Source organism: Aquimixticola soesokkakensis (assembly GCF_900172375.1).
GTDB classification, from domain to species: domain Bacteria; phylum Pseudomonadota; class Alphaproteobacteria; order Rhodobacterales; family Rhodobacteraceae; genus Aquimixticola; species Aquimixticola soesokkakensis.
The window spans coordinates 57672-114918 of record NZ_FWFS01000009.1 but is presented as its reverse complement, the minus strand read 5'-3'; the positions used below and the strand labels follow the sequence as shown (position 1 = coordinate 114918).

51 protein-coding genes (2 of these 51 only partly in view) are annotated in these 57247 nt (G+C 63.2%); 29 read left to right on the top strand and 22 right to left on the bottom strand.

Annotation, left to right across the window (positions count from 1 at the left end):
• Positions 1 to 725, top strand: the 3' portion of a protein-coding gene (locus AQS8620_RS12365) for an ABC transporter ATP-binding protein (protein WP_085837214.1). It extends 46 nt beyond the left edge of the window; the window shows 725 of its 771 coding nt (coding positions 47–771); its start codon lies beyond the left edge, outside the window; it ends in the stop codon at positions 723 to 725.
• A 69-nt stretch (positions 726 to 794) separates the two neighbouring features.
• Here the strand turns inward: AQS8620_RS12365 and AQS8620_RS12360 are convergent, their stop codons facing one another.
• The 4 genes from AQS8620_RS12360 to AQS8620_RS12345 form a co-directional block, all read right to left on the bottom strand.
• A complete protein-coding gene (locus tag AQS8620_RS12360) occupies positions 795 to 2180 on the bottom strand; it encodes a YncE family protein (RefSeq protein WP_085837213.1) in 1386 nt (461 codons plus the stop codon).
• A gap of 137 nt (positions 2181 to 2317) precedes the next feature.
• The gene (locus AQS8620_RS12355) at positions 2318 to 3085 is read right to left on the bottom strand and encodes an SDR family oxidoreductase (protein ID WP_085837212.1); all 768 of its coding nucleotides are present in this window, start codon (positions 3083 to 3085) and stop codon (positions 2318 to 2320) included.
• A complete protein-coding gene (locus AQS8620_RS12350; protein ID WP_085837211.1) occupies positions 3076 to 3735 on the bottom strand; it encodes an isochorismatase family protein in 660 nt (219 codons plus the stop codon). The genes AQS8620_RS12355 and AQS8620_RS12350 overlap by 10 nt, the downstream gene beginning before the upstream one ends.
• Positions 3736 to 3765: 30 nt before the next feature.
• Positions 3766 to 4971 (bottom strand): isochorismate synthase, encoded by a 1206-nt coding sequence (locus AQS8620_RS12345; RefSeq protein ID WP_159453241.1) that lies wholly within the window; start codon positions 4969 to 4971, stop codon positions 3766 to 3768.
• A gap of 260 nt (positions 4972 to 5231) precedes the next feature.
• On the opposite strand from AQS8620_RS12345, the gene AQS8620_RS12340 reads away from it, so the two are divergent.
• Genes AQS8620_RS12340 through AQS8620_RS12325 form a run of 4 tightly spaced genes read left to right on the top strand, consistent with a single transcriptional unit; the run spans position 5232 to position 7728 of the window.
• Positions 5232 to 5939 (top strand): MotA/TolQ/ExbB proton channel family protein, encoded by a 708-nt coding sequence (locus tag AQS8620_RS12340; RefSeq protein ID WP_085837209.1) that lies wholly within the window; start codon positions 5232 to 5234, stop codon positions 5937 to 5939.
• Positions 5940 to 5944: 5 nt separating this feature from the next.
• Entirely contained in the window at positions 5945 to 6322 is a 378-nt protein-coding gene (locus AQS8620_RS12335) for an ExbD/TolR family protein (protein WP_085837208.1), read from the top strand.
• Positions 6323 to 6325: 3 nt separating this feature from the next.
• Complete coding sequence (locus AQS8620_RS12330; protein ID WP_085837207.1) at positions 6326 to 6763, top strand: ExbD/TolR family protein; 438 nt, start codon at positions 6326 to 6328, stop codon at positions 6761 to 6763.
• Positions 6760 to 7728: an energy transducer TonB family protein gene (locus AQS8620_RS12325; RefSeq protein ID WP_085837206.1), complete on the top strand. Its 969-nt coding sequence runs from the start codon at positions 6760 to 6762 to the stop codon at positions 7726 to 7728. Before AQS8620_RS12330 ends, AQS8620_RS12325 begins: the two co-directional genes overlap by 4 nt.
• A 168-nt stretch (positions 7729 to 7896) precedes the next feature.
• Here the strand turns inward: AQS8620_RS12325 and aroE are convergent, their stop codons facing one another.
• Entirely contained in the window at positions 7897 to 8745 is an 849-nt protein-coding gene (aroE, locus tag AQS8620_RS12320; RefSeq protein ID WP_085837205.1) for a shikimate dehydrogenase, read from the bottom strand.
• Between the two features lie 144 nt (positions 8746 to 8889).
• Between aroE and AQS8620_RS12315 the strand changes: the two genes are divergently transcribed.
• Together AQS8620_RS12315 and AQS8620_RS12310 are read left to right on the top strand one after the other, a co-directional pair.
• On the top strand, positions 8890 to 9894 hold the full coding sequence (locus AQS8620_RS12315; protein WP_085837306.1) for a helix-turn-helix domain-containing protein: 1005 nt from the start codon (positions 8890 to 8892) through the stop codon (positions 9892 to 9894).
• A gap of 189 nt (positions 9895 to 10083) precedes the next feature.
• The gene (locus AQS8620_RS12310; RefSeq protein WP_085837305.1) at positions 10084 to 10653 is read left to right on the top strand and encodes an NADPH-dependent FMN reductase; all 570 of its coding nucleotides are present in this window, start codon (positions 10084 to 10086) and stop codon (positions 10651 to 10653) included.
• A 76-nt stretch (positions 10654 to 10729) separates the two neighbouring features.
• Here the strand turns inward: AQS8620_RS12310 and AQS8620_RS12305 are convergent, their stop codons facing one another.
• The 7 genes from AQS8620_RS12305 to AQS8620_RS12275 all read right to left on the bottom strand — a co-directional run bounded on the left by AQS8620_RS12305 (position 10730) and on the right by AQS8620_RS12275 (position 18174).
• Positions 10730 to 11125: a (R)-mandelonitrile lyase gene (locus AQS8620_RS12305; protein WP_085837204.1), complete on the bottom strand. Its 396-nt coding sequence runs from the start codon at positions 11123 to 11125 to the stop codon at positions 10730 to 10732.
• A 114-nt stretch (positions 11126 to 11239) separates the two neighbouring features.
• Positions 11240 to 12934 (bottom strand): GMC oxidoreductase, encoded by a 1695-nt coding sequence (locus AQS8620_RS12300; RefSeq protein WP_234990478.1) that lies wholly within the window; start codon positions 12932 to 12934, stop codon positions 11240 to 11242.
• A gap of 78 nt (positions 12935 to 13012) precedes the next feature.
• Complete coding sequence (locus tag AQS8620_RS12295; RefSeq protein ID WP_085837203.1) at positions 13013 to 13783, bottom strand: sugar phosphate isomerase/epimerase family protein; 771 nt, start codon at positions 13781 to 13783, stop codon at positions 13013 to 13015.
• Positions 13784 to 13819: 36 nt separating this feature from the next.
• Positions 13820 to 14899, bottom strand: coding sequence for an ABC transporter ATP-binding protein (locus AQS8620_RS12290; protein ID WP_085837202.1), 1080 nt, complete (start codon positions 14897 to 14899; stop codon positions 13820 to 13822).
• Positions 14900 to 14923: 24 nt separating this feature from the next.
• Positions 14924 to 15820 carry a carbohydrate ABC transporter permease gene (locus tag AQS8620_RS12285; RefSeq protein WP_085837201.1) on the bottom strand — a complete coding sequence of 299 codons (897 nt, stop codon included), beginning with the start codon at positions 15818 to 15820 and terminating at the stop codon, positions 14924 to 14926.
• Entirely contained in the window at positions 15817 to 16794 is a 978-nt protein-coding gene (locus AQS8620_RS12280) for a carbohydrate ABC transporter permease (protein ID WP_085837200.1), read from the bottom strand. Before AQS8620_RS12280 ends, AQS8620_RS12285 begins: the two co-directional genes overlap by 4 nt.
• Before the next feature lie 27 nt (positions 16795 to 16821).
• Positions 16822 to 18174 (bottom strand): ABC transporter substrate-binding protein, encoded by a 1353-nt coding sequence (locus AQS8620_RS12275; RefSeq protein ID WP_143267515.1) that lies wholly within the window; start codon positions 18172 to 18174, stop codon positions 16822 to 16824.
• A gap of 296 nt (positions 18175 to 18470) precedes the next feature.
• Between AQS8620_RS12275 and AQS8620_RS12270 the strand changes: the two genes are divergently transcribed.
• Entirely contained in the window at positions 18471 to 19685 is a 1215-nt protein-coding gene (locus AQS8620_RS12270) for an ROK family transcriptional regulator (protein WP_085837198.1), read from the top strand.
• 17 nt (positions 19686 to 19702) lie between these two features.
• On the opposite strand, the gene AQS8620_RS12265 is transcribed toward AQS8620_RS12270, so the two are convergent.
• From AQS8620_RS12265 to AQS8620_RS12235, 7 genes are all read right to left on the bottom strand, one after another.
• Complete coding sequence (locus AQS8620_RS12265) at positions 19703 to 21085, bottom strand: ABC transporter permease (RefSeq protein ID WP_085837197.1); 1383 nt, start codon at positions 21083 to 21085, stop codon at positions 19703 to 19705.
• The gene (locus tag AQS8620_RS12260; protein WP_200809628.1) at positions 21078 to 21782 is read right to left on the bottom strand and encodes an ABC transporter ATP-binding protein; all 705 of its coding nucleotides are present in this window, start codon (positions 21780 to 21782) and stop codon (positions 21078 to 21080) included. Before AQS8620_RS12260 ends, AQS8620_RS12265 begins: the two co-directional genes overlap by 8 nt.
• Complete coding sequence (locus AQS8620_RS12255) at positions 21769 to 22233, bottom strand: hypothetical protein (RefSeq protein WP_085837302.1); 465 nt, start codon at positions 22231 to 22233, stop codon at positions 21769 to 21771. The genes AQS8620_RS12260 and AQS8620_RS12255 overlap by 14 nt, the downstream gene beginning before the upstream one ends.
• An 85-nt stretch (positions 22234 to 22318) precedes the next feature.
• Positions 22319 to 23815, bottom strand: a complete 1497-nt coding sequence (locus AQS8620_RS12250; protein WP_085837196.1) for an alkaline phosphatase — start codon at positions 23813 to 23815, stop codon at positions 22319 to 22321.
• A 111-nt stretch (positions 23816 to 23926) separates the two neighbouring features.
• Positions 23927 to 26665 (bottom strand): AAA family ATPase, encoded by a 2739-nt coding sequence (locus AQS8620_RS12245; protein WP_085837195.1) that lies wholly within the window; start codon positions 26663 to 26665, stop codon positions 23927 to 23929.
• Position 26666: 1 nt separating this feature from the next.
• Positions 26667 to 27794 (bottom strand): metallophosphoesterase family protein, encoded by a 1128-nt coding sequence (locus AQS8620_RS12240; RefSeq protein ID WP_085837194.1) that lies wholly within the window; start codon positions 27792 to 27794, stop codon positions 26667 to 26669.
• A gap of 77 nt (positions 27795 to 27871) precedes the next feature.
• The gene (locus AQS8620_RS12235; RefSeq protein WP_234990477.1) at positions 27872 to 28789 is read right to left on the bottom strand and encodes a DMT family transporter; all 918 of its coding nucleotides are present in this window, start codon (positions 28787 to 28789) and stop codon (positions 27872 to 27874) included.
• Positions 28790 to 28941: 152 nt separating this feature from the next.
• Between AQS8620_RS12235 and AQS8620_RS12230 the strand changes: the two genes are divergently transcribed.
• Positions 28942 to 30381 (top strand): aminotransferase-like domain-containing protein, encoded by a 1440-nt coding sequence (locus AQS8620_RS12230; RefSeq protein ID WP_200809627.1) that lies wholly within the window; start codon positions 28942 to 28944, stop codon positions 30379 to 30381.
• A 20-nt stretch (positions 30382 to 30401) separates the two neighbouring features.
• Here AQS8620_RS12230 and AQS8620_RS12225 read toward each other — a convergent pair whose 3' ends face one another.
• Complete coding sequence (locus AQS8620_RS12225; RefSeq protein WP_085837193.1) at positions 30402 to 31124, bottom strand: GntR family transcriptional regulator; 723 nt, start codon at positions 31122 to 31124, stop codon at positions 30402 to 30404.
• Between the two features lie 275 nt (positions 31125 to 31399).
• On the opposite strand from AQS8620_RS12225, the gene AQS8620_RS12220 reads away from it, so the two are divergent.
• From AQS8620_RS12220 to AQS8620_RS12180, 9 genes are all read left to right on the top strand, one after another.
• Positions 31400 to 32374 carry an ABC transporter ATP-binding protein gene (locus AQS8620_RS12220; RefSeq protein WP_085837192.1) on the top strand — a complete coding sequence of 325 codons (975 nt, stop codon included), beginning with the start codon at positions 31400 to 31402 and terminating at the stop codon, positions 32372 to 32374.
• A gap of 50 nt (positions 32375 to 32424) precedes the next feature.
• Complete coding sequence (locus AQS8620_RS12215) at positions 32425 to 33690, top strand: ABC transporter substrate-binding protein (RefSeq protein ID WP_085837191.1); 1266 nt, start codon at positions 32425 to 32427, stop codon at positions 33688 to 33690.
• Positions 33691 to 33856: 166 nt separating this feature from the next.
• Positions 33857 to 34711, top strand: a complete 855-nt coding sequence (locus AQS8620_RS12210; protein WP_085837190.1) for an ABC transporter permease — start codon at positions 33857 to 33859, stop codon at positions 34709 to 34711.
• 1 nt (position 34712) lies between these two features.
• Positions 34713 to 35549, top strand: a complete 837-nt coding sequence (locus AQS8620_RS12205) for an ABC transporter permease (protein ID WP_085837189.1) — start codon at positions 34713 to 34715, stop codon at positions 35547 to 35549.
• Entirely contained in the window at positions 35549 to 36193 is a 645-nt protein-coding gene (locus AQS8620_RS12200) for an aspartate/glutamate racemase family protein (RefSeq protein WP_085837188.1), read from the top strand. Before AQS8620_RS12205 ends, AQS8620_RS12200 begins: the two co-directional genes overlap by 1 nt.
• Before the next feature lie 422 nt (positions 36194 to 36615).
• Positions 36616 to 37443, top strand: a complete 828-nt coding sequence (locus tag AQS8620_RS12195; RefSeq protein WP_085837299.1) for a transporter substrate-binding domain-containing protein — start codon at positions 36616 to 36618, stop codon at positions 37441 to 37443.
• 70 nt (positions 37444 to 37513) lie between these two features.
• Entirely contained in the window at positions 37514 to 38188 is a 675-nt protein-coding gene (locus AQS8620_RS12190) for an amino acid ABC transporter permease (RefSeq protein WP_085837187.1), read from the top strand.
• Positions 38185 to 38838, top strand: coding sequence for an amino acid ABC transporter permease (locus AQS8620_RS12185; protein WP_085837186.1), 654 nt, complete (start codon positions 38185 to 38187; stop codon positions 38836 to 38838). Before AQS8620_RS12190 ends, AQS8620_RS12185 begins: the two co-directional genes overlap by 4 nt.
• Entirely contained in the window at positions 38835 to 39557 is a 723-nt protein-coding gene (locus AQS8620_RS12180; protein ID WP_085837185.1) for an amino acid ABC transporter ATP-binding protein, read from the top strand. Before AQS8620_RS12185 ends, AQS8620_RS12180 begins: the two co-directional genes overlap by 4 nt.
• Before the next feature lie 96 nt (positions 39558 to 39653).
• Here the strand turns inward: AQS8620_RS12180 and putA are convergent, their stop codons facing one another.
• Complete coding sequence (gene putA / locus AQS8620_RS12175) at positions 39654 to 43073, bottom strand: bifunctional proline dehydrogenase/L-glutamate gamma-semialdehyde dehydrogenase PutA (protein WP_085837184.1); 3420 nt, start codon at positions 43071 to 43073, stop codon at positions 39654 to 39656.
• A gap of 119 nt (positions 43074 to 43192) precedes the next feature.
• On the opposite strand from putA, the gene AQS8620_RS12170 reads away from it, so the two are divergent.
• The 10 genes from AQS8620_RS12170 (at position 43193) to AQS8620_RS12125 (ending at position 55587) form a co-directional block, all read left to right on the top strand.
• Complete coding sequence (locus tag AQS8620_RS12170; RefSeq protein WP_085837183.1) at positions 43193 to 43648, top strand: Lrp/AsnC family transcriptional regulator; 456 nt, start codon at positions 43193 to 43195, stop codon at positions 43646 to 43648.
• Between the two features lie 190 nt (positions 43649 to 43838).
• Entirely contained in the window at positions 43839 to 44954 is a 1116-nt protein-coding gene (locus tag AQS8620_RS12165; RefSeq protein WP_085837182.1) for a Hint domain-containing protein, read from the top strand.
• A gap of 140 nt (positions 44955 to 45094) precedes the next feature.
• Positions 45095 to 46111, top strand: coding sequence for a serine hydrolase domain-containing protein (locus AQS8620_RS12160; protein WP_085837181.1), 1017 nt, complete (start codon positions 45095 to 45097; stop codon positions 46109 to 46111).
• 453 nt (positions 46112 to 46564) lie between these two features.
• The gene (locus tag AQS8620_RS12155) at positions 46565 to 47839 is read left to right on the top strand and encodes an aromatic ring-hydroxylating oxygenase subunit alpha (protein ID WP_085837180.1); all 1275 of its coding nucleotides are present in this window, start codon (positions 46565 to 46567) and stop codon (positions 47837 to 47839) included.
• Positions 47836 to 48924 carry an FAD-binding oxidoreductase gene (locus tag AQS8620_RS12150; protein ID WP_085837179.1) on the top strand — a complete coding sequence of 363 codons (1089 nt, stop codon included), beginning with the start codon at positions 47836 to 47838 and terminating at the stop codon, positions 48922 to 48924. The genes AQS8620_RS12155 and AQS8620_RS12150 overlap by 4 nt, the downstream gene beginning before the upstream one ends.
• Before the next feature lie 125 nt (positions 48925 to 49049).
• Entirely contained in the window at positions 49050 to 50303 is a 1254-nt protein-coding gene (locus AQS8620_RS12145; RefSeq protein WP_085837178.1) for a sarcosine oxidase subunit beta family protein, read from the top strand.
• Between the two features lie 11 nt (positions 50304 to 50314).
• Complete coding sequence (locus AQS8620_RS12140; protein ID WP_085837177.1) at positions 50315 to 50617, top strand: sarcosine oxidase subunit delta; 303 nt, start codon at positions 50315 to 50317, stop codon at positions 50615 to 50617.
• Entirely contained in the window at positions 50614 to 53604 is a 2991-nt protein-coding gene (locus AQS8620_RS12135) for a sarcosine oxidase subunit alpha (RefSeq protein ID WP_085837176.1), read from the top strand. Before AQS8620_RS12140 ends, AQS8620_RS12135 begins: the two co-directional genes overlap by 4 nt.
• Positions 53605 to 53615: 11 nt before the next feature.
• The gene (locus tag AQS8620_RS12130) at positions 53616 to 54167 is read left to right on the top strand and encodes a sarcosine oxidase subunit gamma (RefSeq protein WP_085837175.1); all 552 of its coding nucleotides are present in this window, start codon (positions 53616 to 53618) and stop codon (positions 54165 to 54167) included.
• A 1-nt stretch (position 54168) separates the two neighbouring features.
• On the top strand, positions 54169 to 55587 hold the full coding sequence (locus AQS8620_RS12125) for an L-serine ammonia-lyase (RefSeq protein ID WP_085837174.1): 1419 nt from the start codon (positions 54169 to 54171) through the stop codon (positions 55585 to 55587).
• Positions 55588 to 55602: 15 nt separating this feature from the next.
• Here the strand turns inward: AQS8620_RS12125 and AQS8620_RS12120 are convergent, their stop codons facing one another.
• A complete protein-coding gene (locus AQS8620_RS12120; RefSeq protein WP_085837173.1) occupies positions 55603 to 56634 on the bottom strand; it encodes a GlxA family transcriptional regulator in 1032 nt (343 codons plus the stop codon).
• A 166-nt stretch (positions 56635 to 56800) separates the two neighbouring features.
• Between AQS8620_RS12120 and purU the strand changes: the two genes are divergently transcribed.
• Positions 56801 to 57247, top strand: partial view of a formyltetrahydrofolate deformylase gene (purU, locus tag AQS8620_RS12115; RefSeq protein ID WP_085837172.1) — the 5' portion only. Its footprint extends 411 nt past the window's final position; 447 of the gene's 858 nt are visible here — the first part of the coding sequence; the start codon lies at positions 56801 to 56803; the stop codon falls past the right edge of the window.

Below are 57247 nucleotides of genomic sequence, written 5' to 3'. Positions count from 1 at the left end.
CTGTCCTTGACGGGGTGAGCGCCGCACCGCTGACGCGCGGGGAATTCGTGGTGCTGGCCGGGCCCAATGGTGCCGGAAAATCCAGCCTGCTGCGCGCCATCGCCCAAAGCCTGCCCTATCGCGGGCGGATCGCGCTGGACGGCGTGGCGCTGGACAAGATGCCCCGCAGGCAGCGTGCGGATGCCTTGGGCTACATGCCGCAAAACCTGCACAGCCGGTCGGAATTGTCAGTGCTCGACAGCCTGCTGGTGGCGATGAATGCCGCCGGTCACGCCAAAACCGCGCCGCGCGACCAGATCGCGCAGGCCGAGGCCCTGCTGGCGCGGTTTGCGGTGTCGCCTCTGGCCCATCGCCCCCTTGCAAGCCTGTCGGGGGGGCAGCGCCAGACCGTAGGGCTTGCGCAGGCTTTGGCCCGCGAACCTGCGCTTTTGCTGCTGGACGAGCCGACAGCGGCGCTGGATCTGGCGATGCAGTTTCGCATATCGCGCGAGATGCAGAGCCTCGCCCATGAGGGGCGCATCGTGGTGGCGGTGCTGCATGATCTGACCCAAGCCGCACGCTGGGCCGATCGCATCATTTTGCTGCACGCGGGGCGCATTGTCGCCGATGGCGCGCCGGTCGAGGTGCTGACGCCCGCAGTTTTGGCACATGTTTATGGCGTGCGCGCGCGCGTTGAACATGACAGTGCAGGTCAGGCACTGATCGCCGTCGACGGCACGGTTTGACGTTCGCCCCAAATGCAAAACGGCCACGGGTATGTGCCCGTGGCCGCTTCAATGTCCTGCCGCTCGCCCTTATTTGGGCGCGATGCGCCAGAGGGTGTTGGCGTCTTCGGCCTCGTCGCGGGCCTTGTTCACGAGGTAGACAACACCGTCTTTGCTTTCCTCGACAAAGTTCGGGTTCGGGCCGCCGGGAAGATTGGCAACCAATTCGCCCTCGGGGGTGACGACCGCAAGGCTGTCGGAGCCACGGTTGGCCACAAACGCCAGCTTCGCGCCATCGACATAGACCACGTTGAGCGGCTGCACACCGACCGGCACATCCACCAGTTCGCTGCCCTCTGCGTCAAAGATTTTCAGATCATCGCCATTGGGCGTGGTCACGAACATCAAAGCGCCGTCTTCGGAAATATCGACCCCGATGGCCCCTGTCCCACCGGGCACCGCAATATTGGTCACCTCGCCGCTGGCCAGATCGATGCGCGCGGCCTCGGGCGTGGTCAGCGACACGGTGTAGAGCAGGCCATCGGCCTCATCCAGCGCCAGGCTCATGGTGTTGAACGTCTCGCGGCGCAGCGCCGAGGGCACGTCGATGGTCTCAACCAGCTCCAGCGTTTGCGTGTCGAACACTTTGATCCCGTCCGTGCCTGCGCTGACATAAACGCGGCCACGGGTGGCATCGACCACAGCGTCGCGCGGGTGGTTCGTCGTACCGTCTTCAAATTGTTTGACCAGCGACAGATCGTCCTGGGAATAGACGGCCACGGTGTTCTGACGTGTGTTGGTCACCCAGACAGTGCCATGCGCGTCATCGGCGGCCACGCCGTAAACCGCATAGACACCGCCCGGACGATCGCCCTGTGCCGGTGCCGCTGCGGGGGTGACTTCGGCCAGAACCTCGAGCGTTGCGGCGTCAAGTTTGAACAGTTTGGACTCTTCGACCGGCGGGCGGCCGACAGCAGAGGCGACAAAGAGCGTGCCATTGGCTTCGGAGACGGCAACCTGGTACAAGCCGCCGTCAAGTTGCACTTTGGTGATGTCGAACTGGTCCGCGCCAAAATAGTCGATCTGCGGCGACACTTTGACATCCATGACCTGGGCACTGTCCGGATTGGCGGTTTTCACGATGACCGGATGCAGGCCCAAAACGGCCTCTGCATCGAGATCGAAAGTGGCGCTAAAGGCGCCCTCGGCATCGGCAGTCACGCCCTCGACCAGCAAGGTATCGCCGCGCTCGACCTCGATGGTTTGCCCCGCGACGAAACCGCTGCCGGTGACGGTCGCCTGCGTGCCCGGATACAGCGGCGCGCCATCGGGACCGCTGATCGAGACGCGGCCCTCGAACGGCGCCGCAGTGTCAAACGGGGTCTGGGCAAAGGCCAGTTGTGTAGAGGCAAGCAAGGTCGCAACAACGCACAAAGGGCGCGCGACGGCTTGGGAAATACGCAAGGAATGGGTCATTCAAGCACCTGATCGGGTTCAATTTAAGGGGGTTCGCTGATGGCGCGATGAAAGGCGACCACGGGCTATGGCAGGGGTGTCTGTTGTTTTCGGGGCAAGGTCAAGACTTACCCGACAAATAAACTCGGAAAAGCGGGTTATGCCTTGAGCGTCGCACCGCCATCGACGTAAAGATCGGCCATGGTGATGTGACCCGCCTGATCCGACAGCAGGAACATCACGCTTTGCGCGATGTCTTGCGGCGTGGCGAGTTTGCCCAGCGGAATGCCGGTTTTATGGATCGCCAAATTGCCCGCGATCACGGCCCGCGCGCCGCTCGCATCGGCCCACATGCCGGTCTGCATCGGGGTCAATGTCGATCCCGGCGCTACAATATTGCAGCGAATGCCCTTGGGGGCGACCTCCAGCCCAAGGCAGCGCATATGCATGTGCAGCGCGGCCTTGCTGGCGGGATAGGCCCCCATCGCGAGACGCGGGATATCGGCGGAATTGGACCCCACGGCCACAATCGCGCCCCTGCCCTGCACCACCATGGCGCGCGCAAGTTCGGTGGTGACAAAGAAGCCGCCGTTGAGGTTGACGTTGACCACCCGCTGCCAGTCCTGCGCCGAGGTGCCAAGCATATCGGCCCCGCCCAGAATTCCGGCAGCAAAAATGCCGTGCCGCAGGGGACCGTAGAGAGCCTGTGCCTGCGCCACGGCAGCGGCCACGGCAACAGGATCGGTGACATCCAGCGCCGCCCAGGTCACCCCCGCCATCTTGGGCGCATCCTCCAGCGCCGCCTCAAGATCGCTGGCAAAGACCTGCGCGCCGCTGTCGGCAAGTGCGGCGACAATCGCGCGGCCAATCCCGCCGCCCGCGCCTGCGACAAAGGCCGCTTGCCCCTCGAACCCGGTCAGTTGCATGCTGCGTCTCCCAATGTTGTCCGCACCGCATCGCTTGCCATCGGCACCCCCGCGCAGGCCGCCACCCATGCCAGCGCCATGTCGTGTTTTTCGCGCGAAAAATCGGCCAGCGCATCGGCCACGAAAAACGGTTCAATGTCGCGCTGAAAGGCTTCGCAGACGGTGGCGAGGCAGCCGATATGGGCGTAAATGCCCGTGACGATCAGCTGGTCGCGCCCGCGTGCGCGCATCAGCTCGGCCAGATTGGACCGCTGGAACGCGCTGTAGCGGTGTTTGACCAGCTGAATATCGCCCGGCTGCGGCGCAAGCGCGGCGATGATGTCCTCATGTTCGGGGATCGCATTCATGCCTTTGCCCCACAAATCGGCCTGCAAGCCGCGATCCGCCAGCAGCTGATTGCCCTTCTGGGCGGTGTAGAACACCGGCACACCCGCCGCGCGCGCGGCCTGAGCGAGCGCGGCAATATTTTGCGTGACGCGCGCCAAGGTCGATCCCGCACGGCTCAACGCATCCGGCCCGAAGGCCGCGCAGAAATAGCGCTGCATGTCGTGGATCAACAGGGCCGCACGATCGGTTTCAAGCGTGAAACTGGCCCGCGGCGCAGGCAGATCGGTCGGGAGTGCGTAATCGGGAATGCTCGGGAGAGCCATGGAACCTCCGGTTTTGATGGAACGCGGGCGCTAGAGCCGCTCACAAATGCCAAGCGCAAGGCGCATCGCGCCGAATTTGGCGCGGGTTTCGGCGATTTCATCGGCGGCCTTTGACGCCCCGACGATCCCCGCCCCCGCAAACAGCTGCGCGCTATGTTGGGCGATGACCGCGCAGCGCAGCGTCACATGCCACGCGCCGTTGTTGTCGCCATCCAGCCACCCCAGCGTTCCGGCATAAAAATCCCGTGCGAAAGGCTCTTGCGCGTCGATTTGGGCCAGCGCCGCTGCCAGTGGAAAGCCCGCCACGGCCGGGGTCGGATGCAGGTCGCGCAACAGCGCCAGAACGGGGGTGTCGGCCTCCTTGAGCACGCCCGAAATTGCCGTGCCCAAATGCCACATCGTCGCCGTGCGATCCAGTTGCGGCTGGTCGGGAACCTTGAGGCTGCGGCAATAGGGCGTCAGCACATCGTGGATGTACTCGACCACCACGCGGTGCTCGATGTTGTCCTTTTCCGAGGTCAAAAGCGCCTGCCCGACGGCGGCATCGGCGCTTGCGTCAGACTGACGGCGCGCAGAGCCTGCCAGCGGGTGCGAGCGGATCGCCGCCCCCTGTTTGGAGAGCAGCAATTCGGGTGTTGCGCCCACAAGCCAGCGCGGCGCGGCGCTCTCGCCGGGCAGCGGTACGCAGTAGCTGGTGACATGTCGGTCCGCGCTCAGGCGCAGGGCCACCTGCACCGGATCGATCGGCGCATCGGTGTCATAGACAAGCGAGCGGGCCAGAACGACCTTTTTCAGCCCCCCGTCACCGGCGTTGATTTTTTGGGCCACCGCATCCACCGAGGCCCCGAAGCCCTGGGTTTCGGGCAGACGCGTCAGGCTGTGGCTGACCGCCTCATCGGCCGCGACCTGCGCCGGAGTCGCCTTGGGGGACAGGCGGTACAGATGGCCCTGGTCCGTGCGATCAAAGGGAAAGACGCCAAACAGCCGCCCTGCCTGAGGCGCCGTTTCGTGGCCGTCGTCCGGGATGGCCTGCGTCAGATCGCAGGTCGCAAACTGCGCCAATGTCGCCGTGTAGGTCTTTGTGATTTCGCCAAAATCCTGACCAAGCAAAAAAGCACAGCCAGAGAGACCCGCCTCGGGCGCGGGGTGTGTTTCGGGGTGTGTTTTCGGGTGTGTTTTAGGGGCGCTGCGCCCCGCAGACGAGGCCGTTTGCGCCCCCTCGATATCAATATTCAAGACCTGCAACCTTCTGCCTCGCGTCGATGGTTGCCTGCCAGATGGGTGGGTGACCTGAATGGATGGGTGAGCGCTTTGAGCTGTCTTGCGCCCGCGCTTGTCGGGGTGAGTAGCCCTGCCCAAACACTCTGTCAATGCAGCCACGGGGTTGAAACCCATTAACTTGACTTTTTTTGTCAGCATTGATAACCCCAGCCCAAACCGGTCAGCCAGACGCCAGCCAGAGCCCTCCCAGCTTCTTTCGTATTGGACTGCCCGCGATGAACAGTATTCTCACCCTGATTGCCCCCGCGCTTGACTTTTTGACCGCCGGAGGGCCCTCGATCTGGGCCATTGCCGCCCTCTCGGTGCTGACGGTGGCGCTGATTTTGTGGAAAACATGGGATCTGATCTGGCTGGGGTCGTGGTCGGGCGGGCATAAGGTTGCGCGCGCTCTGGACCTGTGGCGCAGCGGCGCGGATACCCAGGCCCAAAGCCTGCTGGAGGGGCGGCGCACGGTGCGCGCCAAACTGGCGCTTGCCGCGATGCGCGCCCAGAACGACACAAGCTTTGACAAGGACGCAGGCCGTGAAGAAACCACACGCATCGCCAAGAAACTTCTGGCGCGCGCGCGCGCCGGTCAGCGACCGCTGGAACTGATCGCCACCATCGCCCCGCTTTTGGGCCTTTTGGGGACAGTTCTGGGCATGATTTCCGCCTTCCAAGCCCTGCAGGAAGCGGGTGCGCGCGCCGATCCCTCGATGCTTGCGGGCGGCATTTGGGAGGCGCTTTTGACCACCGCCGCCGGTATGGCCGTGGCAATCCCCGCCTCGGTGGCGCTGACGTGGTTTGAAAGCATCACCGACCGTCTGCGCCTTGAAATGGAAGACACTGCAACGCGGGTGTTTCAACGCGCCGGTGCGCCCATCGCCAGCGTTGCGCCCCCGCGCGCAAGCGCAACTGCGCCTCAAAGCGTGCCTGCGGAATAAGCGCGATGGACCTGTCTTCTGCGCGCCCGCGGCGCCGTATTTCGCTCACGCCCATGATCGACGTGGTGTTCCTCTTGCTTGTGTTTTTCATGCTGGCCTCGCGCTTTGGCATGGATATGCAGGTGCCGCTGGTCACCGCCAGTGGCGGGGGCAGCGCCTATAGCGGTCCGCCGCGCCTTGTGCAGATCGAGGCCGATTCGGTGCTGTTGAACGGTGTTGCCAGTGCGGACTCCCTGCTGGCCGACCAGCTTGCGCCGCTCATGGAGACCCCGACCGATACCGTGATTTTGCGCGCAGGCGAGGCTGTCCCCCTGCAACGCCTTGTCGATGTCATGGGCACGCTGAACGCGGCGGGCCTGAGCAACCTTGTTGTCGTGGACTGAGCGATGGACCTGTCCGAGCCCCCCCGCCGCGCCCGCGAAGAAAACGTGATCCCGATGATCAACGTTGTGTTTTTGTTGCTTATTTTCTTTTTGATGACCGCGCAGATCGCGCCCCCCGAACCTTTTGAGGTCGATCCGCCCGCAACGGGTTCGCTGGAGCCGAGCGAAGGGGAGTTTACCCTCTATGTCGGGCCCGAGGGTGACATCGGGTTTCGCGACGCTTTGGGCGAAGAGGCCGCTTTGGAGGCGCTGCAACTGGCCTATACCGAGGCCTGCGCGGATCTGGGCTGCTTTGATGTCGCGACCCGCCCGATGCTGGTGATCCGCGCCGATGCGGCGCTGGAAGCCAGACAAATCCCTGCCCTTCTGGGCAAACTGGCCGCCCGCGACATCACCCGCGTGCAGCTTGCAACCAGCGAAGTGTTTGGAGACAGCGAATGAGTGTCCTGACCAAAAACAGCGTGAGAGCAAGCCTGATGACGGGCGCGAAAATCGTGGTGTTCGGCGGGCTGGCGCTGGGGGTGCATGTCGCCGCCTTTGGCCTCTCGCCCCAGGAAGGCGCGGCAGCAAGCGCGGGCAATGGTGGCGAGGATTTGCTGACGATGGCGGCGGCGCCTGCGTCTTTTTCCCAGATGGTCGAACAATGGGAGACCCCGCCTGAGGTCTCGGTGGAGACGCCCGATGTGCCGCCTGCCCCGCAGATGGCCGCGCCCGAGCTGGAAACACCGCCCCCCCTGCGCGAGACCGTGCGCCAGACCGTGCGCGAGGCCCAGCCGGACATGCCCCAGATGGCCGCGCTTGCGCCCGACCTGCCCGCGATTCCGACGGTCGATGACACGCCCCCGCCCCCCGAGATGACACAAGCGCCGCCCGAAGTGGCGCGCGAACGTCCCAAAGCGCGCCCCGATCGCAAGCCCGAGCCGCCCAAACCCGCCGCAAAGGCCGCTTCCAAGCCCCAACCCAAAGCCCAGCCCAAAGCTGCCCCCAAAACTGCACCCAAAAACGCACCCAAAAACGCACCGGCTTCGGCCCCCTCGAAGGCACAAAAGGCGGCCGGATCGGGCGGCGGACAACAGGCAGGCCAGTCGCAATCGGCACAGGCTGCAACCCTGTCCAAATCCGAGCGCAATTCGCTGATCGCACAATGGGGCGCGCGCATCCGCTCGTCCATCGACCGCGCCAAACGGGTGCCGCGCGGCGCGGGGTCGGGCAGCGTGACCTTGACGGTGGTCGTGTCCTCGGCGGGCGCGCTTCAGGGCGTGTCGGTCACCAGCAGTTCGGGCAATGCCACGCTGGACGCGGCCGCCGTCGAGGCCGTGCAGCGCGCGCGCAAGTTCCCCAAAGCCCCCAAGGGTCTGACCGGCAACAGCTTTAACTTCCGCCTCAACATCCAGATCGAGGGGTAGAGCTGTCAGTAGAGCCGCGATAGGCACTTGCGCGAGATTACGCGCAGGTCAGCCCCCTAGCGGTGGTGCCCCCTTCGACCTCAAGGGCGCACCGCCGACGGGCGCTGGTTTTGGGCCAAATCCGACGGCACCGCTGGGCTGAAAACCGGCCTTTACCGATTTGTAGCGCTACAGGTCGAGGTCCAGCAAAGCCTGCCGCATGACCTGCGGGTCCGCGTCGAGCCCCGTCCAGTATTTCAACCCGATCACGCCTTGGTTCACAAGCATCCCAAGCCCGTCGGCGGTTTGACAGCCCCGCGCCTGCGCCGCTTTGAGCAGCTTGGTGAGGGGCGGATTGTGGATGCCATCCGCGACCACCATGTCGCCGCTCAGGCTGTCGTGATCGATGTCGGGGGTCGCCTCCACATCGGGAAAGAGGCCGATCGAGGTGGCGTTCACCACGATCTTTGTGCCCTGCGGGATCGCATAGGTGCCCTCCCAGGCGGTGAAACTGGCACGCGCGGGGGTTTTGTCGTTGATCAAGGTCGCAAGCGCCTGCCCCCGCTCGGGCGAGCGGTTGACGACCGTGATCTGCGTGGCTCCGGCCAGGGCCAATTCAACCGCCACCGCACGCGCAGCGCCCCCGGCCCCCAAAAGCACGACCGAAGCGCCCTTGGGGTCGGTGACCGCGCTCAGCGCTTTGACAAAGCCCTTGCCGTCGGTGTTTTCGCCGATCAGCTGGTCCCCGCGGCGCACAATCGTGTTCACAGCCCCGATAAGCTTGGCGCTTTCGCCAAGGCCGTCGAGATGTTCGATCACCGCAACCTTATGCGGGATCGAGCAGTTGAAGCCCTTCCAGCCCATCGCGCGCGCGCCGCGCACCGCATCGCCCAAATCCTGCGCAGCGACCTCGACGTTGAGGTAGCGCCAGTCCAGTCCGTGATGGGCAAAGGCCGCCTCGATCATCGCAACAGTGGGGTTTTCCCCTGCAGGCTGGGCAAAAGATCCGGTGAGGGGCAGCAGGAAATCGTGGGACATGTGTCGACCTTTCAAAAAGAGCCACGCCAGGGGCGGCGCTGTCGGTATGGGTCTGTGATATAGCCGCGATGCAGGGCAGGACCATTCCCATCCGCCGCAACATTTTGTATGATTGCCGCATCGGCATCGTTTGACAGGACCGCAATGGCCCAGAAACTACCCCCAAATTCCCCCCCCGAGGCACCCACCACAGCGCATAAGGGCGCAGGCCATAGCGCCGCGCGAAAGCCCTGGTACGAGGCGGTGCAAATCCCGCCGGGGCAATCCTGCCTGAACTACGAACGGCGCTTGGCGGAATTTCGCTACAACTGGCACTATCACCCCGAATTCGAACTGACCCTCACGCTCAACAGCATTGGCACGCGCTATGTCGGGGATACGGTGGCGCCCTATGGTGACGGCGATCTGGTGCTGCTTGGGCCGAACCTGCCCCATGCGTGGAAATCCCGGCACGCCATCGATCCGCAGATGCCGCACCGCGCGATTGTCTGCTGGTTCACCCAAGACTGGATCACACAGCTTGCCGCGACCTCGCCCGAGCTTGCGGATATCGCCACGCTTTGCGGGACCGCAACCGGCGGGCTTGCCTTTTCGGCGACCACATCCGCGGCGTTTCGTGCGCGGCTGGAGCGGATCTGGACCCTGCCTCAGGCCCAGCAAATCCTTGAATTGCAATCTGTTTTACTGGGTTTGGCGCAGGGGGACGCGCCGACCCCGTTGGATCGCCCGCTGCGCGCCCCTCCCGCGCGGGCAGCGGATGTCGCGCAAGCGCGCCTGCAGCGGGTGCTTGACCACCTCGACGCGCATTACACCGACCACATCCGTCTTGCCGATCTGTGCGCGCTGGCCAATGTCACCCCAAGCCAGCTGCAACGGATTTTCAAGCGCGCCACCCGCGTGACGATTTCAGACTATGTCACGCGGTTGCGGGTTGCGCGCGCGTTCCAGCTTTTGGGACGCAGCGACTGGCCGATGACGCGGATCGCGCAGGACTGCGGCTTTTCCGACGGGGCGCATTTTTCACGAAAATTCAAGGCGGCCACAGGGCGCAGCCCCTCGCGCTATCGCAAGGATTTTCGCGACAGTGGCCCACCGCGCCCCGACGGGTATTTCCCGATGCTGCCGCAAGAAAAGCACCCGCCCCGATAAAGCTGCGCGGCTGCGCACAGAGGGGCTTCGCACCCGCGCAACATGGCCCCTTGATCGCGGCGCGCACCCCGCTAAATCTCAAAGAGTATTGAACAATTTACCGCGCACCGACGCGCCTGCGGGCGCGCACACCGGGGCGGACGCGCCCGCTCAGGCGGCGCGGTTTCCCGCATGAAAGGATTTTTTGCCATGAGTACACAGCCCCAAAAAGCGACTGAAATCGCCGTCATCGTCGGGAGCCTGCGCGCAGGCTCTGACAACCGCAAACTGGCGCAGGCCCTTGTGGCACTTGCGCCGTCCTCGCTTGCCTTCGAGTTTGTCGAGATCGGCGATCTGCCGCTCTATAACCCCGATCTGGATGAGGGCGCGCCGCCCGCACAATGGGCGGCCTTTCGCGCCTCCATGGCAAAGGCGCAGGCGGTGCTCTTCGTGACGCCGGAATACAACCGCACCGTTCCCGCGGCGCTGAAAAACGCCATCGATGTGGGGTCGCGCCCCTATGGGCAGAGCATCTGGTCAGGCAAACCGGCGGCGGTCGTCACCGGATCGCCGGGCGGCATCGGCGGCTTTGGTGCAAACCATGTGCTGCGCCAGTCCCTGGTATTTCTGGACATGCCCGCGATGCAACAACCCGAAGCCTATGTCAGCCATATCGCGGATATGTTTGACGAAAACGGCAAGGTGACATCGCCCGACTCCGAGGCGTTCTTGAACAAAATCATCACGGCTTTTGCCAAATGGGTCGATGCCCACGTGTAGGCGTCAAAGCAAAAGCCCCCAGCCAAAGCAATGACGTCAAAGGCCCTGCCAGTGCGGGGCCTTTGTGCATGGGGACCTAGCCCAGATAGTCGCCATCAGCGACATGTTCGAGCCAATCCACGACCTTGCCATCCTTCACTTCCTGAATGGCAATGTGGGTCATGGCGACATCGGGCGCAGCGCCGTGCCAGTGTTTTTCGTTGGGCTCGAAGAACACGCAATCCCCGGCGCGCACCTCCTGAATGGTATCGCCCCAGCGGCACACGCGCCCCACCCCGGCAGTGATCACAATCGTCTGGCCCAAGGGGTGGGTGTGCCAAGCGGTGCGCGCCAATGGCTCGAATGTGACCGTCGCGCCCTGCACCCGATCGGGAAACTCGGGGTTGAACAGCGGATCGACCCGCACAGTGCCGGTGAAATAGTCGCTCGGACCCTTGGTCGATGGTTTGGCGCCTGCGCGATAGATTTGCATGATGTTTTCCTTTGCTGGACCACGGGGCGGCTGTCATCCGCCCCTGTCCAATCTATCGCATCGCGCGCGCGCGCCCAGAGGCGTTTTGCAACAAGCCCCTATCGGTTTGACGCATCAATCGCGTTTGAGCGATTGCGCCAGATGCCGACAGGCCCGCACGGTTTGGGCCATCACCGTCAGGGTCGTGCCAGAGACGCCCGAGCCTGCAAAAGCGCTGGCATCCGTGACATAGACATTGGGCGCGTCCCAGAGCTGCCCAAAACTGTTCAGCACCGAACTGGCCGGATCATGGCCCATCCGCGCGCCGCCCGTTTCGTGGATCGCCGCGCCCATGACCATGACCCGCGAGAAGAACTTGCGAAACAGAAAGCGCGACAGCGGACCGGCTTCGGGATAGACCCCCCGCCCCCATTCGCGGATCCCCTTGGGCGTGCCCAGAAATTCGACCTGCCCGCCCGCGCCATTCACCGTATCCAGAAACGCGGCCTGTTGTTGTTCCAGCAGCGCCTCCTCTTCGGCGTGCATCGTGCAACGGATATGGGCGACAGGAATGCCCCATTTGTCGGTCTTTTTGGGATCAAGCGTGATGCGGTTGTCGGCATGCGGCTGCATCTGGCCAAAGCCGAAAAACAGCAGTTTGGCAGGATCGCTGTCGCCCACAGGCGCGCGCCCCACGCCGCCCTGAAAATCGAAATCGCCGCGCGCGGCAGGGTTGCCCTGATCGTCGAAACGCGGGATGAAAATGCCGCCCTGGGGGTCGTAAAAATCATCCTTGGGCTGGCTGTCATCGCCTGCAAACCCTTTGACGGGCGGGTAGATCCCCATGGCCAGCATCGGGATCTGATCCATGAAATAGCGCCCCAATGTGCCCGAGGAATTGCCCAAGCCCTGCGGATGCTCGGCCGATTTCGAGTTCAGCAACAGCCGCACGCTTTCAATCGGAGAGGCACAGAGCACGATACGGGGGGCCGTGACGACACGCACCGCGCCGCTTTGGGTATCGACCACCTCGACGCCCGAGGCTGTCGCGCCCACGGTCAGCACCCGTTTGGCCACGCTATTGTAGCACACGGTCAGCTTGCCACTGTCTTTGGCGGCTTTCATCGGCGGGAAAACGCGATCCGGCGAGGGCGCAAGCGAGCGCCAGGCAATCACGTGGCGTTCGGGGTTGCGGGCCTCCACGCGCGCTTTGAAATCCACTTCGGCGGGGGTCAGTTTTGCCGCAGATTTGTAGGTGCCATCCGGGATTTGCGCCAAACCGTCCGTGTTGCCATAAAGGCCGAGATGGGTTTCGACCTCGTCGTAAAACGGGGCCAGCTCGTCATAGGAGACCGGCCAATCCACCCCGCGCCCCGTGCGGCTTTTGGATTTGAAATCATCATCGGACCAGCGATAGAGCACACGGCCAAACGTATGGGTGCGCCCGCCGGCCTGCCGCCCCCTGATCCACACGAAGGGCGCATCTTTGGGCGTGGTATAGGGGTTGTGGCGATCCGAGACGTAGAAATGGGCCAGCATGCCGCGAAAAAACGCCGCGCGCGATTGGATGCCCTGGCCCATCACGGTGGCAATGGCGCGCTCGAAAATATTGATCGGCGCGGGTTTCTTGGGCTTTTTGCGCGGGTCGAAATCGCCCTTGCCCACCTCGCGCCCCGCCTCAAGCAACAGCACCGTCAGCCCCTGATCGGTCAGTTCCTTGGCCGCAAAGCTACCGGCGGCGCCGGAGCCTACGATGATCGCGTCGAATGCGGGAGTGCCGGGTACCAAAGTTTCTGCCATTGAAGTGTCGGGCATGGAAGTGTCGGGCATGGAAGTGTCCTTGCAAAAAAGGGGCCTGCCCTGGCGCGGCTGCGCCAAGGAGGGATGTTTTTGGATGCGTGATAGGGGTCAGGCGCCGCCAAGCGCCTTGAGTGTTTTGATCGAGCGCGTTGCAAAGCGTTTCCAATCAAGTGGTTGGTCGTGTTCAACCACCATGATTTGCGACCCTGCCGCCACGCCTGCATCCCAAAGCACCTGCCAGTCCAGCGTCCCGTGCCCAAGGTCGGCAAAGCCCTTTTCATCCAGACACTCGCCTTGGGGCGCGATGTCCTTGACATGGATCGCGGGGATGCGGCCTGTGTATTTTTCCAGCCAGACCAGCGGGTCTGCCCCGCCCACCACGATCCACGCAAGGTCCGGCTCGAAAGGCACGGTGTCGCCCAGCAGGTGATCGATCGGGTAGCTGCCATCGGCCAGCGGCACCATTTCGAATTCGTGGTTGTGATAGGCAAAGGTGAGGCCGCGCGATTTCATATCGGCGGTATACTCGGCCAGTTTCGCACCGATCGCCTGCCATCCGGCAGCGGTGTCAGGGCGGTCTTCGGGGTTGATATAGGGCACGACGACCAGCCACATGCCGAACTTGCGCGCAATCTCCTCGACCAGATCGGGGCTTTGTTCGAACACGTCCAGCGTGAAATGGCCGGTCTTGGCCGTCAGATTGTATTTGGCCAGCAGCGCCACATAGGTATCAAGCGCGCCCATGTCGTCGGGTGCGCCGAAAAAGAACGGCTGCACATCGGTATAGCCCAGCTCGGACAGGAGTTTGAGTTGCTCCTCAAGGCTGTCGGCCGCGCGCGAGGAAAACATTTGGAATGACAGATCACCGTTGGGGATCATGGGGGTCTCCTAAATTTCAGTGTGGGAAAAAGTCGCCTAAGTCAGGCGCTTGCCTGTGTCGGGATCAAACAGATGCGCGCGGGTAGGATCGGGCAGAACATGGATCACATCGCCCTCGCCTGCGGTGATACGTTCGCGAAACACCCCCGCCACAGCGGCCGTACCGAGTTTGAGAAACACCATTGTTTCCGATCCGGTCGGCTCGACCAGCGTGATGCTTGCGGGCAGTGCGCCCGCCACACCCGCCGCCGTCAGCGCCATATGTTCGGGGCGAAACCCGTAGGTCACGGCGGTGCCAACGGGCGGGTTTGCCCCCGCGGGCAAGGCCATTTCAACGCCGTCCTTGCTGATGAAAGCCGGACCGTTTGCCCCGCTTTGCACATGGCCTTCGATAAAATTCATCGAGGGCGAGCCGATGAAAGCCGCCACGAACATATTGGCCGGACGATCATACAGATTGAGCGGCGTGTCGCATTGTTCAACCACGCCATCGCGCATCACGACGATCTTGTCGGCCATGGTCATCGCTTCGATCTGGTCATGGGTGACATAGATCGTGGTGGTTTTCAGCCGGTGTTGCAGCGCCTTGATTTCCGAGCGCATTTCGACCCTGAGCTTGGCGTCGAGGTTCGACAACGGCTCGTCAAAGAGAAAGACCTGCGGATCGCGCACGATGGCGCGGCCCATGGCAACGCGCTGGCGCTGCCCGCCCGACAACTGGCGCGGATAGCGGGCAAGCAGCGGCCCAAGTCCGAGGATATCGGCGGCTTTTGCGACCCGTTCTTCGCGCTCGCCCTTGCCCATCCCCTTGAGTTTAAGCGAGAAATCCATGTTCTCGGCCACGGTCATATGCGGGTAAAGCGCGTAGTTCTGAAACACCATGGCAATATCGCGGTCCTTGGCGACCACATCGTTGACGATGCGCGACCCGATGCGCACCTCGCCGCCGGTGATGTCTTCAAGCCCTGCGATCATGCGCAACAGGGTCGATTTTCCGCAGCCCGACGGGCCGACAAGCACGACGAATTCCCCGTCATCGATGTCGATATCGACACCGTGAATAACCTTGGTCGGGCCGTAGTTTTTGCGAACATCGCTGATCACAACATTGGACATGTTTTGTCTCCTTTGAGCGCGGGGTCAGCCTTTGACAGCGCCGCCAAGGATGCCGCGCACAAAATAGCGCTGCATCGAGATGATGAGGAAAAGCGGAATGAGCACCGACAGAAAGGTCGCCGCCATCAGCGGGCCCTGGCCTTGGGTGGTCTGGGCGACAAGCCCTGCGAGATTGACGGTGATGGGGGCGGCCATGGCCGATCCGCCCATGAACAACAGCGGGATCAACAGGTCGTTCCACGACCACAAGAAGGCCATGATGCCAAGCGAGGCCATGATGGGCCGCGCCAGCGGCAGGACAATCGCGGTGAAGGTTTTCAACTCCGAGGCGCCGTCCAGATTGGCGCTTTCATAGAGTTCGACAGGAATGGAGGCGATGAAACCGCGCAACAAAAACACCCCGAACGGGAGGGTAAAGCCGACCTGATACAGCCAGATGCCGGGGATAGAGCCCGACAGGCCCACCATGTTGTACAGTTTGAGCAGGGGCACCAGCGTGATTTGCGGCGGGGTGACAAGCAGCGCCACCAGCAACAAGGACAGCGCCGTGCGCCCGGCAAATTTCATCCGCACCAGCGCATAGGCGCCGATCACCGACAGGATCACCGTCAGCACGGTCGTGGGGATCGCAATGGCCAGCGAGGTGCCCAGCGAGCCTGCGATGCGCAGCTGATCCAGCGCCAGACCGTAGTTGGCAAGGCTCAGATCGGGCCGCAGGATCGCCATCCACCAGCCGGAGGTTGCCGTGTCGGCCTGCGGGCGGACCGATGAGAGGAACAGCGCGACAATGGGCACCAGCCAGCCCAGCAGAAATGCGATGACAATGATGTTGAGCAGAAGACGCAGCAGCTTTTGCTTGCTGCGGCCCGTGCTTTTGCTGCGCAACTGCGCGGCAGGCGGATTGAGGGCGGCGTCGCTCATGCTTTATTCTCCGCGCGAAAATGGAAGATGTTGATCAAGGCCACGGGCAGCGCGCAGACCAGCAAGATCACCGCGATGGCCGAGGCGTGGCCAAGGTTGTTGGCTGAAAACAATTCGTAATACAGGCGGTTGGCGATGACATTGGTGCCGAAATTGCCGTTGGTCATGACGTAGACGATGTCAAAGACCTTGAGGGAGGCGATGATCATCGTGGTCAGCACCACCATCACCGAGGGCACGATATTGGGCAGCACCATCGAGCGGAAAATGCGCCATTCCCCTGCCCCGTCCAGGCGCGCGGCTTCCAGCATCTCCGAGCCGATATTCTTGATGGCCGAGGACAGGATCAGCGTCGCAATCCCCAGTTGCAGCCAGACGGCGATGAAAATCAGCGACAGCGTGTTGACCACGGGGGCAATCAGCCAGGGCACCGGGGCAAGGCCAAAGAGGCTGCGGATCGCGTTGAGCGTTCCGATCTGGGTCATGCCCTGGGGCTGGAAAGAATACATCTGCGTCCAGATCACCGAACCTGCGGTAAAGGAAATCGCGGTGGGCAGGATCACCACCGTCATGGCGACGGGTTCGTATTTTACCTTGTCAAACAGCACAGCGGTGGCAAGCGAGAGCACCAGCGTCACCGCGGGAAAGCCGATCAGCCAGATGATGTTGTTCTTGAGGATCGACATCATCGTGCCGGAAAACGCCCAAAGGTAGTTCGAGCCGCCCACGAACCCCTCGCCGCGCGCATCGCGCAGCGAGGTGAAGAGCGTGACGATGATCGGATAGATCAGGATCAACAGCACCAGAAGAATGGGCAGCGAAAGCCACACCCAAGGGCGCAGACTGCCCGACAGACCCTGTGGCAGGAGGCTCAGGATACCCTCCCCCAATCCCAGACCGACATAGGTCAGAACCGGAATGCCAATCGCGCCGATGGCGATCAACACAGGAACAAAAGCAAGCGTGTCAGTCATGGCAGATCCTCAGATGTGGCAGCGGCATTATTCGATGGTCGCCTGAACAGTTTCCAAGGCCTCATCCAGACTGTCGGGGTTCTGGATGTAGCTCATCACCGCGGCGTAAAACGCCGAAGACGTCGCGGATTTGTTGTTCAAATTGGGACCTGCCGCAAATTCCACATCGCCCGAGTTGAAATAATCGCGCGAGATTTCTTGCAGCAATTCAGAAGGATAGGTCTCTGCGGGCACGTTTTTATTGGCCACGGGCCAGCGGTTGAGGGAGGCCAGATAGGTCTGCGCAGGCGTTGAGGCCATAAACTGCAAAAACGCTTTGGTCGTCGGCTCGTCCGTCAGCCCGACCGAAATCGACGACTGATACAGCTCATAGGGGTAATAGGCCGGATCGGTAGCGGGCACGCGAAAGAAATCGATCGTCTCGCCCGCAACGGCGGTTTCCCCGATCAAACCGGGCACCCAAGCCGCCCAAAGCGCCACCTGGCACTGCGCAGGATCGCTGGTCAGCCCGTTGTAGCCCGTGGCAATGGAGGTCGAAATCGCGCCGAACGGCCCCCCTGCCACCTTGCCCTGCGCGACAATCGTCGCGCCGAAGTCTTCAAACGCGCCTTTGACCTCATCGGATGTCCACGCAAGGTCGCCCGCACCCCAAGCAGTATATTTTTCGGGGCCGTATTTTTTGAGGAACAGGTTTTCAACCATCTGCGCGCCGGGAAAACCCGAAGAGCCGCCCGCCCCCTGCGCCGCGCACCAAACCGCATTGCCCGCCTCGGCCTCGGCATTGGTCCAATCGACCATCTCCTGCCAGTCGGTGGGGGCGCTCGGGCCGGTGTAGGTCTGGGGGTTGAACCAGACCATGAAGGGGCTCATGCCCTGATAGACGCCGAAGACCTTGCCCTCCATGCTGGAGGTTTCAAGCAGCATTTCGTTGAAATTCGCGGCCAGTTCATCGCCAAAAGCGGCGCTCAGATCGACGGTTTTGCCCTCAGCGGCATAGGTTTTCGCCACGCCAAGTTGCAGGTCGGCAACGTCGGGCGGGTTGCCCGCTTGCACGCGGCTTTGCACCACCGCACCGGTGTCGGGCGTGCCGGTGTAGCGCACATCAACGCCGCTGCCCTCGGTAAAGGCGGCGTAGACGGCTTCCAGCGTCTGGCCTTCGCCACCGCTGGCCTGGCCGATCATTTCGATGAAGTCATCCAGCTCGACACCCTCGGCAATGCGCGCAGCCTCTGCAACGGCGGCGGCATAATAGGGGTCGGCGGCTTGGGCAAAAACCGGATGCGCAAAGCCGACGCTGGCACCCAGCGCGCAGGCAACGAGCGCGCTGGATTGGCGAAAGCGGCGCAGGGCCAATTGGGGCAATGTGGTCGATGTGGTCACTTGGTCGTCCCTCCGAAGGATGCGCGTGGCGCGCGGGCTGTTGGTGTGATCGCGCAGGATCACGCGATTGGGTAGCTGGCGTCAGCTTGCTGGTGTTTTGGCGCGCCGCTGGCGGGCCACACTCTGGTGCTTGTCCGAACATTTGGTCAGGCTTGACTTATTTTCGTCAATACTGATCTTATTCAGAGCAATACTGAAAAAATCTCAGGCATCGGTGCTGAGAAACCTGTGCTGCACTTGAAAAGACTCGCGGTGCCTGCGCGCCAAACACCCCAAAGCTCACAAAGGGCAGACCCATGACACAAACCCTCGCCCCCGCAGGCAGCCGCCGCGCGAAAGCCCAGGAAACGGACATCGCAAGCACCGCCCAAGTCCCGCTGGATGCAACAGAAATTTCCCTTTTGCGCGCCCTGCGCCACGGGGCAAAGGGGCGCGCCGAACTGGCGCAGGAAACGGGGTGGTCGCGCAATACGGTCGCCGCCAAACTCAACCGTTTGATCGACAGCGACTGGGTCAGCGCGGGCGATGCAACACAGGCCGAACGCGGGCGTCCCTCGGCGCGCTACGGGCTCAACCCGCAAGCGGCTCTCACGCTGGTTGCCCGTTTTGAAGGCGGTTTTCTGGAAGGCACGCTGTGCACGCTCACGGGCGATCAGATCGCCACCGGCCATCAGCCCCTTACCGCAGGCTACGATCCGACCCAGTCGCTTGCCGATCTGCGCGGGTTGCGCGACACCTTGCAAGCCCTGCCCGAGGCGACAGGGCCGATCCGCGCCTGTGTGCTGGTGGTGCCCGGGCCTGTGTCGGGCAACGGCCACACGGTGCCATGGTCGCAGGTCGGCGAATTGCCCGCCGATCTGGACGCGGCGCTGGACATGCGCATCGCGGTGGAAAACGACGCAAACCTCATGGCGCTGGGGGCGATTGGCGAACATCCGCAGGCCGAAAGCCTGCTCTATGTGCTGGTGCAAACGGGCATCGGCGCGGGGCTGGCCTTTGGCGGGCAGCGCGGCGCGGGCGCGCATGTGCATCGTGGTCTGGGCGGCTGGTCGGGCGAGGTCGGCCATATTCCGGTGCGCGCGGCAGGCGATCGGCCCTGCATCTGCGGCGCGCGCGGCTGTCTGGCGAGCGTGGCCTCCCACGTGGCGCTGCTCAAGGCGCTCTCCACCCCCGACCGGATTTTGACCACCACACAGGAGCTGCAAGACCTTGTGGCGCAGGGCAATATCGACGCCATCGTGGCCCTGCGAGACGCAGGGCGCACGATTGGCGAGGCGCTGGTGGGGCTGGTCACGGGGCTTGCGCCCGAGGTGATTTGCCTTGGCGGCCCGCTGGTGGAAAGCAGCGACCACATCAGCGCGGGCGTGCGCGAAAGCCTGAACCAGCGCACGCCGCCTGCCCTGTCCCAACAGCTGACCGTGCTGGCGGGGCGCGATCACGGCGACCTTGCGCGGCGCGGCGCGGTGGATCGCGCCTTTGACCTGCTCCTGCCGCCCGCCGCCCAGCCCTAGGCCAGCCTTAGCCAGCCCTAGGCGCGCAAACCCTCAGCCACCGGGCGGCGCAACACCCCCCAGGCGGGCAAAAGCGCCAGCAGGCTGACACCACATAAAAATCCCAGCGCCAGATGCACTTCGGACCAGCCAAGCGTTGCCGTGACCACTACATCCGTGCGCGCCGTGACAACCAGCGACAGAACCTGCGCCGCCCCGGCCCCCAAAATCACGCCCGCCACCGTGCCTGCCAGCAAAAGGCTGGTCGCATAGGTCCAGATCACCGCCACGACAAAGCGGTTGGGCGCCCCGAGCGCGCGCAGCATCGCGACCTGACGGCGAAACAATCGCATCAGGATGAACAGGCCCGACAGGACGGCGGCCGCAACCAGCCCCTGGCTGACGAGCGACATCACCGACATCGCTTGGCGCAAATCCCCCATCACGCCGTAAAGCTGCGCCAGCACCGTGCCGGGAAAAAAACCCATCGCCTCACCATCGCGCGAAAACTGGGATTTCAGCGCGTAATTGGCCCAGAGTTCACTGGTATGGACAACGATGGCCGGGGTTCCGGGGAAATAAGCCGGATCAAAGGGCGGGCCGATGGGATGCGCCGCCGGCGCGCGCGCGGCGTGGTCTTCATCCTGCGCATGCGCGTGGGTCTCGTGGTCGTCGTGCGCCGCCGCAGGGGCGTGGCCATTGGCCAGACCGTGCACCTCCCAGACGGCTTCGATCGGCACCAAAATCGCATGGTCCCACGGCGTGCCGGTGCGCGCCATTTGGCCCACAACCTCGAAATGCACGCCCGCATGGGCATGGCTGTCTTCCTCCAGCGCGACGCTGCCATGGGCGGGGGAAAATTCTGCGCCAATCTCAAGGGGCACCAGCGCCCCGATCACCGCCTCGGTCTCTGCGCCAAACACACGCCCCTCGATCCTGTCATCGCTGAGATAGGTCAAAAAATCCGCGATCGTGCCCACGACGGGCGCGCCCTCAAAGCTATCGCCAAAGGCCAAAGGGGCCGCGATATCAACATTTTGCGCCTTTGCCACCTCGTCATAAAGCGCGCCCGAGACCAGCGCCACATCCGAGGGCTGCAAGAATACCGAGGCCAGCAACAGCGACAGTTGCGATCCCGGCGCGCCGATCACAAGGTCGAATTTATCCGCCGCCTGCGCCATGCCCGCGCGCAGCGCCCGCTCTTGGGCGATCAGCGCGATGCCCATCGCGACCGACACCGCGATCAGCACCACGAACACCAGATTTGTACCCCAAAAGCGGCGCAGCATGGCGCGCACCAGGGGCAGCGGCGCAAAGCCGCGCCACAGCGCGGTCGCAATCAGCCCCAAAGGCAGGAAAAGCGCGCAGGCGACCAGCGCGTCCTGCGCAAGGTTCGGCACTCTGGCCCAAAGATCAAACATGCGCGTCCCCTGCGACAATCTTTCCGTTTTCCAGCCGGATCACGCGATCCATCCGCGCCAGAAGCGCCTCGTCGTGGCTGACCGTGATCAAGGTTGCGCCCCCGCTGCGGCTGAGCGCCACCAAATCGTCGCCCAGTTTTTCCGCCGCCGCGCGGTGCAGGCTGGCGGTGGGTTCATCGGCCAAAAGGATCAGGGCATCGCTGGCCAGCGCGCGGGCCACGCCGACACGCTGACGCTCGCCGCCCGAAAAACTGGCGACGCTGCGCGCGGTTTGGGGCACCGAAAGGTCGCGCAAAATGGCCCCGGCTTTGCTGCGCGGCTTTGCGCGCTCACCGCGGGGGCGAAACCATGCGCCAAGACCCGCGTTATCCAACGCAGAAAGTTCGTCAAACAACAAAAAGTCCTGAAATATCATACCCGTGTAGCGCGCGCGAAAGGCGGCACTTTGGGAAGGCGTCATCGCCTGCACATCGTGCTCACCCCAAAGAATTTGCCCCGAGGTGGCGCGGCGCAGGCCGCTCAGCGCGTGCAAAAGCGTGGATTTCCCCGCCCCCGAAGGCCCGCAGATGCCAAGGCTTTTGCCTGCGCGCACCGACAGGTCAGCAACATCCAGCAACACCCGCCCCGCGGGATCGTGCATCACAAGGCCGTTGATCGACAGATCCAGCGGCAAGGCCGCTGCCTCAGCTGCGCGCATAGCGGGCGTCCTCAAGGCGGATGATGCTCCAGAAACCGGTTTCGGGGTCGATGAATTCGGACAGGCGCAACACGCCGCGCGCCTCGATCGGGACGTTGAAAGGGATCACATCGACCCTGCGTTTGGAATAGACGGGCAGGATCGTGTCGGGCCATTCAACGCCGGGTTCGCAAAACGGACAGGTTGCCATGGGCATTTTGGTCAGCACGAAAAACGCGGCATCGGCCTTGAGCGGCGGCGCCATAAAACCCGAAATGGCGATGCGCGTGCCGTCCAGCGCGCGGGCCCGGGGCGACAGCACGGCCCCCTTGTCATAGAGGTCGCGGATTTTCAGCGGCGCATCGCCGGCCTGGGGCGCCGCTTGTGCTGCGGTGATCAAAAACGGCGTGCTCAGGCCTGCCCCCAAAAGCGCAAGCGGGCTCTGGCCAAGGAAAGAACGGCGGGTCAACATCATCGGCCCCTTTCAAATATCGATGGAACGGGAAAGGGAGGCCACGCGCGGCGGCCTCCCCCAAACTCTATCGCAAGGCGCAGGCTTATTCGCCCGCGTTTACAGCGTAATCCATGACGTGGAAGATGTAGTTCTGCTCGACGGTGCCATCAAAGAGATGCGCCCAGGGGCCTTTGGCATAGAGCGCCACATCCACACCCGAATGGCTTTCGCTGTCTTTGGGGATCAGCACCTGTTGGGTGTAGTCGATGTCCTGGGCCTGTTCCTGAGTCAGGTCGGGACGCCCATCGGGCGCGGCAAACGTGCCGTCTTCCTGTTCGACCAGAACCGAGGAGGCCCCGTTCAAATAGCCCACAACCGTGTAGGGTTTGCCATCGGCGGCAAGCACCGGCTCGTCGGTATGCAGGATGCCGGTCTGGGCCACATCAAAGCACAGACCGTCAATCGGCGTGCCGCGACCGCAATAGCCGTTCATCGCGATGGCGTGCTCGTGGTCGGCCGTGACGATGATCAGCGTGTCGGCATCATCGGTCATCTCATCGGCCATGGCCACAGCATCGGCAAAGGCTTTGCCGTCGATCATGGCGCGTTTGGCGTTGGTGGCGTGGTTGGCGTGGTCAACGCGACCCGATTCAACTTCAAGGTAGAAGCCGTTTTCGTTGGTCGAGAGCAGTTCGATCGCCCGTTTGGTCATATCGGCAAGCGAGGGCTCGGTCTCGGCGCGATCCGCTTCATAGGCGGCGTGGCTGTCGGCGATGAGACCAAGCACGGGCTTGGACCCGTCGAGCGCGTCCAGCTCGGCCTTGTCGGCGATGATGTCGATGCCTGCCTCGCGGGCCATTTCCACAAGGTTCACACCGTCGGCGCGACCGCCCTGACCACCGTTCGGGGTCTCGGTGCCTTCGGGAACGAAGTAGCGCGCGCCGCCGCCCAACGCCACGTCGAGCGTGCCGGCTTTCATCGCGTCAACCAATTGGGACGCAATGTCTTTTTGGGCGGTGCAGCCTTCGGGCACGGCGTCTTCCCAGTTGCGGTTGGCGGTTTTCGCGTAGACAGCCGCCGGGGTCGCATGGGTCAGACGGGCGGAGGTGACGGCGCCCACGGATTTGCCCGCTTGGGTCATCAGTTCCGAGAACAGCGTCAATTCGTTGCCAGCCACGGTCGAGCAATCGTCGTGAACGGCGTTCTCTCCGAGGTTGATCAGGTTGAAACGCTGTTTCACACCGGTGTTCATCGCGCCGGCGGTGGGGGCGGAATCGGGGGTCTGGGCGTTGATGTTGTAGGTTTTCACCAGCGCCAGTTCGGGGAAGGCTTCGAAAGGCTGAACGTAGTCGTCGCCCATGCCGCCCTCTTGTTGACCGGCCCACATGCGGTTCATGTAGTTCGATGCCACGCCGTTGCCGTCGGCCACGAACAAGATCACGTTCAGCGCGCGGCCGGTGTTGGCCTGTTTGGCCAGCATGGTTTCGATGGTGGCTTGGCCATCGGTGAACCAAGTGCTGCCGGCTTGCGGCAGATCTTGGGCAAAAGCGGTGGATGCGGTGGCCAGCGCCAGCACGGAAGCTGTGAAAAGCTTGTTCATTCTATCCCTCACGGTGTTCGCTTATTTTTAAGCAGGTGTTTACCTGAGGCACCGATTAGGCGGGATGGCCGACAGTTCTGCGACAGTCGGATGAAGGTTTTGTAACGCCGCTTACGCTTGCTCGACCGTGACCTGCGGCCGCGTGCCGCCCAGATTTTCAAAGGCCATCTGTCGGCAGGAAAACACCAGAATTTGCTGGTTTTGGGCCACCCGCGTGAGGGCTGTGAACATTTTGACGATGCGCGCATCGTCGGAAAACACCAAAGCATCATCCAGCACGATCGGCATGTGCAGCCCCTGGCGCGCAAACAGCCGCGCAAAGGCCAGCCGCGTCAGAATGGCGATCTGTTCGCGCGTGCCGCCCGACAGATCCTCCAGCCCCTCCTCGGTTGCGCCACGCCTCAGCCCCGCCGGCAAAAGACTGTCGCTGTCGAACTGCAACGAGGCCTCGCGGTGCAGGATCGCCAGCAGCGGCTTGAGTTCTTCCTGCACGGGGCCAAAATAGGTCTCGCGCGCGGCTTGGCGTTCGGCCTCAAGCGCATCGCGCAACCGCGTGAGCGCCCCGGCTTGGGCCGCAAAGCGCGCCACATCGGCGCGCGCCGCCTCAAGCTGCCCCGCCACCTCGTCGCGCCGCTCCTCGATCCCGCCGCCCGCCAGCGTCTGGATCATCGCCGTCAATGCCGCGTGCTGCTCGCCCAGATCGCGGCTTTGGCGCGCGGCCTCGGCCACAACCTGTTCGCAGCGCGCAAATTCCGCCTCGGCGGTCGCAAGGTCGGGGGCCGAGGCGCGCAGGTCGGCGTCAGCGGCCTGCGCCACGCGCAATTCCTCAGCCGCCTCGGCCTGTGCCTGCAACAGCGCCGCGCGCCGATCCGCCACGTCCTCGGGCGGCCCTGCCTGGCCTTGGGCGCGCGCCAGAGAGTCCTGTGCGACCTGCAGGGTGGCCTCTGCGCTGATCGCCGTTTCGCGCGCCTGACTGTGGTCGGCCTGTGCGCCGCTTGCGTCACGGCGCGCGCTGGCCTCTTCGCCCTCCAATCGGGTGACGGTGGCGCGCAGCGCGTCGATGCTCTCGTCCGGTATGTCCGTCTCTTGAGGACTGTCTGTGTCTTGGGGACTGTCTGTCTGCGAAGCTCGCGGCGCGCGCGCCGCGGTGGCGCGCAGATCGACGGCGGCCTTGGCGGCCTGCAACGCCTCTAGTCCCTCAGGCGCCAGCGTCACCAGCACCGCGCGTGCAAGCTCCACAGCCGCGGCATCCTCCTGACGGGCAGTCGCGCGCGCGCGTGCTTCGACGATCGTCTGCACCCCCACCTGCGCCAAAAGCGCCTCCAGATCCGCCTGTACCTGGCGCAAGCGCTCCGGCGCATCGCCGCTGGGCGCAGGCGCATGGACTTCAAGCGCCCCGATGCCCTCGAGCGTCAGAACCTGCGTGCCGCTCACCGTCACGTCACGGTCCGCCGCCAAAACCTGCCCGTCCAGCAAAACCCGCCCCGAGTCGCCCGCCCCGTCGCCCCGCCCGTCGCCTCCCCCGTCCTGTCCCGCGTAGGACAGGCGCAGGGTGGTGGTCTGCGCGGCCACCTGCCCGGCAAGCTGCGTGACCTCGCGCGCCTGCGCCTCGACCTGCGACAGCCACGCAGCGGTTGCCCCGCAGGCATTCACCCGTGCAAGCGCAGTGTCGCGCAGGGATATCTGGGCCTGTGCCTTGGTGATCTGATCGCCCAACTGGCGCGCCTCGCCTTGGGCCGCGCGCGCATCCGCCTGCCCATGGGCCACATCCAACCGCTGGCGCGCCTGTGCAAGGCGCGTCCGGGCCGCTTCCAAAACCGCTGCCGCCTCTGCGTGACGGGCCTTGTGATCGCGGACCTGCCTGTCCGCAGCGCGGGCTTGTCCGCTGGCGGCCTCTTGGGCCTTTTGCGCCTCATCCAGAGTCGTTTGCGCCAGCAAAAAGCCCTGAAGGCTTTGATCGGCCCCCGTTGCGGCGAGCTGCGCGAGCTTGAGCGCCTGCGCCGCCTGCGCCACTTTTCCCGCATGGGCCTGCGCCACCTCGAGATCGCGGCGCGCCGCCTCGAGCGCCTGCGCGCGCAGCGCTGTTGCCTGAGGATCCGCGAGGCGCTGCAACGTGGCCCTTGCCGCCTTGCGCGCGCCCAGCGCCTCTTCCAGATCGGTGACTTGCGACTCCAGCGCGGCGTGATCCGTTTCCAAGGTCGTCGCCAGATCCAGCGCCGCTTTGAACGCACCGGTGGGCCGTCCGGTTTTCGTGTGCAGCACGCCAAGCTCTTCGGCCACGCGCCGCATCACGCGGTCCATGCGCCGCCCACCGGTCATCGTGTCGATTTCCCCCGCCACCGAGGACAGCAGATCGCGCCGCGTCTCGGTCATCGCCGCCCTGTCCTTGGGGGTTTCGGCCTCAAGGCCCAAGACCCCTTGGCGCACCCACAACAGTCCCGCGGGCCCCTCGCCCCCGCCCCCGCTCTGGGCCTTGCCCGCGCCAAGCATCTGGGAAATCCAGCGCTCCGCCTCGTCGTCCTGCGCCACCACGGCCATGTCGGACAGGCGGATGATGCGCGCGGATTTGCGCGACAGGAACCGTTTCTCAACCCGAAACCTCCCCGTTTGCGTCGCAATATCCGCCGCGACTTCCACCGCGCCGCCCCCATAGGGCTGAAGCGATTTTACCGGCTTGGCCGAGGAGCCGTATTTTTCGAAAAACAGCGCGTAGATCCCATCGAAAAAGGTGGATTTTCCAAATTCATTGGCTTGCGACACCACGGTGATCCCGTCGCCGATGCCGCTGATCGTGGCGGTTTTTCCGGCAAATTTGCGCACGTTGGTGAGCTGCAGGGACAATAGTTTCATCTTACGTCTCCATCGCAAAGCTGAACAGCAGCGACAGGGCCGCTTCGGCCTCGGCGCACGCCTCTTGGCTATGTGCGGGGTCTTGCGCCGCATCCGCCAGCGTCTGCGCGGCCGCGCGCAGCGCGCCGTGGCTGTCGAGAACATCCAGATCAGCAGTGTCGGGCAACAACCCCAGCGCCGAAAAATCGGCGCGGTGCCACAGGAAATCGGGGGCAATCTGCGCCACCGCCTGTTCCAGAGCGACCCGTTGGGGCGCGCGGATACGGCCCGACAGACGCAGGTCCATCAAGACCTGTGCCCGCTGCGCCAAAGGTGGCATCAGCGCCGCCAGTGCCGCCAGAGCATCCGCATGGCCGGTGACATCAAAATCGCAGCGCAGCCAGTTGATTTTACTTGTGCAAACGGGGGTAATCCTGGGCAGGGCGGCGTTGCTTTCGACCGTCACGACCAAGGCCACAGGCGCGTGGCTATGTTTGAAACCGTCGCTTTCCGGCGCGCCCGAATAGGCACTGCGCGCCCCGACCTCAAGTTGCCCGTGCCAGTCGCCCAGCGCCAGATAGGCCAGCCCCGCGCGCGCCGCGCGGTCGGGCGCGATGACCGAAGAACCGCCTTCCTCGGAGCTGTCAAAATCCGTCACCGACCCATGCGCCAAGCCGATGCGGATCGCCGTCCCCGTGTCCGCGCCGTCAAACCAGTCGGTCAGATCCCGTCCCGGATGGCGTTCGAAAGGCGGGGCAGGCAGAACCACGACATCCTGCGCCAGCGCAATCGGCGACGGGGCATCGGCAACGATCACATTGTCGGGTTTGTCGCGCGCGATTTGCGCCCAGAGTTCGGTCGCATTGGCGTGGTCGTGGTTGCCCGGCATCACCACCCAGATCACATCCTTTTGCGCACGCATCTGGTTGAGCGCCTGACGGATCACCTTTGGCGCGGGGGTCGTTTGGTCAAAGGTATCCCCCGCCAGCAGGATATGCCCTGCGCCATGCGCGCGCGCGACCTCTGCCAATGTGGCCAGCGTATCGGCGCGGGCCTGACGCAGGCGCACCCGCACATCTTCGGGAAAGCGGCCAAAGGGTTTGCCCAGATGCAGGTCGGAAGAATGGACGAAGGTAAACGCTTGCGGCACTGGTAGGCTCCCCTGCACGGTCGGTGTCGCGCCAACTTGCCGCCTTGCGCCGCGATTGGCCAGAGCCGATGCGCCCGTCAGGCGAACCGTTTGGCGCCCGCCACGCAGGCCACCGTAAACCCGGTGACCGCCACCATCCCGAGCGCGACGGTTTCCCCCAGCACCAGCGCCGACAGCAACAGACCAAAGAAGGGCTGCAAGAGTTGCAACTGCCCCACGCCCGCAATCCCCCCCAGGGCCAGGCCGCGATACCAGAACACAAATCCGATCAGCATCGAAAAGACCGACACATAGCCAAGACCGGCCCAAACGGGGGCGGGCAGCCCTGCCAGCGTGTCAGGGCGCGTTACAAGGGCGAGCACCAGCATCGGCGCGGCCGCCACGATCAAGGCCCAGCAGATCACCTGCCAGCCTCCCAAGCGGCGCGACAGGGTCGCCCCTTCGGCATATCCCAGACCACAGACCGCAATCGCCGCCAGCATATAGGCATCGCCCAGCAGGCTTGCCCCGCCGCCACGCGCCTGCCACAGGGCAAAGCCTGCGACCGACAGGCTTCCCATCAGGGAAAACAGCCAAAAGGCAGCGCGGGGGCGCTCGCCGCCCCGCAGCACCCCGAACAGTGCCGTCGACAGGGGCAAAAGCCCGATAAAGACCACCGAATGCGCCGCGTCGATCTGTTGCAACGCCAGCGCCGTGAGCAGCGGAAACCCCGCCACAACGCCCAGCGCCACGATGACGAGCGAGGCAGCATCCCGCCGCGCAGGCATGGGCTGGCGCAGCAAAAGCAAAAGGGCCGCCGCGATCAGGGCGGCGATCACCGCCCGCGCACCCGTCAAGAACAGCGGTGTCAGCTGCGAGACGGCAAGGCGGGTCGCAGGCAGGGACCCGCTAAAGATCAACATGCCGATCAGCCCCGCACCCCAGCCGCTTGTCCGCGCGCTTTGGCGCGACATCTGGCGCAGGCCTGTGCTGCGCAATCCGGTAAAACTCTGCATGGGGCCTCTTTTTTCTTTGGGTAGGGAATGTTTTCTTGTGGGTAGCGGCTTGGGGCTGGTGGCAACAGATACAAACCCATACAATTTCACCAAACTGTACCGAGACAATCACCCATACAGTTTACCCCGCTGACGCCCAAGGACCCTGCCCCATGCCCGAAACCGCGCCCGAAACTGTACCCGACGCTGCGCTTCAACCATCGCAAAGCCGCACCCGGCGCGTGATGGATCATGTCACACAGCTGATCGCGCGCCGCGAACTTGAGGCAGGCGAAAAGCTGCCCTCGATCCGGCGCTGTGCGGCGGCGCTGTCGGTGTCGCCCTCTACGGTGGTCGAGGCCTATGACCGTCTCGTGGCGCAGGGAGTGATCTATGCGCGGCGCGGCGCGGGGTTCTTTGTCAGCGATACCGCCGCCCTGCGCCCGCGCAGCCTGCCCCAGATCGATACGGCGCGCGCACGCGACATCGATCCCCTCTGGGTCTCGCGCCAGTCGCTGGACGCGGATGTTGCGGCGCATAAACCCGGCTGCGGGTGGCTGCCCGCCGACTGGATGCCCACAGAGGCCATGCGCCGTGCCTTGCGCGGACTGGCGCGCGCCGACGATCCGCTGTTGGCCTATTACGGCAGTGCCAAAGGCGAGGTCGCGCTGCGCAACCTGTTGTCGCGCCGCTTTGCCACACAGGGGCTGGCGGCCGAGCCTGCGCAAATTCTGCTTACCGCCTCGGGCAGTCAGGCGATCGACCTGATCTGTCGCCTGTTGCTATCGCAAGGCGACACCGTGCTGGTGGACGATCCGTGCTATTTCAACTTTCAGGCGCTGTTGCGGGCGCATCGCATTAAACTGGTTTCGGTGCCCTACACCCCCGAGGGACCGGATATCGCGGCCTTCGAGGCGGCGCTCAAGACCCATCGCCCGCGCCTCTACATCACCAATAGCGCGCTGCACAATCCCACGGGGGCGACGATGAGCGCACAGGTTGCCCACCGCGTGCTCAGCCTTGCCAGCGCCCATGATCTGACGGTGATCGAGGACGATATCTTCGCAGAGTTCGAACCCGACCTCTCCCCGCGCCTTGCCGCGCTGGACGGGCTACAGCGGGTGATCCGCATCGGCTCGTTTTCCAAAACCCTTTCGGCCTCGGCGCGCTGCGGGTTTATCGCGGCCCATCCCGACTGGATCGAGGCTTTGGTCGACCTGCAGGTGGCCACCAATTTTGGCGGCCCCTCTCCGCTTGTGGTCGCGCTGATCGACAGTGTGTTGAGCGATGGCAGCTACCACAAACACATGGAGGCGCTGCGCCTGCGCCTTGCCAAGCGCCGCCGCGAGGTGGCGCGCAAGCTGTCGGGGCGCGGTATCGTGCCTTGGGTCCAGCCGCGCGGCGGGTTTTATTTGTGGTGCGAGCTGCCCGACGGGGTGGACGCCGCCGAGGTTGCCCGCCACGCATTGGCGCGCGATCTGGTGCTGGCCCCGGGCAATGTGTTCAGCGCCGCGCAAAACAAGGCAGGGTTCATGCGGTTCAACGTCAGCCAGATGGGCACGCCCGAGGGGTTCGCGCGCCTTGGCGAGGCCTTGCAGGCCGCGCGCCCCTGAGGGGCCCCTCACCGCGGTTTTTACGACAGGGCCGCCTTCAATGAGGGCGGAGCGGAGGTTTTGTTGCGCAGGTCCAGCGAGGTCACCAGATCCAAGAGGTGGCTTTTCATCAGATCTTCCGCGCGTGCGCCGTCCTGATCGGCAAAGGCCGAAATCAGCGCATCATGGGCGTGGCTTTCACAGATCGCCGCGCGCCGCTGCCAATACAGCGCGATGATCAGCGACGAGCGCGAAATCAACTGGGTGATAAAGGCGGCAATCGTGTCCTGATCGGCGATCCGGGCGATGTCGATGTGGAACTGCCCCGACAGATACAGCGCCCGCCCGTAATCGCCGTCATGCAGGGCCGCATGTTCAGCGTCGATATGGGCCTGAAGCGCGGCGATATGCGCCGGGGTCATGCGCTGCGCCGCAGACCGCGCGGTTCGCGGCTCCAGCAGCGCGCGCGCCTCGAAGACCTCGCGGGCTTCGCGCACGGTCGGCTGTGCCACAAAGGCTCCGCGGTTGCGCCGGTGTTCGACCAGCCGCAGATGGGTAAGCTGTTGCAGGGCCGCGCGCACGGTGGTGCGGCTGACCCCGTAAATATCGCCCAGCTCGTCCTCGCCCAGTTTCGTTCCCGGTGCGAGGCGATGTTCGTGAATCGCCAGTTCCAATTTGGCAAACAACAGGTCGGCTGTCAGCGGCCCGCCCGGGTCCGCCTGGGCGCGCGTGGCATCATCGGGGGAAATCGGCAACTCGGTCATAATCGGTCCTTTCTCCCTACCCTTGGATTCGCGGCGCAAGAGAGGCAAGCGCAATGGTCTGCGGGGGCTGTCTTCAATGTTGTATACAATTTTGTGCGCAAAAAATGAAAACTTCCCTCACGGGATGCTCAAATTTTCCTCATCCCGTGGTTTGCCCCGTCTGCGCGCACGACAAACACTGGTCGCCCGCCCTGTTCATGACGTGAGCATAAGACAGAGCCGCGCCCCAAAGCCACAAGGCAGGAGCGCAGCGCAGCATCAACCAAGGAGCGGATATGGGCGGTGGATACGATCTTGAACTTGTCAATCTGACCAAGAAATACGGCACTACTCTGGCGGTGGACCACATCAACTACCGCTTTGCGCCGGGCAGCTATGTCTGTCTGCTTGGTCCGTCGGGCTGTGGCAAATCCTCGACACTGCGCATGATCGCGGGGCATGAAACCGTGTCGGACGGCTCGGTCGTTCTGGACGGGTTCGATGTTTCCGCCCTTGCGCCCGCCAAGCGCGGCACGGCGATGATGTTTCAAAACTACGCGCTGTTTCCCCATTTGAGCGTGCGCGACAACGTGGCGTTTTCGCTGCGGATGAAAGGCATCGACAAGGCCGCGCGCCACGCCCGCGCCAACACGCTGCTCGAACTGGTGGATATGACACGCTACGCGGATCGCCTGCCCGCGCAGCTGTCGGGCGGGCAACAACAGCGCGTGGCCCTGGCGCGCGCGCTGGTCACAGAGCCCAAGGTTCTGCTGCTGGACGAGCCGCTTTCGGCGCTTGATCCGTTCTTGCGCATCCGCATGCGCGCCGAGCTCAAGCGCATCCAGCGCGAGCTTGGCATCACCTTCATCCATGTCACCCACGGTCAGGACGAAGCCTTGGCACTGGGGGATGCGCTGGTGGTGATGAACAATGCGGTGATCGAACAGGCCGGCCCCGCCCGCGAGGTATGGTCGGCCCCCAAAACCGAATTCGTCGCGCGGTTCATGGGCGGGCACAACGTGATCTCGCTTGACGGTCACAAAGTCGCCCTGCGCGCCGATGAGGTGCAGCTGCGCGCCAGCGGCCTGCCTGCGCAGGTGACATCGGTTGAGTACCAAGGCGGCCATGTTGCGGTCACAAGCCACACGAACGCCGGTGAAGACGTGCTTGCGCTCGTTCCCGAAGCGGCGTTTTTCGACAACCCGAAAAACCCGGGCGATGCGGTGATGCTCGCTTGGGATGAGGGACGGGTTCACCGTCTCCAATCATAAAAACCACCCTTCCAACACCATAAAACTGTTTTCCAACAAGGGACTTTGTCATGACTAAAATGCGTTACAGCCGTCGCGCTGTGCTTAAGGGCGGCGCGGCTGCCGCTGCCGCTTCTGCCTTTCCCGCCCCCATGGTCTGGGCGCAGGAGATCAAGGATATCACCCTGCGCCAGTTCGGCACGGGCGTGTCCAACCTCAACGATGTGGCCACCAAAGTGAAAGAGGATTTGGGCTTTAACCTGGCGATGACGGCGCTTGATTCCGATAGCGTCACCCAGCGCGCAGCCACCCAGCCCGATAGTTTCGACATTGCCGATATCGAATACTGGATCTGCAAAAAAGTCTGGCCGACGGGCAATTTGCAGGCGATGGATGTAAGCCGGATTGCCAATTTCGATAAAATCTCGCCCATCTTTACCACCGGAAAACTGACCCCCGACAGCACCATCGCCCAAGGCACCGCCCCCTCTACGGTGGGCTTTATCCCCGAGCCGGGCGCGACGGAGTTTGCCGATGAGGTCACCAACTGGATGACGCTGATCCCGACGATTTACAACGCCGACACGCTGGGCATCCGCCCCGACCTGATCGGGCGCCCGATTGACAGCTGGGCCGAATTGTTGAACCCCGAATTCAAGGGCAAAGCGTCGATCCTTGATATCTCCTCGATCGGGATCATGGATATGGCGATGGTCTGCGAGGCGATGGGTGAAATCACCTATGGCGACAAGGGCAACATGACCCCCGAAGAGATCGACAAGACCTTTGCGATCTTCACTGAAGCCAAAAAAGCCGGACAGTTCCGTGCCTTCTGGAAATCTTTTGACGAAAGCGTCAACCTGATGGCTTCGGGCGAAGTGGTCATCCAGTCGATGTGGTCGCCCGCCATTACAGCGGTGAAATCGCGCGGGATCGACTGCGTCTACCAGCCGCTCAAAGAGGGCTATCGTTCCTGGGGCGGCGGTCTGGGCCTGTCGAAATCCCTCACCGGCATGGAACTGGATGCCGCCTACGAATACATCAACTGGTATCTGTCGGGCTGGGTCGGCGGCTATCTGATGCGCCAGGGCTACTACTCGGCGGTGCCGCAAACCTCCAAGGATTTCATGTCCGAGAACGAATGGGGCTATTGGTACGAAGGCAAGGCCGCAACGGGCGACATCGTCAGCCCCACGGGCGACAAGCTTGCAGCGGCGGGCGACGTGCGCGATGGCGGCTCCTACGAGGATCGCATGGGCGCTGTGGCCTGCTGGAACTCCGTCATGGATGAAAACCAGTACATGGTGCGCAAGTGGAACGAATTCATCGCGTCCTAAGCGCGGCGTAACGGCGGGCGGGGGGCTGTTGTGGCCCCTCGCCCTATACGCCCGCCCTGTGTGCCTGCCCTGTGTGCCTGCCCTCTAGGCCTGTCCTATGCGCCTGCCCTGCACGACCGGCCAGCGCGCTCCCCCCTTTTTTTTCCGCTTTTTCCTGTGAGGTTTGATGTTTAAATCCCGTGATCTCATCGCCTATGCTCAGGCCGCGCCCCTCGGGTTGGTATTGCTGTGCTTCCTTGTGGCGCCGATCATCATGATCGTGATTGTCAGCTTCTGGGGGGCGACCGAATTTTCGATCTACCCTGCGTTCCAGTTTGACAACTACGCCTTTCTGTTCGGCTCGCCCGTGACCTACAAGGTGTTCCTTGCCACTTTCAAATACGCTTTCATCACCTGGGCCTTCACCCTTGGGATCGGCTTTACGGTTGCCTATTTTCTGGCGTTCTACGTGCGCACACAGGCCATGCAGACGGTGCTGTTCCTGCTGTGCACCATCCCGTTTCTGACCTCCAACATCATTCGCATGATTTCGTGGATTCCCTTTCTGGGGCGCAACGGAATTGCCAACCAGACGCTGATGTCATGGGGCGTTATCGACGCGCCGCTGGAATGGCTGCTCTATTCCGATTTCTCCGTCATTCTGGCCTTTGTGCATCTCTACACGCTGTTCATGGTGGTGCCGATTTTCAACACGATGATGCGCATCGACACATCCCTGATCGAAGCGGCCTACGACAATGGCGCAACGGCGCTGCAAACGCTGTGGCATGTGATCGTGCCCCTGACCAAGCCCGGAATCATGATCGGAACGATTTTCGTGGTCACGCTGGTGATGGGGGATTTCATCACCGTGCGCTTCATGTCGGGCAGTCAGAAAGCCAATGTGGGTCGCCTGATTTCCAACGATATTTCCCTGCTGCAATACCCCTCGGCGGCGGCAACGGCCGTGGTGCTTTTGTGCACGGTGCTGCTGGTCATCGCGGTGCTCTTGCGCTTCGTCAACATCCGAAAGGAGCTTTAAGATGGAAACGCGGTCGCGCGCCTTTTACCTGCTGGCGGGATTTTTCACGCTGTTCTTGATCTTTCTCTACGGTCCAACCCTCACCATCGGCATCCTGTCGTTTCAGGGGCCACGCGGTGGGCTGACCTTTCCGATGAATGGTGTCTCGACCCATTGGTTTGCGGAACTTTTCCAGCAACAGGCGGTCGGCGACATCTGGGGCGCATTTCGCCGCTCCTTTGCGCTGGGTCTGATGGTGATGGTCTCCACGCTGTTTGTCGCCGTCACCGCCGGTCTGGCGTTTCGCAAGAAATTCACCGGCTCGGGGGTGTTGTTCTATCTTGCGATTACCTCGCTGGTGATCCCCTCGATCCTGATTTCGCTGGGGGTGGGGCTGATTTTCAACCAACTCGGCCTCAAGGTGCATTGGGCAACCTCGGGTTTTGGCAGCCAGCTGACCTGGACCCTGCCCTTTGGCCTGTTGATCATGTTTGCCGTCTTCAACCGCTTTGACAAATCCTTCGAAGAAGCGGCCCGCGACCAAGGCGCAACCCCGTGGCAAACCATCCGCTTTGTGATCCTGCCAATCATCGCGCCGTCACTGATCGGGGTCGGCCTGTTCGGCTTTACCCTGTCCTACGACGAATTCGCGCGCACCCTGCTGACGGCAGGCAGCTACAACACGCTGCCGCTGGAAATCTTCGGCATGACCACCAACGTGACAACGCCGGTGATCTACGCGCTTGGCACGCTTACCACCCTGTTTTCGCTCGGGATCATCGTGGTGTTTTTGCTGCTGGTCTGGGGCATGGGCCGCAGACGGGCGCGCCGGGGATCCGACGCGGGTCAGGGGCTGTGATGCGGCTGGTCTATGTCAATCCCAACGCGACCCAAGCCATGACCGATGGCATCGTCGCCGCCGCGCGCCGCGCCGCACCCCAGGCGCAGATCAGCGGGCGCACCAACCGCGCCGCGCCCCCGGCGATCCAGGGCCCCGAGGACGGCGAAAGCGCCCTGCCCGGATTGCTTGGCGAGGTCACAGCGGCGGCAAATGACGGTGCAGATGCGATCGTCATCGCCTGTTTCGACGACACCGGACTGGCACAGGCGCGCGCCGCCGTGACCTGCCCCGTGCTGGGCATTGGCCAAGCGGCCTACACGATGGCCAGCCTGTTGGGCCTGCGGTTTTGCGTTGTCACGTCGCTGCCGGTTTCCGTGCCCGTTATTGCGCAAAATATTGCCGACTCCGGCTTTGCGGGGCTGTGTGAGGGGGTGCGTGCCAGCGGTTTGCCCGTGCTCGAAATCGACGCAGGATCGCCGCGGACCCGCGCCCATCTGGCGCGCGCCATAAGCGAGGCGGCGCGCGATGCGGGGGCCGTTATTTTGGGCTGTGCGGGCATGTCGCCCCTGGCTGAGGACCTGCGCGCCCGCACAGGGGTGACGCTGATTGACGGCGTTGCGGCCTCGGCCCGTCTTGCCATGGCTACCGTGCAGCCCGCCTGAGGCACCTTTTTCCCGCTGCTGACGCGAAATCATCCGCTTGCCAGTTCGGGGCGGTCTGCGGGGCAGTCTTCGGGCGCGTGCCCCCCGGCCTGCCCCCCGGCCTGCCCCCCGGCCTGCCCCCCCCAAGCGTGACCCCCAGATTTTCCGCCACGGTTTCGCATCCCCTGCCACGGTGAAGGGCGTCGGGGCGCATCCGGTTCCCAAATGGCGCGCAGGGCGATAGGCTTGCGGGCGGGAGAGAGCGAATCGAGACAGGATTTGCTCATGCGACGGCTGCGGGAGAATATCTATTTCAACTTTCCTGCAACGCAGCGCTGTTTTAGCCGATACGCCTATACCGCCACGTCCCTTTAGTCATTTCGACTAAGGCAATGCGTGTACCTTCACGCCATATGAAACATAAAAACGATCAGGGAAGTCTTATGAAACACACGACAGTTCTGGGCGCATTCGGTGCGCTGGCCCTCATTGGCACCACCTTTGCGACACCGGCTGCGGCCGATAAACTTGATGATGTTCTGGGTTCGGGCACGCTGCGCTGCGCGGTTGTGCTGGACTTTCCGCCGATGGGCTACCGCGATGCGGATAACAACCCAGCGGGCATGGATGTCGACATCTGCACGGACCTTGCCGAACGGATGGGCGTTGAACCCGAAATCGTCGGCGTCACCTGGGCCGAGCGTATTCCCTCGCTGATTTCGGGCCGCACGGATGTCGCCATTGCCTCCTCCTCGGATTCGCTGGAGCGCGCGCAAACCGTTGGCTTCTCGATCCCCTACATGGTGTTCCAGTTCCAGTCGCTGCTGCCCGCCGACAGCGAGATCACCGAATGGGACGATCTGGCAGATGCCAATGTCGGCGTGGCCGTCGGCACCACCTACGAGACCGAACTCTCGGACTACAAAGACGCCAACTGGCCCGATGGCAAAGGTAAAATCACCACCTTCCAGGCGGAAAACGACACCTATCTTGCCGTGTCCCAAGGCCGCGTCGAAGCGGGGATTGCCACCGATACCGCCATCGCCAACATCCTGTCCTCCGACAGCTTCAGCGGCCTCAAAGCCGGTCCCGTGGCCCCCTTTGGTGCGGATATCGTCGGTTTCATGACCCAGCGCAGCGAATACGGCTGGATCAACTACCTCAACCTCTACATCAACCACGCCTATCGTGACGGCACCCTCGCGGGCCTCTACGAGACCCATATCGGCGGCGAAATGCCCGATCTCACGACCTTTGGCGTCTACTACTAAGCCTCCAAAACTTCCCCAACGGCGACGACAGGCCCGGTCCTGTCGTCGCTTCTTTTGAGAGGTCAGATTGATGGATTATCAATTCCACTGGCGCCCCGTCATCCAGGCGCTGCCCGATCTGCTGAAAGCCTCGCTGGTCACGCTTGAGGTCTCGCTGATCGCCATGGCACTGGGGCTTATGTTCGGGCTGGTGCTGTATTTCTGCCGCGCGAGTTCCCTGCGCCTGCTGCGCGGCTTTGGCTCGACCTGGGTTGAAATTGCGCGCAACACCCCCTCGCTGTTCCAGATTTTCGTCTTTTACTGGGGCTTGGGGGAATTCGGCATTTTCCTCAGCTCCTTTACGGCCGTTGTCGCCGCGTTGACCTTCAACTGCGCAGGCTACATGGCCGAAACCTATCGCGGCGGCTTTAATGCCGTTCCCGCCGGTCAGGACAAGGCCGCGCGCACGCTGGGTATGACCAAGCTGCAATCCCTGCGCTATGTCGTGCTTCCGCAGGTGCTGCGCGCCATTTACGGACCGATGACCAATCAGTTCACATGGGTCATTCTGGCTTCGTCTCTTGGCATGCTGGCGGGCCTGCGCGAATTGTCGGGGGAGACGCAGTATTTCAACTCGCGCACCTTCCGCACCTTTGAATTTTTCGCCGCCACCGCCGTGATCTACTATCTGATTGCCAAAATTGCGCTGATCCTGATGCGCCTTTTGGGACGGCCCCTCTTCAGGGCAGAAAGGGCGCGCCCATGACCCAGGTCTTTACAACCCTCCAGTGGAGCGATCTGTGGTTTCTGCTGGAAGGCGCTTGGAAAACCATCCAGATTTCGGTGGTTTCCATCCTGATCGGCACGCTGCTGGGCATGGTTTTCGGCTGGCTGATGTCGCTCAAAAACCGCGCGCTGACCTTTGGGGTCATGGCGGTGCTTGATGTGTTTCGCTCCGTGCCGCTGCTCATCCAGCTGATCCTCTTTGACAGCTTTATCGCCATCGCAGGGTTTCCGATGCCTGCCTTTTGGTCGGGCACTATCGTGCTGATCATCTACACCGCCTCGCTCGTTGCGGTTGTGGTGCAATCGGGGATCGAGGCCGTGCCTGTGGGCCTGCGCAATGCCGCGCGCTGCCTTGGCCTGAGCTATTGGCAGGAAATGCGCCACGTCACCGCCCCCGTGGGGCTGCGCACCGCCTTTCCGTCGTGGCTGGGCGTTGCGCTGGCGACGATCAAGGATTCCGCGCTGGTCTCGGCCATCGGCTATGTCGAATTGCTGCGTGCCTCGCAAATCCTCAACACCCGCACGCAGGAGTCGGTCAAAATCATGCTGATCGTCGGCCTGATCTACTTCGCCATCTCCTATCCGCTGTCGCGCATGGGCGCGCGCTACGAACAGAGGCAAAAATCATGATCGTTCTTGAAAACCTGCGTAAATCCTTTGGCGAGCTGGAGGTGCTGAAAGGCATCAACCTGACGGTGGACAACGGCGAAGTCGTCTCCCTCATCGGTGCGTCCGGCTCGGGGAAATCCACGCTGCTCTACTGCATCAACGCGCTCGAAAGCATCCATGCGGGCAAGGTCACCGTGGATGGCATCGACGTGCATGCCAAGGGCACCGACATCAACAAGCTGCGCCAGAAACTGGGCACGGTGTTCCAGCAGTGGAATTCCTTTCCCCATCTCACAGCGCTTGAAAACGTGGCACTGGCACCGCGCGTCGTGACGAAAAAATCCCGCAAAGAAGCACAGGAGATTGCCGAAAAGCAATTGGTGCATGTGGGCTTGGGCGACAAGCTGAACCACTACCCCTCGCAACTTTCCGGTGGCCAGCAACAGCGTCTGGCGATTGCGCGTGCGCTGGCGATGGAACCCAAATACATGCTGTTTGACGAGGCGACATCGGCGCTTGATCCCGAGCTGGTCGGGGAAGTTCTGGACATCATGCGCCTGCTGGCCTCCGAGGGCATGACGATGATCGTCGTCACCCACGAAATGAGCTTTGCGCGCGATGTGTCTGATCGCGTTGCCTTTTTCAAGCAAGGCGTTCTGGCCGAAATCGGCCCGCCCGAGCAGGTGATGACCAATCCCCAAGACCCCGACCTGCAGCGTTTCCTGTCCACCATCGGCTAGGCGCTGCCACAGCACAAAAGCCGCCGCCCACACAGGGGCGGCGGCTTTTTCATGCCCGATGGGGTGGTCCAGCTTTGCGGGGGACCTTGCGGGGGCCTAGCCCGCAAGCAAGGCCGCGTTGCCGCCCGCGGCGGTGGTGTCCACGCACAGATGCCGCTCGTGGGTGACATGCCCCCGATCTGGCATGGCGGTAATCAGTGGCAAAATTGGCCCGTTGCGCGCGGCCAGCGCCTGCGCAAAAAGGCGTGCCTCCCCGCCCCACCAGAGGGCCCCATCAAACCCGTCAAGCGCCGTCAAATCGGCGGGCGACAGCGCCCCGTCCACAGCCTGCGCGACGCCCCCCAGCGCCTCGACGGCAGCCACCTGCGCCGCGACGGCGGCCGCACCCGGCCCCATGCACAGGATCGGCCCACGCACATAAAGCCGCAGGGTATTTGCTTCACCGGTAGGCCCGGGCAAATCGGTTTTGGACAACAGTCTACCGGCAGGTTTATCAGCCAAGGCTTTGCGCAAGGCCTGGATGTCACATTCCCTGTCCCAGTTCCGGACCAACTGATCCGCCATCGGGTCCGGCGCGGCAAAGCGTGTCAGATAGCTCGGCCCGCCCGCTTTGGGGCCCGTGCCCGACAGGCCCTCGCCGCCAAAGGGCTGGCTGCTGACAATCGCGCCGATCTGGTTGCGGTTGACATAGATATTGCCAACGTTGAGGCCATCCGCGACCTCCTGAACCCGTGTGTCGATACGGGTGTGTAACCCAAAGGTCAGCCCGAAACCGCGCGCATTCACATCCGCGATCACCTTGTGGATCTGTTTGGATTTGAAGGTCGCGACATGCAGCACGGGGCCAAACACCTCGTGCCCGAGATCGGCAATGCCGCCCACTTTGATCAGCGTTGGCGCGATGAACAGACCAGTGTCGGGCACCGCGACCTGATGCAAGATCATGCCCTTTTCCCGGGCCTGCGCAAGGTAGCCGGCAATCGCGTCATAGGCGGTTTGGTCGATGACCGGCCCCACATCGGTGCGCAAGTCCCAAGGATCGCCAAGCGTGAGTTCGTTCATCGCGCCTTTGAGCATTTCCATGAAATGTGGCACAACGTCTTCCTGAACGTAGAGGCAGCGCAGGGCCGAACAGCGTTGTCCGGCCGATTGAAACGCCGAGGCCACGATGTCGCGCACGGCCTGTTCGGGCAACGCGGTGGAATCGACGATCATCGCGTTCAGACCGCCGGTTTCCGCGATCAGCGGCGCGCCCGGGTCCACCCTGTCGGCCATCGCGCGGCGGATGGCCTGCGCGGTGGTGGTCGAGCCGGTGAAGACCACCCCGTTGATGCGCGGATCACAGGTTAGCGCGCGGCCCACCTCGCCCCCCGTGCCGGTCACAAGTTGCAAGGCGCAGGCCGGAACGCCCGCCCGATGCATCAGCGTGACGGCCAGTGTCGCGATGACTGGCGTGGCCTCTGCGGGCTTTGCGATCACGGCGTTTCCGGCAGCCAGCGCCGCCGCGACCTGTCCGGTGAAAATCGCCAGCGGAAAGTTCCACGGGCTGATGGCGGTAAAAATGCCGCGCGCGGCGATGGCATCGCGCGCCTCGGCCTGATCGGCGTAATACCGCAGGAAATCAACCGCTTCGCGCAGTTCGCCTACGCAATCGGACAGGGTTTTTCCCGCCTCGCGCGCCAGAGTGGCAAAGATCACCCCCGCGTTTTCTTCGAACAGATCCGACGCTTTGCGCAGCACTTTCGCGCGCTCGGCCACGGGAGCGTCCCACAGGCGGGCATCTTCTATCGCGCGCAGGGCTGTCGCGCCATCGCCCTGCAACACCGAGCTTACCACCGCGCCCGTGGCGGGATTATGCACCGCCAAATGCGTGCCCGTGGCGGGGCGCCGCGTGATCGGATGGGCCAGTGGCAAGGCCGTGTCGCGCGCTGCAAAAAGCGCGCTCAACGTGGCCTCATCCGAGAGATCAAACCCCTTTGAATTGACGCGCCCCTCCTGTGCAAACAGATCTTGCGGCGCGCAAAGCGCCCCGGGCGCGCGCGCCTGCTCCAGCGCGGCAAATGGATCGGCCGCGATGTCTTCGGGGCTGACATCCTCATCCACCAATTGGTTCACGAAAGACGAATTTGCGCCGTTTTCCAGCAAGCGGCGCACCAGATAGGCCAGCAAATCGCGGTGCGCACCCACGGGGGCATAAATCCGGCAGCGGGTCTTTTCCTGTGCAAGAACAATGTCATGCAGCTGTGCCCCCATGCCGTGCAGACGCTGGAATTCAAAGGCGCGCCCCTTGGCCATCTCCAAAATTGCCGCAACCGAATGGGCGTTATGCGTGGCAAATTGCGGGTAAATGCGGTCGCTGTAGTCCAGCAACTTGCGCGCGTTGCTGATGTAGCTCACATCCGTGGCCGCTTTGTTGGTGAACAGCGGGAAACCCGCGAGCCCCTCGACCTGCGCGCGCTTCATTTCGGTGTCCCAATAGGCCCCTTTGACAAGCCGCACCATGATCTTGCGGTCATATCGCGTGGCAAGGGCATGCAGCCAGTCAATCGTCTGGCTTGCGCGTTTGCCATAGGCCTGCACAACGACACCAAAGCCGTTCCATCCGGCCAGATCATTTTGCGACACAACCGCCTCGATCACCTTCAGCGACAGAACAAGCCGGTCCTGTTCTTCGGCGTCGATATTGAACCCGATTCCGGCGGCTTTCGCTTTCAGCGCCAGACCGTGCACGACGGGCACCAGTTCGGCCATGACGCGCGCCTCCTGCGCGACGCTATAGCGCGGATGCAGGGCGGAGAGCTTGATCGAAATACCGGGGTTTGCCTCGACCGATCCATGGGTCGCGGCCCGCGCGATCCCCGCGATGGCCTTTTCATAGGCGGCTGTATAGCGGGTTGCGTCCGCCTTGGTCATCGCGGCCTCGCCCAGCATGTCGTAGCTGTAGGTATAGCCCTTTTTTTCGAAGCCGCGCGCGCGCTCCAGCGCGGTTTCGATGCTTTGGCCCAGAACGAACTGGCGGCCCATCTGTTTCATCGCTTGGCCCACTGCCACCCGGATCAGCGGCTCGCCTATGCGTTTGATCGCGCCGCGCAGCACCCGCGCAATTGCCGGGTCCCCTTCGTCAAGCACCCGCCCCGTCAACATCAGCGCCCAGGTCGAGGCATTGACCAGCGGCGATGTAGCCTCCCCCAGATGTTTGCTCCAGTCGGAGGGGGCGATTTTGTCTTCGATCAACGCGTCGATCGTGGTGGCATCGGGCACGCGCAACATGGCTTCGGCCAGACACATCAGCGCCACGCCTTCCGCCGTCGAGAGACCGTATTCGGCCAGAAACTGTTCCATCACCCCCGGATTTGCGTCCTTGCGAATCTGGCGGATCAACCCCGCCGCCCGCGCGCAGATGGCGCCGCGCGCGCGCGGCGAAAGCGCCGCCTGCGCCACAAGCTGCGCCAGAACCGGCGCGTCGGGGGCCGTTTTGGCAGGCTCTGCAAAGGTCTCGAAGGATAGATCGGCCATAGTCCACTCCGGTTTGTGTTTTGACCTGAATATCGCGGGCTGACTGGCCGTTGTGACCAAAGGTTGATACAGATGTGGTCAATTCGAACTTAATCCATCACCCAAAAAGGAAATAAGCGATGATCGACGAGGCGGATCGTAAAATTCTGCGGGAATTACAGCGCAATGCACGGATTCCCGTCACCGAGCTTGCCAAACGGGTGGGCCTGTCCAAAACCCCCGTCGCGGTGCGGATCAGGCATCTTGAGGAAACGGGCGTCATTTCAGCCTATCGCGCGGTGGTCTCGCCGTTCAAGCTTGGCCTGAGCCATGTGACGTTTGTCGAGGTCCGCCTGACCGATACCCGCGAAGCGGCCCTCAAAAAGTTCAACGAGGCGGTCAAACTCGTTCCCGAAATCGAGGAATGCTACATGATTGCCGGCGGGTTCGACTATCTGATCAAAGTCCGCTCCAAGGATATCGCCCATTACCGCGACATCATGGGGGATGCGATTTCCGCCCTGCCCTATGTCAATTCCACCTCGACCCATGTGGCCATGGAGACCGTCGTCGAGCCGTCCGAGATCGTGATTTAGGCCCCGCCGCCCAGCGCCGTCAAATCTGTTGCCGAGTGCCGTGAAAGCGCGTATTTTCGCGCCCAAGGCACTCGGCTGTCTGCGTTGGAGTCACCTCTTGTGGCGCGTTTTTTTCCAAACATCCAAACATACAGAAAAGATGTGTCACGTCGTCGAAAACAGGCGGCGAACCCTTGGCAGGTGACGCAACATGGCGCAGCAGACCATTTCTATTTTCGCCACCAGTGGCGTAAGCATTACCCGTGATCTCGACGGCAAGACGCCCCAAAACGGCAACGTGATCACCAACGCTCTCAACGGCAATGCCTTTAGCTGGGAAAGGCCCAGCGATCTGACCATCAAGATCAGCGGCCCCACGACATCCATCACCTTCGAGGATGCCGATGGTGTGCTGACGGATGATCCTTTTTCGGGGTCCAGTGTGATCGACCAGCGGCTCACGCAGGCGGTGACCCTTGACGGTGTGACCTATACGCCCAATGCCGAAACGACGCGCTGGAAATTTCCCGCGCCGGTCAACGTCGAAAACGAATATGAAGTCACGCTTTATGACGGTGCGGGCACGGCCTATCGCATGGTCGGCGTGTCGATCACCACGGGCTATACCACCAAGGTGGTCGGCGTGATGTTTGATGGGGCGCAACCGCCTGCGGGGACGGTGTTGCACTATATCCAAGGGGTCTCGACCTATGCGGGCAGCGGTCAAAGCCTTGTCATCCCCACGGCTGCGGTCTGTTTTCTTGCGGGAACCCTGATCGAGACCCCCACCGGCCCCGTTGCGATCGAGGACCTGCAGGCGGGCATGTTGGTGCAGACGCTGGGCAAGGGCGCACAGCCAATCCGCTGGATCGGGCGCAGCACGGTCTGCGGCCTTGGCACACTCGCGCCCGTCCGCTTTGCCGCCGGGGCCATCGGCAACAACCGCGACCTTTTCCTCTCGCCCAACCACCGCGTGCTGCTGCAATCGCCGCTGGCCGAGTTGAACTATGGCGAAAGCGACGTGCTTGTGCCGGCCAAAGCGCTGGTGAACGGCACCACCGTGGCGCGCGTCCCGCAGCGACGGGCAGACTATCTGCACCTGATGCTCGACAGTCATGAAATGGTGTTTTGCGAGGGCATCGCCTCGGAAAGCCTGTTCAGCGGCGATATTGCCCTTGGGGTGCTCTGCGCAGAGGCGCTGGCCGAAATTCAGGCCATTTTTCCCCAGTTGCACACGCACCCGATGCGCTTTGGCCATCTCGGGCTGACCATGTCCCAAGCGCAACATCTTGCGCGGCTGAACAATTATGGCGGGGTGCACCTCTAAAATATGCAACATCCCGAATGTGGCTCACGCGATTGTAGACCAAAGCCTCTAGGCGCAGGGGCCGCGCAGCCTTAGCCTGTCGAGGTCACAGGGCGGATGGGGGCGCAGATGCCCCCCCGCACCCGATCGCGAGGTTTTCGATGCACAGACGCCGTTTCCTGAGCACTGGCGTGAGCTGCGGTTTTGCTTTGGGCCTTGGCGCGGGGATCGGGCTGAGTGCCCTACGCCCCGCGCAGGCCCAGCAACGGCGCGCGCCCGAAAGCTATGAGGACGCGCTGCGCCGTTTGCCCCAGATGAACGCGCTGCTGATCCAGAAGGGTGATCAGGTGGTCTTTGAGGCGGCGCGCCAATCGGGCGGTCTGGACAGGCCCACCAACATCAAATCCTGTTCCAAAAGCCTTGTGGCGCTGTTGCTGGGCGCGGCGATTGCGCGCGGCGAGATTGCGGATGTCACCGCGCGACTGGGCGATGTTGCCCCCGATCTCATCCCGCGCGATGCGACGGCGGGCGTCGCGGATATCACCCTGCAGGATCTGGTCACGCTGCGCGCCGGACTTGCGGGAACCTCGGGGCGCGATTACGGCGCTTGGGTCGCCTCGGACAATTGGGTGTCTTATGTTTTGCGCCAGCCGATGATCGCCGAGCCGGGCGGGCGGATGATCTATTCGACCGGCTCGACCCATGTGCTGGGCGCGGTTCTGGCACAGGTCAGCGGCCTGTCGTTGCTCGATCAGGCGCGCAGCCGCTTGGGGGCGCCTTTGGGGATCGACATTCCCCCCTGGACCCGCGATCCGCAGGGCTATTATTTTGGCGGCAACGAAATGGCGCTGAGCCCGCGCGCCATGCTGACGGTGGCGCGGATGATGCGCGCGCGCGGCGCGCTCGAGGGGCGCGCCGTGATTGCGCAGGACTGGATTGACGCCTCGTTTGAGCCGCGCACGAAATCCCCCTACTCCGGTCTGGCCTATGGCTATGGCTGGTTTTTGAGCCAAAGCGGCTATGTTCTGGCGCGCGGCTACGGCGGGCAGGTGATCGCCATCCACCCTGCGCGCGACCTCGCCATTGCGATTGCCTCGGACCCCACCCTGCCTGCCCGCTCGCAGGGGTATTTTGGCGACATCCTCGCCCTGCTGAACGGGCCGGTTCTGGACGCGTGATCTTTGCGATGCGTGCTGGCGCGACGGGGGGCAAATATGCCGCAAAAACAGGCAGCGCCTGCCCAGAGACTGACCAGTGACTGCCCCGTACCCACCTTAGTGATGTTCACGGTTATGTTCACGGTGAGGGCCAAAACCGGCAGGCCGACAGGCGAAAAAATCACCGCCATCGCCTGCGTCGCATTTCTACTGGTGAACTGCCCTAAAAATCCTGTCTGGCGCGGCGCATCGCGAGGACAGTTTTAGCCTATCGTCATGCGGGGCGCAGCGCCCTGCGTCTGACGCGGGCACAACAGGGACAGGCGCCAGATGAAAAAATCCTTGGTCAATTTGCCGTTCGCGGCGACCATAGCGTCAGCGACCTGCCCTGCGGTGTCGCATCTGTTCTTTTGTCCTGCGCTTGCCCCCCGATCCGCCCCTCTCCTTTTTTCGCAGTCTTGAAGGTTTCCCTTGATGCGTGACATCCCCGATATTGCCGCCCTCGTGGCCCGTCGCGAAGCCTTCAAAAGCCTTGAGGCCCCGTTTTACACCGCCGCCGAGATCTATGATCTCGATCTGGAGGCAATCTTTGGCAAAATGTGGATTTTTGTCGCCTCGGATGCCGAATTGCCCGAGCCGGGCGATTGCGTGACCTTGAGCGTCGGCACGACCTCGGTGCTGTTGTTGCGCGGCGATGACGAAGAGGTGCGCGCCTTTCACAACGTGTGCCGCCATCGCGGGGCCAAGCTGATCAACGAACCCACCGCCACGATCGGCAATATCGTCTGTCGCTATCACGGCTGGACCTACAACGAGGATGGCGAATTGATCCTTGCCGACCACATGGGCAGCGATTTCGACAAGGATTGCCACGGGTTGAAAACCATCCATGTGCGCAGCCTGGCCGGTTTGATTTTCATCTGCCTCGCCGAGACCCCGCCTGCCGATTTCGACGAGATGGCGCGCGTGATGCAGCGCTATCTTGCGCCCCATGACATCGCCAATTGCAAAGTCGCCCACCAGTCCGATCTGATCGAGGATGGCAACTGGAAGCTGACGATGGAAAACAACCGCGAATGCTATCACTGCGAGGGCAACCACCCGCAGCTGACCGTGCCCCTGTCGGAATTCGGCTTTGGGTTCTCGCCCGACGATATGGACGAACGCCGCTCGCAAGACGTGGCAAACTACCTTGCGGATGTCGCCCGGAACCATGCCAAATGGGAAAGCTGCGGCCTGCCCTCCGCCGAGGAAGAACACCTGTCCAATATTTCGGGGTTTCGCACCATGCGCCTGCCGCTGATGTGGGAGGGCGAAAGCCATACGGTGGATACGAAAGTGGCCTCCAAAAAGCTGCTGGGCGATTTCACAGACCCCAAACTGGGCGGGCTCAGCTTCTGGACCCATCCCAATTCCTGGCACCATTTCATGAGCGACCACATCGTGACCTTCTCGGTGCTGCCGCTGAGCGCGGGGCGCACGCTGGTGCGCACGACATGGCTTGTGCACAAGGATGCGATCGAGGGGCAGGATTACACGCTCGACAATCTCACGCAGGTCTGGCGCTACACCAACCAGCAAGACGCCGATCTGGTGGCCCTTGCGCAGCTGGGCGCGGCACAGCCCGCCTATGAACCTGGCCCCTATTCGCGCTACACCGAACCCCATGTCGAAGCCTTCGCCGCATGGTATATCGCGCGCATGGCAGAGCATCTGGACACCGCCGCGCTGCAGGTGGCCGCGCAATGAGCGATGACGACAAATACACCGAAGTCACCCGCGTCCCGCTCTGGGATGGCGAAGTGGACGACACGCTGGTCTGTCGCCACGTGCGCCAGGAAACCCATGACGTCAAAACATTTGTCTTTGGCGCGCGCGAGCCGCGTGCCTTCAAATTCTACCCCGGTCAATATATGACCTTCGAGCTGCCCGTGGCGGGAATGACCACGCGCAGCTACACGATCTCCGCCTCTGCTGCGCGGCCCTACCGCATTGAAATCACGTGCAAACGTGTCGCGGGCGGTCCGGGGTCGAACTGGCTGCATGACAACATGCTGCCCGGGCGTGAAATTCGCGTCAGCGGCCCGACGGGCGATTTCACCACCGATGCGACGACCCCGCGCAAGCGGCTGTTCATCTCGGCGGGCAGCGGGATCACCCCGATGATGTCGATGACCCGCACCGCCTGCGATCTGGGCGCGCCCTTCGATCTGCATTTCGTCCATGCCGCGCGCAGCCCGCAGGACCTGATTTTCCGGCGCGAGCTGGAATTGCTGGCCGCGCAGAACGCCAGTCTCAAACTCGCCTTCAGCGTCACCACCTCACATGCGAGCGACGCTTGGACGGGCTACACGGGGCGGCTTGATCTGGCGAGACTGGAAATGATGTCGCCCGATTTTCGCGACCGTCTGGTGATGTGCTGCGGCCCTGCGCCCTTCATGGCCGGGGTGCGTGCGATGCTGGAACAGGCGGGTTTCGACATGGACCAGTATTACGAGGAAAGTTTCGATTTCGGCACCTCCACCGAGGGCACGATCGAGGATCACACCGCCGCCCCCGAAGTGACGGGACAAACCTTTCGCGTGAGTTTTCCCAAAAGCGGCCATGTCGTCGATGTCCACCCCGGCATGACGGTGCTGTCGGCGGCGCGCGAGGCGGGGCTGTTGCCGATGGTGTCCTGTCAGCGCGGCATCTGCGGCACCTGCAAATCGGTGCTTGTGTCGGGGGAGGTCGAGATGAACCACGGCGGCGGCATTCGCAAACGCGAGATCGATCAGGGCAAGATCCTGATCTGCTGTTCCACGCCGCTGAGCGATGTCGAGGTGGAATTGTGAGCCGCTCTCGCGCAGGCGCGTGACGCAGACTTGCGACATCTGTGGCGCAAATCTTCGATTAAATCCCGCGTTTTGGCGCAATCCTACGCCAAAGCCCCTTCGTCTTCGCGTGAAAGCCCATACCCATGACCCATTTCAGTGCGCTCTCTCTCGTCAAAAATGCCCTGTCGGGGCATAAAAACTGGACCGAACAATGGCCCGAGGTCGAACCGAAAGCCGAATATGATGTGATCATCGTTGGCGCGGGCGGCCATGGGTTGGGGGCGGCGCATTATCTGGCCAAAGAACACGGCATCACCAATATCGCCGTGATCGACAAGGGCTGGCTGGGCGGCGGCAACACGGGGCGCAACACCACGATCATCCGCTCGAATTACCTCTATGACGAAAGCGCGCGTCTCTATGACCACGCGGTCGATCTGTGGCAGGATCTCAGTCAGGACCTGAACTACAACGTCATGTATTCCAATCGCGGCGTGCTGATGCTGGCGCATAATGTCCATGACGTTCAAAGCTTCAAGCGTCACGTCCATGCCAACCGTTTGAACGGCGTGGACAACCGCTGGCTCACCAAGGAAGAGTGCAAGGACTATTGCCCGCCGCTGTCGATTTCGCCCGACGCGCGCTATCCGGTTCTGGGCGGTGCGTTGCAAAAGCGCGCAGGCACCGCGCGCCATGATGCGGTCGCTTGGGGCTATGCGCGCTCTGCCGCCGCGCGCGGGGTGGACATCATCCAGAACTGCGCCGTCACCGCCATTCGCCGCCACCCCGACGGCTCGGTCGCCGGGGTCGAAACCGCCAAAGGCTTCATCAAGGCCAAAAAGGTCGCCGTCTCGGCGGCGGGCCACACCTCGGTGGTGATGCAAACGGCGGATGTGCGCCTGCCGCTGGAAAGCTACCCCTTGCAGGCGCTGGTGTCAGAACCCGTAAAGCCGGTTTTTCCCTGCGTGGTGATGTCGAACGCCGTGCACGCCTATATCAGCCAATCCGACAAGGGCGAGCTGGTGATCGGTTCGGGCACGGATCAATACACCTCCTATTCGCAGCGGGGCGGTCTGCCGCTGATCGAACATACCGTCGCGGCGATCTGCGAAATTTTCCCGATGTTCAACCGGATGCGGATGCTGCGCAAATGGGGCGGCATCGTCGATGTGACGCCCGACCGCTCGGCCATCATTTCCAAGACCCCCGTCGAGGGGCTTTATGTCAACTGCGGCTGGGGCACGGGCGGGTTCAAAGCCACCCCCGGCGCGGCCCATACCTTTGCCTGGACCATCGCCAAAAACGCGCCCCATCCGATCAACGCGCCCTTCACGCTGGAGCGGTTTCGCACAGGCCGGCTGATCGACGAAGCGGCCGCCGCCGCCGTCGCCCACTAAGGAGACATGCCATGCTTCTGATCCATTGCCCCTATTGCGACGACACGCTGCCGGAACTGGAATTTGCCTATGCGGGGCAGGCCCATGTAGTGCGCGCCCCCCTGCCCGCGACCCAAAGCGATGCAGAGTGGGAAGAATTCCTCTTTATCCGCGACAACGCGCGGGGGCCGCATTTTGAACGCTGGCGCCATATCCATGGCTGCGGGCGGTTTTTCAACGCCGTGCGCGACACCGTGTCGGACCGCTTTTACACCACCTACAAGGCAGGCGCACCGCGTCCCGACCTTGCATCGCTGATCGGAGAGGCCCCATGAGCCGCTTTCGCGTGCGCGGCAAAGGCCGCGTGGACGCCGCCAAGCCGATGATTTTCACCTTCGACGGCACGCCCTACACGGCGCTCAAGGGCGACACCGTGGCCTCGGCGCTGCTCGCGCACGGGGTGCATCTGATGGGCCGTTCCTTCAAATACCACCGCCCGCGCGGCGCGATTGCGGCCGGGTCGGAAGAGCCCAATGCGTTGATCGGCACCCGGCGCGGCGACGGGCGCTTCGAGCCCAACACCCGCGCCACCGTGCAAGAGGTCTGGGGCGGGCTGCAAACCACATCGCAAAACAAGTTCCCCTCGTTGCGCTTTGACGTGGGCGCCGTGAATGACGCCGCTTACATGCTGTTTTCGGCCGGTTTTTACTACAAGACCTTCATGTGGCCGAAGTCCTTTTGGGACAGGGTCTACGAGCCGTTCATCCGCGCGGCGGCGGGTCTGGGCGTTGCGCCAACCGAGGAAGACCCCGACAGCTATGCCTCGCGCTATCTGCACTGCGACCTGCTGATCGTGGGCGCAGGGCCGGCGGGGATCGCGGCCGCGCTCGCCGCCAGCGCCACGGGGCGCTCGGTGGTTCTGGTCGACGAGAACGCCGAAATCGGCGGCACGCTGCTGTCCGAACCCGACGCGCAGATCGACGGCACCCCCGCCTGGGACTGGCTGGCGCAAAGCCGCGCCGATCTGCTGGCGGCGGGCGTCAAAATCATGCCCCGCACCACTGCCATCGGCTACTACCACCAGAACATGATCGGCATGGTGCAAAAGCTGACCGACCATCTCACCGAACTGCCCGCCGACACGCCGCGCGAACGCCTGTGGCGGGTGCGCGCCAAACAGGTGGTCCTCGCGCAGGGTGCGCTGGAAAAACCGCTGGTGTTTCACGGCAACGACCGCCCCGGCGTGATGCTGGCGGGCGCGGCCCAGACCTATCTCAACCGCTACGGCGTCAAGGTCGGCGACAGCCCCGCCGTTGTCACCAGCCACGACAGCGCGTGGTTTGCGGCCTTTGATCTGGCCGATGCGGGCGCGCGGGTCCAAGTCATCATCGACACCCGCGCGCAGGTCCGCGCCGATCTGCAAGAGGCCGCCCGGGCGCGCAGCATTCCGGTGCGCCTTGGCCACACGGTTACGGCGACTGCCGGCCGGCTGCGGGTGAAAAACCTGCGGGTCAATGCGGTGAGTGGCGGGCATGTCGGAGCAGGCACATGGATCAATTGCGATGCGCTGTTGATGTCGGGCGGCTGGACGCCGTCGCTGCATCTGTTTTCCCACACCAAAGGGCGGCTGGCCTGGGACGATGCGCTGACCACCTTCCTGCCCGAACACACGCCCGAAGCCTGCGTGATCGCGGGGGCCGCGCGCGGGCTTTGGGGCGTCCAAGCCGCGCTCAATGACGGGGCCGCGCGCGCGCGTGAGGCGCTCGACGCCTTGGGCGCAACGGTGCAGGCCGCGGTCTATGCGGTTGCAAAGGATCGCACCGGCACCGGTGTGAGCCTGCACGAATTGCCCACCGACCGCAGCGCCAGCAAGGCCAAGGCTTTCGTCGATTTCCAGAACGATGTGACAGCCAAAGACCTGCGCCTTGCGGTGCGCGAAGGGATGCGCTCGATCGAACATGTCAAACGCTACACCACCAACGGCATGGCCACCGATCAGGGAAAAATGTCCAATATCAACGGGTTGAACATCGCCGCTGACGCGCTTGGCAAACCCCAGCCCCAGGTCGGGCTGACCACCTTTCGCCCGCCCTACACGCCAACCAGTTTTGGCGCGTTTTGCGGCTACCATCGCGGCGATCACTTCGAGGTGCTGCGCCGCACCCAGATCGACCCTTGGGCCGAGGAAAACGGCGCCGTGTTTGAACCCGTCGGCCAGTGGCGGCGCGCGCGCTATTTCCCCCAAGGCAACGAGGACATGGACGCGGCGGTGCGGCGCGAATGCGCGGCCACGCGCGCAGGAATCGGCATGTTCGACGCCTCGACCTTGGGCAAGATCGAAGTGGTCGGGCCCGATGCTGTGGAATTCATGAACCGGATGTACACCAACCCCTGGACAAAACTCGCGCCGGGGCGCTGTCGCTACGGGCTTTTGCTGGGCGATGACGGGTTTATCCGCGACGACGGGGTCATCGGGCGGCTCGACGCCGACCGCTTTCACGTGACCACGACCACGGGCGGGGCGGCGCGGGTGATGAACATGATGGAGGACTACCTGCAAACCGAATGGCCCGATCTCGAGGTCTGGCTGACCTCGACCACCGAGCAGTGGTCCACGATTGCGCTGAACGGGCCGAATGTGGTCAAATTGCTTGCGCCCCTCGTTGAGGGCGTCGCGCTGAACGAGGCGGATTTTCCCCATATGTCCTGCGTTGAGTGTACGGTCGCGGGGATGCCGGCACGGCTGTTTCGCGTCAGTTTCACCGGCGAGGTCGGCTTTGAAATCAACGTTGCAGCACCTTTGGGGCGGCAGTTGTGGGAGACGCTCTGGGCGGCGGGACAACCCCATGGCATCACCGCCTATGGCACGGAAACCATGCATGTTTTGCGCGCCGAAAAGGGCTATATCATCGTCGGTCAGGACACCGACGGCACGGTCACGCCCTATGATGCGGGCATGGGCTGGGCGGTGGCGAAATCGAAGCCCGACTTTGTGGGGATGCGCGGCCTGGCACGCCCCGATCTGAAGGCGGCCAACCGGCGCCATCTCGTGGGTCTGCTCACCGAGGATCACAGCCTGCTCGAAGAGGGCGCACAGATCGTCTTTGACCCCGACCAGCCCATCCCGATGACCATGCGCGGCCATGTGACCTCTGCCTATGCCACCGGCACCACGGGGCGGCCTATTGCGCTGGGGCTGGTGGAGGGCGGTCACGAAAAGCTGGGCGAAACGGTCTATATCCCGATGCCCGATCGCACGATTGCGGCAAAAATCACCAGCAGCGTGTTTTTCGACCCCGACAACACACGCCTCAAGATTTAAGCGGAGACATCATGGCCCAGTTCCTTTCTTCCCTGACGCCCGCGACCCTTGCACAGACGACAGGGGTGACGATCACCACCCAAGGCCCGATGGACCGCCTGTCCTTGCGCACGCGCGCAGATCCGGAGGCATTTACCACCGCATTGGGGGTTGCGCTGCCGCGCGACATCGCCGCCACGGCCAGCAGCGGCGCGCTGCACATCGCCTGCCTTGGACCCGACGACTGGGTGCTTGTGATGCCTTCGGGCGCGGGGGCGGCGCTGCGCGAAAAACTTGCGCCGCTCTCTCCTGCGCATCCCCATTCCCTAACCGATATTTCGGCACGCGAGGTGACTCTGGCGATCAGCGGACCGCAGGCGGGCGAGCTGTTGACCCTCGCCTGCCCGCGCGACATCGCGCAGATCGCTGTCGGCACGGCGCGCCGCACGGTGTTTGACGGCGTGACGGTGGTGCTGTGGCGCGACGAAGCACAGGCGTTTCGCATGGATGTCTGGAACAGTTTCGCGCCCTTCGTGGCCCAAACGCTGACCACGGGCGCGCGCGAATGCGCCGCGCAGGCGTAACGTGTTTCTCTCCGTCACGGATGTGTTCAAACTTGGCATCGGGCCGTCCTCGTCGCACACAATGGGCCCGATGGTGGCCGCTGCCCGTTTTGTGTCGCAGATCGCGCAAGGGCACGGCAAATATCCCGGCTGCGGGCCTCTGGTGCGCCTGAGCGCCACGCTTCACGGCTCGCTCGCCTTTACCGGCAAGGGGCACGCCACCGACCGCGCGGTGATTTTGGGGCTCTGCGGGCTGACACCCGACACGCTCGATCCCGATCGCGCTGACGAGGTCGAAGCCGATGTGCGGCGCGATCTGCACATCCCGCTGGCCGGATTTGGCCCCCTGCGCTTTGACCCGGCCCATGATCTGGTCTTTGACTACGGTCCCGCGCTGCCGCGTCACGCCAACGGGATGGTGTTGCGCGGGCATGATGCGCAGGGGCATATCTACTACGCACAGACCTATTATTCCGTGGGGGGCGGTTTCATCGTCACCGAAGACGAGCTGAGCCGCGCCGAACAGGGCGTCCCCTTGCGCGCCCATAAAGAGGCGCTGGATTTTCCCTTTCCCTTCGGATCGGCGCGCGAGATGCTGGAGATGGGCCGCGCATCGGGCAAGACCGTTGCCCAGATGAAACGCGCCAATGAACGCAAGCTGCACGGGCCGCGCCTTGAGGGGGAACTCGAGCGGATCTGGGGCGCGATGGAGGCCTGTATCAACCGTGGATTGGCCCGCGATGGCATCCTGCCCGGCGGGTTGAACGTCAAGCGCCGCGCGCGGGACCTGCACGGTGCGCTGCTGGCCGAACAGGGGCTGAACCAGGCCGCGCCCCATGTGATCAACGACTGGATGAGCCTTTATGCCATGGCGGTGAACGAGGAAAACGCCGCCGGTGGGCCGGTGGTGACCGCCCCCACAAACGGCGCGGCGGGTGTGGTGCCTGCCGTCATGCGCTATTACCGCGACCACTGTCTGCCCGCGCGCGGCGGCGACCCGGTACAAAAGCGGCACGATTTTTTGCTGGTTGCCGCCGCCATCGGCGGGCTGATCAAGCACAATGCCTCCATTTCCGGCGCCGAAGTCGGCTGTCAGGGCGAAGTGGGATCGGCAGCGGCAATGGCGGCCGCGGGCCTGTGTGCGGTATTGGGCGGGACCAATGAACAGGTTGAAAACGCCGCAGAAATCGCTCTGGAACATCATCTGGGAATGACCTGCGATCCCGCGGCGGGGCTGGTGCAGGTTCCGTGCATCGAACGCAACGCCCTGGGCGCGATCAAGGCGGTCTCTGCCGCCTCGCTGGCGCTGCGCGGGGATGGCACCCATTTCATGCCGCTGGACAATTGCATTCAGGTGATGCTGGAAACGGGCCGCGACATGAGTGCGAAATACAAGGAAACCTCGACCGGCGGCCTCGCCGTCAATCTGCCCGAATGCTAGGGCCGCGCCCTGCCCTCATCCGGTCTGCGCGCGTAGGGAATGCGGCGTGCCGCCAAAGCGGCGGCGAAACATGCGGCTGAGGTGCGAGCTGTCGCAAAACCCGCAATCCACCGCGATCTGGGCGACGGATTTTTGCGAGGTCTCGACCAGATGCTTTGCCATATCCAGCCGCATTTCCAGATAGGCCGCCTGCGGTGAAGTATCGAGCGAGAGGCGAAAATGCCGCTCGATCTGGCGCTTGCTTTTGCCCATGCGCTTGGCCACGTCCTGCACGGACACCGGCGTGTCGATGTTTTGCTGCATCAGCAACAGGGCGCGCTGCACGATGGGATCTTTGGTCTTGAGATTGAGCGTCAGGCCCGGCTGGGGTTTGTCGCCCTGCAAGGGGTCGTCGATGATCATGATATGCAGGCTTTTGCTGGCCTGCGCGCGGCCCACATGTTTGTCCACCAGATAGGCGGCGACATGGGCCGAACTTGCCCCCCCAGAACAGGTAATCCGGTCACGATCCACCACGAAAATCTGATCCGCAACGGGGTCAAGCCCTTCGAATTGTTCCAGAAAATCGGTGTGGTGATACCAGCTGACGCAACAGCGGTAATCCTTGAGCAACCCTGCCTTATACAGGAAAAACGCCCCCGTGCAGACGCCGATCAGCGGCACATTCGCCCCTGCGGCCTGATGCAGAAAGCGGTGGTAGGCAGGGTCCAGATCGGGGGTCTCGTCCATCAATCCCCCCACCACCACGATGTAGTCAAAGCGGCGCGGATCGCCCAGACGTTCGGTCGGCTGCACCGAGACCCCGCTGGAGGAGGGCACCGGGTCCATCAGATGCGACAGCACCGCCCAATCGCACAGGATCGGGCGGCTGCGGTCCCCCTCATCGGCCGCCAGACGCAGCACATCGACGAAATTGGCAAAGGCGCAGAGGGTGAAACGCCGCGTCAGGATAAAGCCCACCGACAGGCGCGAGCCGCCTTTGGCCCCCCTGAGGGCGCGCGGATCACCCGCGCGATGCGCCGTGCGTGTGGATGGCGAAAGCCCCATGAAACCTCCAAGCCCGACAGGCGGCGACACATGTCGTAGCGCTCATCTTGTTTTGCCGCAATTGTTCTATTTTCCGGCGCAAATAAACAACAGACTTTTGCGATAGCCGTTCGGTTTTGTCGCCTTGTGCCGGTGCAAGCGCCCCCCGCGAAAGGGAAATATGTCAATGACGTCAAAATACTACAACCTGCGCATCGCCTGCGATGATAAATTGGGCATTGTGGCGGCTGTCGCCTCGGCGCTGTCGGGGCGTGGCGCAAATATTGCCGAATGCAACCAGTTCTGGGACGCCAGGACCAACAAGTTTTTCCTGCGCATGGGCTGCATTTTCCCCGAGGCCATCGCCAAGGATACGGTCGAGCTGGCGCTCAAACCCGCTGTGGATCGCTATGACATCAAGCTCAAGGTCGAGGACAAGACCCGCAAGCCCAAGATCATCATCATGGTGTCGAAATTCGACCACGCGATGCTGCATCTGCTCTATCAGATCAAGACCGGCTGGCTGGACGCCGAAGTGGCCGCCATCGTGTCCAACCACGAGGAGGCGCGCGCGCTGGCCGCGCTTGAGGGCATTCCCTTTCACCACCTGCCGGTGAGCAAGGACACCAAGGCG

Coding starts and splice junctions, on each gene's coding strand:
- AQS8620_RS12360 (WP_085837213.1), bottom strand. CDS start 2,180: ATGACCCATTCCTTGCGTATTTCCCAAGCCGTCGCGCGCCCTTTGTGC.
- AQS8620_RS12355 (WP_085837212.1), bottom strand. CDS start 3,085: ATGCAACTGACCGGGTTCGAGGGGCAAGCGGCCTTTGTCGCAGGCGCG.
- AQS8620_RS12350 (WP_085837211.1), bottom strand. CDS start 3,735: ATGGCTCTCCCGAGCATTCCCGATTACGCACTCCCGACCGATCTGCCT.
- AQS8620_RS12340 (WP_085837209.1), top strand. CDS start 5,232: ATGAACAGTATTCTCACCCTGATTGCCCCCGCGCTTGACTTTTTGACC.
- AQS8620_RS12335 (WP_085837208.1), top strand. CDS start 5,945: ATGGACCTGTCTTCTGCGCGCCCGCGGCGCCGTATTTCGCTCACGCCC.
- AQS8620_RS12330 (WP_085837207.1), top strand. CDS start 6,326: ATGGACCTGTCCGAGCCCCCCCGCCGCGCCCGCGAAGAAAACGTGATC.
- AQS8620_RS12325 (WP_085837206.1), top strand. CDS start 6,760: ATGAGTGTCCTGACCAAAAACAGCGTGAGAGCAAGCCTGATGACGGGC.
- aroE (WP_085837205.1), bottom strand. CDS start 8,745: ATGTCCCACGATTTCCTGCTGCCCCTCACCGGATCTTTTGCCCAGCCT.
- AQS8620_RS12315 (WP_085837306.1), top strand. CDS start 8,890: ATGGCCCAGAAACTACCCCCAAATTCCCCCCCCGAGGCACCCACCACA.
- AQS8620_RS12310 (WP_085837305.1), top strand. CDS start 10,084: ATGAGTACACAGCCCCAAAAAGCGACTGAAATCGCCGTCATCGTCGGG.
- AQS8620_RS12305 (WP_085837204.1), bottom strand. CDS start 11,125: ATGCAAATCTATCGCGCAGGCGCCAAACCATCGACCAAGGGTCCGAGC.
- AQS8620_RS12300 (WP_234990478.1), bottom strand. CDS start 12,934: ATGCCCGACACTTCCATGCCCGACACTTCAATGGCAGAAACTTTGGTA.
- AQS8620_RS12295 (WP_085837203.1), bottom strand. CDS start 13,783: ATGATCCCCAACGGTGATCTGTCATTCCAAATGTTTTCCTCGCGCGCG.
- AQS8620_RS12290 (WP_085837202.1), bottom strand. CDS start 14,899: ATGTCCAATGTTGTGATCAGCGATGTTCGCAAAAACTACGGCCCGACC.
- AQS8620_RS12285 (WP_085837201.1), bottom strand. CDS start 15,820: ATGAGCGACGCCGCCCTCAATCCGCCTGCCGCGCAGTTGCGCAGCAAA.
- AQS8620_RS12280 (WP_085837200.1), bottom strand. CDS start 16,794: ATGACTGACACGCTTGCTTTTGTTCCTGTGTTGATCGCCATCGGCGCG.
- AQS8620_RS12270 (WP_085837198.1), top strand. CDS start 18,471: ATGACACAAACCCTCGCCCCCGCAGGCAGCCGCCGCGCGAAAGCCCAG.
- AQS8620_RS12265 (WP_085837197.1), bottom strand. CDS start 21,085: ATGTTTGATCTTTGGGCCAGAGTGCCGAACCTTGCGCAGGACGCGCTG.
- AQS8620_RS12260 (WP_200809628.1), bottom strand. CDS start 21,782: ATGCGCGCAGCTGAGGCAGCGGCCTTGCCGCTGGATCTGTCGATCAAC.
- AQS8620_RS12255 (WP_085837302.1), bottom strand. CDS start 22,233: ATGTTGACCCGCCGTTCTTTCCTTGGCCAGAGCCCGCTTGCGCTTTTG.
- AQS8620_RS12250 (WP_085837196.1), bottom strand. CDS start 23,815: ATGAACAAGCTTTTCACAGCTTCCGTGCTGGCGCTGGCCACCGCATCC.
- AQS8620_RS12245 (WP_085837195.1), bottom strand. CDS start 26,665: ATGAAACTATTGTCCCTGCAGCTCACCAACGTGCGCAAATTTGCCGGA.
- AQS8620_RS12235 (WP_234990477.1), bottom strand. CDS start 28,789: ATGCAGAGTTTTACCGGATTGCGCAGCACAGGCCTGCGCCAGATGTCG.
- AQS8620_RS12230 (WP_200809627.1), top strand. CDS start 28,942: ATGCCCGAAACCGCGCCCGAAACTGTACCCGACGCTGCGCTTCAACCA.
- AQS8620_RS12225 (WP_085837193.1), bottom strand. CDS start 31,124: ATGACCGAGTTGCCGATTTCCCCCGATGATGCCACGCGCGCCCAGGCG.
- AQS8620_RS12220 (WP_085837192.1), top strand. CDS start 31,400: ATGGGCGGTGGATACGATCTTGAACTTGTCAATCTGACCAAGAAATAC.
- AQS8620_RS12215 (WP_085837191.1), top strand. CDS start 32,425: ATGACTAAAATGCGTTACAGCCGTCGCGCTGTGCTTAAGGGCGGCGCG.
- AQS8620_RS12210 (WP_085837190.1), top strand. CDS start 33,857: ATGTTTAAATCCCGTGATCTCATCGCCTATGCTCAGGCCGCGCCCCTC.
- AQS8620_RS12205 (WP_085837189.1), top strand. CDS start 34,713: ATGGAAACGCGGTCGCGCGCCTTTTACCTGCTGGCGGGATTTTTCACG.
- AQS8620_RS12200 (WP_085837188.1), top strand. CDS start 35,549: ATGCGGCTGGTCTATGTCAATCCCAACGCGACCCAAGCCATGACCGAT.
- AQS8620_RS12195 (WP_085837299.1), top strand. CDS start 36,616: ATGAAACACACGACAGTTCTGGGCGCATTCGGTGCGCTGGCCCTCATT.
- AQS8620_RS12190 (WP_085837187.1), top strand. CDS start 37,514: ATGGATTATCAATTCCACTGGCGCCCCGTCATCCAGGCGCTGCCCGAT.
- AQS8620_RS12185 (WP_085837186.1), top strand. CDS start 38,185: ATGACCCAGGTCTTTACAACCCTCCAGTGGAGCGATCTGTGGTTTCTG.
- AQS8620_RS12180 (WP_085837185.1), top strand. CDS start 38,835: ATGATCGTTCTTGAAAACCTGCGTAAATCCTTTGGCGAGCTGGAGGTG.
- putA (WP_085837184.1), bottom strand. CDS start 43,073: ATGGCCGATCTATCCTTCGAGACCTTTGCAGAGCCTGCCAAAACGGCC.
- AQS8620_RS12170 (WP_085837183.1), top strand. CDS start 43,193: ATGATCGACGAGGCGGATCGTAAAATTCTGCGGGAATTACAGCGCAAT.
- AQS8620_RS12165 (WP_085837182.1), top strand. CDS start 43,839: ATGGCGCAGCAGACCATTTCTATTTTCGCCACCAGTGGCGTAAGCATT.
- AQS8620_RS12160 (WP_085837181.1), top strand. CDS start 45,095: ATGCACAGACGCCGTTTCCTGAGCACTGGCGTGAGCTGCGGTTTTGCT.
- AQS8620_RS12155 (WP_085837180.1), top strand. CDS start 46,565: ATGCGTGACATCCCCGATATTGCCGCCCTCGTGGCCCGTCGCGAAGCC.
- AQS8620_RS12150 (WP_085837179.1), top strand. CDS start 47,836: ATGAGCGATGACGACAAATACACCGAAGTCACCCGCGTCCCGCTCTGG.
- AQS8620_RS12145 (WP_085837178.1), top strand. CDS start 49,050: ATGACCCATTTCAGTGCGCTCTCTCTCGTCAAAAATGCCCTGTCGGGG.
- AQS8620_RS12140 (WP_085837177.1), top strand. CDS start 50,315: ATGCTTCTGATCCATTGCCCCTATTGCGACGACACGCTGCCGGAACTG.
- AQS8620_RS12135 (WP_085837176.1), top strand. CDS start 50,614: ATGAGCCGCTTTCGCGTGCGCGGCAAAGGCCGCGTGGACGCCGCCAAG.
- AQS8620_RS12130 (WP_085837175.1), top strand. CDS start 53,616: ATGGCCCAGTTCCTTTCTTCCCTGACGCCCGCGACCCTTGCACAGACG.
- AQS8620_RS12120 (WP_085837173.1), bottom strand. CDS start 56,634: ATGGGGCTTTCGCCATCCACACGCACGGCGCATCGCGCGGGTGATCCG.